This is a genomic window from Thalassolituus sp., from assembly GCF_984348125.1.
In genome coordinates this window covers 154,892-211,424 of record NZ_CFHJLR010000004.1, presented here as the reverse complement: position 1 = coordinate 211,424, position 56,533 = coordinate 154,892, and the positions used below count along the sequence as shown (strand labels likewise).

Here is a 56,533-nt window from a genome sequence, read left to right as displayed (position 1 = left end):
TAGAAGAAAGGATTCCGCCAATAACTACTGTGGCTAAGGGCCTTTGTACTTCGGCCCCAGTACTGGTGTTGAGAGCCATGGGCAAAAAGCCGAGCGCGGCCACCAAAGCGACCATCAATATCGGCCGCAGCCTCAGCATAGCTCCACTCTGAATCGCAGACTCGATGACTTCGCCACGATTAAGCGCGTCCCGAAATGCGGATACCATCATAACCCCCGTCAGCACCGATACCCCGCACAGGGTGATAAAACCGACACCGGCAGTAATTGACAGCGGTATGTCACGCAGCCACAAGGCGATGACGCCGCCGGTCAGCGCCAGCGGCACGCCACTGAATACCAGTGCGGCATCTTTAGCTGAGCCAAAAGTCATCATCAACAGGGCAAAGATCATCACCAGTGTCACAGGCACCAGCAAACTTAACCGTTGTGACGCCGATTGCAGTTGTTCAAAGGTACCGCCGTATGCTAGCCAATAGCCAGGCGGTAACTTGACCTGCTGTGCTACTTTGCCCTGTACTTCAGCCACAAACCCTCCCAAATCACGACCGCGAACATTGGCGCTGACCACCAATCGGCGTTTACCGTTTTCTCGGGAAATTTGATTGGGACCGGGTGCCAGCGTCAGTCTGGCGACCTCACGCAACGGCACATAGCCACCGCCCGGTAAGGGTACGGGCAAACGCTCCAGGGCGCTCACGTCGGCCCTTAATCGTTCTGCCAAGCGCACGACGATCGAGAAACGTTGGTCACCTTCAAAGATCAGCCCAGCCTCTTCACCGCCTGTGGCGGCAGCGACGACGTCCTGCACATCGGCAACGTTCAAGCCATAGCGATACAGGGCGGAGCGATCCGCTTCGACTGACAAAATGGGTAAGCCCGACACCTGTTCCACCTTTACGCCTTCAGCGCCCTCTATACCGTTCAGTACAGCGGCGATTTCGCTTCCCGACTTCAACAGTTGCTGCAAATCATCGCCGAATACCTTGATCCCTAAATCCGATCTGACACCTGAAATCAATTCATTAAATCGAAGCTGGATCGGTTGGCTGATCTCATAGGCATTGCCGGGCAACAACGAAAGTTTTTCACCCATTTCTTCCAGCAGGTGGGCTTTGGTTTTATCGGGATCAGGCCATTCACTTTTGTCTTTCAGCATGACATAGCCATCAGAGATATTGGGCCCCATGGGATCGCTGGCGACTTCAGCGGTTCCGACACGCGAGAAGTAGGTTTTGACTTCAGGCATTTCCAGCACGGCTTTTTCCAGGCGAAATTGCATATCCAGGGATTGGCTGAGGCTGGTGCCGGGTATTCGCAACGCCTGGACGGCGATATCACCCTCATCCAGGTTCGGGATAAATTCAGTCCCCATTTTAGTTGCGAGTGTTCCTACGATAATCACGAATATCAGGGTCATTGACAGCACCCAAACGCGAAACTTCAGGACCCACGCCAATACTGGTGCGTAAAGCCACTTGGAAGAACGAACTATAAAATTTTCCTTCTCCTCAATGTGTCCGCGCATGACAAGTGCCACAGCCGCAGGAACGAAGGTCAGCGACAACACCAATGCGGACAACAGTGCCATGATTACCGCCATCGCCATGGGGGTAAACATTTTTCCTTCCACGCCGGTCAGCGCCAGAATGGGCAGATTCACCAGAATTACCACGAGCACGCTGATTAAACTCGGGGTGAAGACCTCACGAGTGGCAGCAAACACCGTTTGAAAGCGCTCGTCCAATTTCAAGGTGCGCCCAAGATGGTGTGGCGCCCCGCCAGCCGCAAAATGCAGTTTTCGACAATGGCGCGGGAAGTGTGGAAAGGCACCTGGGCGGGAACCAATGGTTTCTGTCGCCCGGTTTGATGTGGACACATCAGAATTTTGCGTTCAAGGCAGGCTTACAACTGCCCGTCATCGATGATTTGTCCGCCGATCAGGAGCAAGACGACTACCGTGCCAAAATTGAGCTGGAATGGCACCTGTAAAGAGACAACCGTTTTAGGAGTTTAACCATGAGACAGTGTTTACTTATTGCAGCATTAATGATGCTTTCATTTATGGCGCAGGCGGCTGACAGGCGCTATGAGCTGCATGTTGATGGCATGGCCTGTCCTTATTGTGCCTACGGGATCGAAAAGAAAATCAAAGCGCTTGATGGCGTAGATAAATCCAGTGTGATTATCAAATTGAATGATGGATTGGTGATCTTTGAGGCGGACACGCTGGAACCCATGAATCAAGCATCGCTTAAAACCTTGATCAATGACGCCGGGTTTACCTTGCGCCAATTCCAGGTGCAACCCGTAAAGCCTCAAAAAGAATGATCGCAATGATTAGATTTCGATGAACACTGAACAGGCGAAAACCGATACCTCTCTTTTCAGCGGCCTGGGGCTCGCGCTTATCGGTACCACCTGTTGCGCGCTACCAATTGTATTGGTCGCGCCTGGGCTCGGAAGCGCTGTGGCTTCGATGGTGGCCGTGATGCCTTGGTTAACGACATTGTCGCAGTACAAAGTCGTCACATTTTCCTTAACCGCTGCCGCATTAGTTTATAGCTACTGGCGATTGCATCGGATCAAAGTCTGCGCTCTAGCGGACAAAAACCGCTTGCGATGGCAAAAGGCAGTATTGTGGGCGAGTACAGTGATACTTCTGCTTTCCCTTTTTGCGGCTTACGCCTTGCTGCCGCTCACTTTGTGGTTGCAAAGCCTGTCATGAGCGCAGAAACTGAAAGCCAGTCAGTCTTAGTGGAAGTATTGACGGCTTCCGGATGCGGTCGTTGTCAGAAAATAAAAGCGCTGGCAAAAGCGGTGATCGCTGAATTGAACGACGACCGGGTGCGCTATCAAGAGATCAAGTCAGGAGATTCTGAAGCGATTGGAGGAGCCTTCAGCACCTCAAGGTAAAGCGCACTGATGGATACCACAGCCTGGATGCAAATGGGCGGAGTTGCCGGTCTGGGTGCGGCTTTATTGGCTGGTTTTCTGTTCAGCTTTATGCCGGTGGCTTTCGCCTCCATTCCTGTTGTACTGGCCTACGTCACTCGCGCACGCGCTTTTCGTGAGGCGGTCAGTTATGGCCTGGCCTTTGCCGCCGGGCTCATACTCACCCATGTGGTGTTAGGTATCGGTGCAGCGCTGGGTTTGCTCTGGACGGGCTGGTTGAAAATTCCGTTACCCTGGTTGCCATTGCGGGGAAAACGCGCGGCGACGCTCTGGGGAGCCTTCTTATTGGGTATGCCGTTTACGGTCGGGATCTGTCCGGTCTGTTCGCCGGGGTTATGGATCGGACTCGGTGTTAGTGCCTCGATCGGATCGGGTTTTTATGGTGGTTTGTTGATGTTGGCGTTCGCTCTCGGTCGGGTGATCCCGCTTGCCGTGGGTGCTATCAGCATCGGCTGGTTGGAAAACCTGAAAACCATCGAGTGTTGGCGTCGTGGTTTTGAGATTGCAGGAGGCATCACGCTAATGGCCATTGGGGCTTACCTGCTCAATGAAAGTTATTTACTATGAAAAAGTGGCTCATGGCTGTTTCTGGTTTTAAATCATGATGCGAATTGGTGAAGTGGTCGCAACATTGGAAATCAGTGCTGATACCCTGCGTTATTACGAAAAAATCAAACTGGTGCCCGAAGTACATCGCAATGATGCTGGAGTCCGACTGTATTTCGATAAAGATCTCTCACGACTGCGCTTTATCAAGCGGGCGCAAAAGATGGGATTTAGCCTGAATGAAATCAAACAGCTACTTCAGTTTCGGGAAAACCCGCAAAAAGCCAAGCCCAAAGTCCGGGAACTGGCGCATCACAAGCTGGAAGACATTCAACATCATCTGGAGGAATTGACCACTTTGCGGGACGAACTGCGACTGCTCACCAATCTGTTTGGTTCCAGTGACAAGGGTTGTCCAATCCTGGAGTCTTTCGACGGCGAAACGAGTGAGCAATGAAAGAAAAACTCAAGCACTTTACCGCGAACAATCCGGCCTGAACCGTACAATGTCAATATGAGTTCTCTAAGAACAGCAACGCCCCTCTTGTTGAACAGGCGGGCATGGTACCGAACCGTAAGAACAATACACACAACAATCACCGGGTTTGGGTTTAAGTACAGCGTGACAACCTTCGCACTCATAGAACCACTGGCAGGCATCCGTCGGCATGGTTTCGAGCTTCTTATGGCCACATTTCGGACAGGTCAATTCTGAATCTAAAATCACATTTGAGGTCATGACGTACTTCCCTGTACGCCACCCTTCGGGCAGCTGAGCTGTGCAAAACGCCTTTCCTGTCGTTTTGTCATGGCGTTTCTGTTTCCACAAGGGTTGAGGGATAACCGGCATTGGTGGTCGCTTCAATGAGTTTCCCTGCGCTGGTCTGAGTATCCTCAAAAGTGACCACCGCCTGCTTGTGTTCAAAACTGACCTCGGCCTTGGTGACGCCTTTTACTTTGCTAAGGGCCTTCTTGACCGTGATCGGACACATGGCGCAGTTCATGGTTGGCAGGTTCAGAGTGACAATCTGAGGTTTAGCCCAGGCAGACAGGCTGGTGATGGTGAATACAAGGGCTATTGTGATTTTGTGCATGATTCACTCCAGTCTTGGGCAACGCATTTTTAAACCATCAGGGGAATCCAGTAGCTGCTGGTGACAAGAACCAACGCGATGATGGCCATGATCCAGAAAATAACCCGTCGGCGTTTTCGCGTTTGCGGTACGGCGCAGGCGGTGCCCGGCTCGCAGCCCTCAACTGGCCGGTGGATCTGCCAGCCCGCCCAACCCAATAGCATCATCACGATGGCGATAAAGACGGGACGATAGGGCTCCAGCAGAGTCAGGTTCCCGATCCAGGCCCCGCTGATCCCCAGTGTGAGTAAAACGAACGGGCCGATGCAGCAAAGGCTGGCGCCAACAGCAGCCAGCACCCCGCCGATCAGGGGTAGATTATTTTTGGCGAACTCGTCGTTTGCGGGCATGGCGGACTCCATGGAATGCATTCAATGAAGCCAGTGTAAACGCCGTACTTCGGTACGGAGTCAAGTCCGACTCAGGAGAGGTCTTTGTCAGGTTGTAACGACTCCACAATCGGACAGGCTGTGTTGTCGGGATTGGAGCGGCACTGGGTGACTAAACCCTCTAAAACACGCTCCAGGCGGCACAAATCGTTGATTTTTGACCGCACGCTGACCAGTTTACTTTCCGCCAACTCCTGGACTTCCGAGCAATGGGATTCGCCCAGTACCAAGAGGTTTTCGATCTCCTCCAGAGTAAAGCCCAGTTCCTGGGCACGTTTGATGAATAAAATCCGTGCCAAGGTGGCCTTGGTATAAGTGCGGTATCCTTGAGCCGGTTTTGGAGGCTGAGTGATGAGGCCACGGCGTTCGTAGTAGCGGATGGTTTCGACGCTGACTTGTGCAGCTTGCGCTAATTTTCCGATGGAAAATAGACTCATGGCAAAGCCCCTTCTTCGCAGTCCCAATTAATAGCCGCTTGTGGAAAGCAGATCGAAAAGGAGGTCATACCGTAATCTGAAGACACGCCGATACTGCCGTAGTGTGCTTCCACGATGGACTTAACAATCGCCAAGCCCAATCCAGCCCCTTCACTCTGGCGCTGACGTGAAGGATCAACCCGGTAGAAACGGTCGAAAATTCTGGGCAAATGTTCTGCGGGAATTTCCGGCCCCGTATTCTGTACGCTGAGTAAAACCTGCCCTTCGTCCGACACATCCAGACGAACCTTCACGCTTTCTCCCTCGGGTGAGTGGCGTATCGCATTGGATAACAGATTGGACATGGCGCGCCGCAGCATGGCACGATCACCCTTAATTTTCGGCGCCTGTCCTTCCAGCATTAACTGTATGTGCTTTTCCTCTGCCAGCGCCTCAAAAAAATCAAATAGCTTACGGACTTCCTGAGCCATACCCAGTGACTCCCATACCGGCTTAAGCAGTCCATGCTCGCTTTGAGCCAGCCAGAGCATGTCGTTGACCATTTTTGCCAAGCGTTCCAATTCTTCCAGGTTTGAATAGTGCAGTTCGCGGTATTCAACCAGGCCTCGTGACTTTCCCAGAACGACCTGAGTCTGGGTGATGATATTGGTAAGAGGCGTGCGCAATTCGTGGGCGATGTCGGCGGAGAAATGGGACAAGCGGGCAAAACTGTCTTCCAATCGGCCAAGCATAAAATTGAATGAAGAAACGAGATTTTGAAGTTCCCCAGGCACCGCCTCGGAATCAAGTCGAACATGCAGGCGATCAGCCTGTATTTCACGCATGGCTTCGCTCAACCCGCGCAGTGGCGCATGCCCCTGATGCACACCATACCAGGCCGCCAATAGCGTCACCATGCCTGCGAGTAACATGATAAGCCATAAGCTACGACGAAAATTCTCCAGAAATTGGATATGAGCATCCATGTCAATGGCGGTAACGATGTAGTATTCTTGGCCACCCACCTGGGTTTGCGTGATGGTTCCCCGGTAGGTTTTCCCATCTCCCTGCCAGTGATATACGTTGCCAACCTGAATACTGGACACCGGGGCAAAGGTATTAATAGGTTTTGCAAAATCGTTCGCTGAGGGGCCGTAAATCAGGCGCTTTTCCTTATCCCAGACCTGAAAATAGACACCGTGATGACCCGATATCGCGTGCGACAACGCCTCACCCAAGTGTGAAGAGCCGTCACCCGTTTTGCGTAAGGCTCGATCCACAGCCCTTGTCATGACCTCCAACTCGTCAGCGTCCTGTTCGGCGAAATGGCGCTTGACCGCGTTGTCCACCAGATAACCAATCACCAGAAGACTTAGCCCAATGGCAAGGGCAACAAAGGCCATCACCCGGGCGGTTAGCGATAGTGGATGCTTGCCAAGACGACTACTCCACATCATGCTCGTCATCCACTTCCAGCTTGTAGCCCATCCCCCTTACCGTGTGAATCAATTTAGGCTCAAAATCGTCATCTATCTTGGAGCGCAGGCGACGGATGGCCACATCGATCACATTAGTATCGGAATCAAAGTTCATGTCCCACACTTGCGAGGCAATCAGCGAACGCGGTAGCACTTCACCCTGTCGACGGACAAGCAGCTCCAGCAGACAAAACTCTTTGTGGCTTAGGTTAATTTTACGACCCGTACGCATAGCCCGATGTCGCGGCAAATCCAGAATGAGATCGGCGACGCGCATCTGATCCGTGATTACCGGTACCGTACTGCGACGCAACAGGGTTCGAACTCGGGCCAATAACTCGGCGAAGGCGAAGGGTTTGACCAGGTAATCGTCCGCTCCCAGCTCAAGCCCCTTGACCCGATCATCGACGCTGTCGCGAGCCGTCAGGAAGAGTACCGGCGTTTGACGCCCCGCCTCACGGAGTGACTGCACAATGCGCCAGCCATCCACATCCGGCAGCATGACATCCAGCACCAGCAGGTCAAACGTTTCCGTCATTGCCAGGTGATGCCCGTCCAGACCGTTGCGTGCCAGCGTGACCATAAAGCCCGCTTCGGTCAGGCCCTGCTGTAAATAATCACCCGTCTTGATTTCGTCTTCGACCACCAATAGCCGCATGGTTACCCTGCTCCGTATTTGCAGAATGACTTTGGAAACAGCCTAAACTAGGCTTACCCACAGAAAGATGACACACAGATTACAACTTTGTCATTCTGGAGTCATGCGGGTGTCAGGCATGCCTGGCTAGTATGCGGGACCAAGATATGGAACAATCAATATTTCCCTAACAAGAGATTGACCAATGACCTCATGGTTTCCCCAACCCAAGCCGTCCTGGCAGCTGAGTCGCCGCCGATTTGTGCAGGGCCTGGCCGCTGGTGGTGTACTGGCCGCCACACCGTCCTGGTTGCAGGCTGCCGTAAGCAGCACGACTTCACTTGGCTCAGCACCCGTGCTCAGCGGGCGTGAAATTGATCTGGTCATCGCAGAGACGCCGGTCAATTTTACCGGTGTCACCCGGATGGCCACGACCATCAATGGATCAATCCCGGCCCCAACCCTGCGCTTGCGCGAAGGTGATGAGGTCACAATCCGCGTGACTAATCGCCTGGCAGTTTCAACGTCCATTCACTGGCACGGCATCCTGCTGCCTTATCAGATGGACGGTGTGCCAGGTATCAGCTTCAAAGGCATCGCCCCAGGCGAAACCTTTACCTACCGTTTTAAGCTGCGCCAGAGCGGCACCTACTGGTACCACAGCCATTCCGGTTTTCAGGAAATGACGGGGATGTACGGCGCTTTGATCATCGAGCCCCGCGCAGGTGAAAGACATCACACCGATCAGGATCACGTGGTGCAGCTCTCTGACTGGACAGACGAGAACCCTATGCATGCTTTTAGCAAACTAAAAGTACAAAGCGATATATACAACTTCAGCCAGCCTACGTTTTTTGATTTTACCCGTGATGTTTCGAACATGGGTCTGCAAGCCGCACTGGAAAAGCGTCAGATGTGGAATCAGATGCGTATGAATCCAACGGATTTAGCCGATCTGTCGGCGGCTACGTTCACGTATTTAATGAATGGCACTGCTCCTGCTAGCAATTGGACGGGACTGTTTAACAAAGGAGACCGAGTAAGACTGCGTTTTATCAATGCTGCCAGTAACAGCTTCTTTGACGTGCGCATTCCCGGCTTAAAAATGACCGTCATCCAATCGGACGGCCAAGATGTTGAGCCAGTAAGCATCGATGAATTCCGTTTTGGTCCAGGTGAAACTTACGATGTGCTAGTAGAACCTAAAGACGATGCTTATACCATCTTTGCACAAAGTATGGAGCGTAGCGGTTATGCTTTAGGCACACTGGCCACTCGCCAAGGCTTGTCGGCTTCCATACCAACACTTGATCCGGTGGAATGGCTGACCATGGCCGATATGATGGGCGCCATGAGTCACCAAGGAATGAACCAAAAAGGTATGGATCACAGTGCGATGAGCATGGGTAATATGGATATGGGGGGCATGGATCACTCCAACATGCACGGTGGCATGGCAATGGATCACAGCCAGCACAGCGGCCAAAGTATGCCGGGTATGAACCAGGCCACACGCAGTCCTCTCGCCAAGCCCTCGTCTACCGTGCGCCACGCACGCACGGAGTATGGCCCATCTGTCGATCAGCGCGTCAATACACCCCGTACTACTTTGGATGATCCTGGCATAGGCCTTCGAGATCTAAGCGAAAAAGGACTACGACCACAGGGCCATCGCGTACTAACTCTGGCAGATTTAAAATCCATTGACGGCATTTTGGATGACCAGCGCGAACCCGTGAGGGAACTCGAACTCCACCTAACCGGTAATATGGAACGTTACAGCTGGTCGTTTGACGGGCTCGAATTTGGCAAAAGTACGCCGGTATCATTGCGCCATAATGAACGGGTCAGAATCATCCTGCAAAACGACACAATGATGACCCATCCCATGCATTTGCACGGCATGTGGAGCGAACTGGAAACTGATCAGGGGGAACTGCGGGTGCGTCGTCATACTATACCGGTACAGCCCGCCCAACGAATCAGTTACTTAACTACACCGCATGACCTGGGCCGCTGGGCCTGGCATTGCCACCTGCTGTTTCATATGGATGCGGGCATGTTCCGTGAGGTGGTAGTGTCATGAGAATGGGAATGAAAATGAAGACTATGAACTGGTTGGCAGTGTTGGTGCTATTTGCCACCAGTTTGCACGCGAATTTTGTCCTTGCACAGATGGATCAAGGCGAGAAGAAAGCGCAAGGTGGTAGCGCACCCGCTGACGCACGCGACCCTCACGCCTACTCGGATGGTTTTAGTTTGACCGCTAGCCCCTACGTTCAATCAGGGTCGCCACAACTGAAGCTGGCCGATGAACATAGCTTTTGGGCGGTACTAGGTGACCGTTTCGAATACCAGGAAGACAGTAAAACCGGTAGTGAAACCATAGTTTACGACCTCCAGGCATGGTACGGCACCACCTTCGATCGACTCGTCATCAAGGCGGAAGGTGATATTGCAGATGGCACCCTGGAAGAAAGCTCCACCGATCTGCTCTGGGGTCATGCGCTGAACGCCTATTTTGATACCCAACTTGGCCTGCGATTTGACCAATATAACGAAGGCAAAGATCGCCAATGGTTGGCGCTGGGTCTACAAGGGCTTGCCCCCTATTGGTTTGAACTGGATGTTACCGCCTATGTGGGCGACAACGGTCGGACCGCACTAGCCGCTGAAGCTGAATATGAATTATTGCTGACACAACGCCTGATTTTACAACCCCGCGCTGAGCTGAATCTGTACGGCAAGGACGACCCGGAAAATGGTTTAGGCTCCGGCCTGTCGGATCTCGCGTTAGGTGTGCGTCTGCGTTATGAGTTCAGCCGTCAATTTGCCCCCTACATTGGAGTGGAATGGACGAGCACTTATGGCGATACAGCGGATTACCGGCGCGCCGCAGGCGATGATCGCTCTGACACCCAGATCGTCGCGGGCCTCAGGTTCTGGTTTTAATAATTAACATTGTCTGGTCAACATGACTTTTACTCCTCCGAGGAAACACTCAATGAAACGTAAACTTCTATCCCCCGTTCTCGTTCTCGCTGCCCTTGGCGTGACTTTTTCAGCTCAAGCCCATGATCCCAAAGAGCACATGAAAGACGCAGAAAACCCGAATTGCGCCGCTATGAAAGATATGGATCACAGCAAGATGGATATGAGCGATCCTGTCATGCAAGCCATGATGAAACAGTGCATGAAGGATATGCATCATGACGATGATTCCCGCGCTATGAACCACGATGACGCATCTGATGATGGCCACAAGGAAGGCTCAGGCGAGCAACACTCTGAACATCAGCACTAACGGATTAAATAAAGGATCTCCTATGCCATCGCTCACCGCATTTATCAAAAGCCTGCTCATTGCCTCGGTTATTGGCTTGGTGGGCGCTGGCTTATTTATCTACTCCGGCCTATATCCCATCGGTGCCGACGTACCCCATAACAAACTCAGTTACTGGCTGCTGGAAACCTTGCGTGAGCGTTCTGTTGCCCGTGCTGCCAGCGACATTCAAATTCCTGATAATTTGAATACCTCCGATCGCTTGTTAGCAGGTGGCGCTGACTACAACGACATGTGCACAAGCTGCCATCTCAAACCGGGTAAAACAGACAGTGACTTCACCATTGGTCTGTACCCTGCCCCACCTAACTTGACAGCTAAGGCAGATGCCCACGGGCATGAGCATAGCAGCGACACAGGTAGTGAAGAAGCAGCTATCCAACGCCAATTCTGGATTATCAAGCACGGCATTAAGGCATCGGGCATGCCCGCTTGGGGACCAACTCACAGTGACGAGCGTATCTGGAATATGGTGGCATTTCTGCAGAGATTGCCCTCACTAACAGAGGATCAATACCAGATTCTGACGGCCCGAGGCAACGCGGCCGAATCACATGATCATTAACGCCGCATAAATCTTACAAGTGCTTGACACACGGAAAATGACCTTTGGTCAAAATCGAATCAAATCTGCGAATTCAACCTACGGGGATAGCAAATACCACAATCAAGGCTAATATAACGGCCATTACAGCAAATGACGTTATCAGAGCTGTGCGCCGCATTCCGGTTACCCGGGCAGTCCTAAAAGTAGCTGCAATCGCAACCAAGCACTGCAACAGGTAGTACTCCGCAAAAACACGCGATGCCAATGTCACAATATCAAACACATTACCGATCCAGACTAACAAGATCGCAACCGCCACAAGACCGATATAGCCCAGTCGCGATGAAAGTCGGCTACCGCTCAGCTCAGTGAACAATCCACCGGCCCCCACTGTGTCGGCAACGGCAGCACTGAATCGACTCATCACCGCCGCCAGTATCAATAGCGCGGGCAATATTTCGGCAACACGACCCGCCAGGGTAATAATCGCCGTTTCATCGGCAATACCATGAAACTCCATCAACAGAGGCAGCCCCGTAATCACAAACAGCAGATAAATAACGCCGGCGATGAGTTGCGCCAGCCGCATTGATCGCACTCGCATGGCGGGATCATAGGCATTTCCCAGGTAACGCGATGTTTCGAATCCCTGTACAATCAGCAGTAATCCCGCCAACAGTCTGAGACGTTCCATCACTGTAAGATTTTCGTTCGGATCGATAAGCGTTTGATCACTGGCGAGCCAATGCCAATCGAACCCGAACAGACCGATCAGCAATGCAGCGATGATGGCCAGCTTGATCGCCACCGCGGCTTCTTCCATTTTTCCAACCCACGATGGCAATAAACAACAACACGACCGTGGTCAGAACATTTTCGATCACCGCATCACGATGACCGCCAAAACGCAACACAAAAGACGCCAGCAAGCGAACATAGAAAGTAACTGAAACAATATAAGCAAATCCCAGGGCGAGATCTGACAGGTGTTGTAACGGTTTAACGACGTGGGAATGCCCGACATCGGCAAGCAGTGGCTCGGCATGAGTAATGTTGAAACGGATCACAGCGCCGATAGCAAACGCCACCAGGAGAATCCCCAGCATCGCAACCGGAGGCTACGCCGCCACAACATGACTTAGTAACGGCCCGGAAATCAAAAAAACACTGACGATTATTGACGCCAGTGGTGTTACCGTAGCCCGCCAAAGAGTGGCATTGCGTACCCTCAGCAGAAATAAAACTACCACCACGGCCAGCGCCACACCGGGTAAAACAAAATCAAACATTAATTTCCCTTATGGTCGGCTGGCTTGATTCTTTATCGCATCCGCAATGTCGCCATCATTATTGCAATCAGTACCGAAATATTCGGCTACTTTTTCCCTGAGTTTTTCACTTTAGAATTCAGAAACCATATTCTCAATAAAGTGAAAATCCACGCGATATAGGCCTATTGCAGACTCACCCTTAAAAGCCTATGTACCAAGGGCCAGCTGGTTTCATCTCCAACCATTTGACAGCATCACACCCATAGTACGACAGACAAATAGAACGGATTTAATTCCCGTGTCTTTTTTCTGCCTCTTCCTCAATGGCAGCCACCGTCCCCGACAGGATGCGCTAGGTTGTCGAGTTCACACTCTTCACTGTAATGGATAAAGCCTCGCTTGATCCGATCCGCCACGCGGGACTTAAGCTTTCCCACCGATTGCTCAATGACTGCTTCAATATCTTCCAAGGATACTTGCAAGAGATCATAAGTGACTTAGAGCAAGGACTCTTCAAATACCAGGGATTCTATTCCCATCAGTGACAACAAGGATTGCTGCATTACGACTTTGAGCTCGTCATCAATAGGCTCAGCGAAACCAATGCGACATTTTTTAAGTGCTGTCTGCCCCTTTTGCTTTGGCGACATGCCATGTTTAGGATCACCAACAAACAAATGTGGATGCGCTTTAAATCGATCCAGACACTGAGAAGAACAAAAGTAGTGATCGATGCCTCGATAATTGAACAGCAGAGATCGATCTACTTTTGTCATCTTACATACGGGACAATGTACTGTGAATTCAAGTTTGCTCATTGGCCTCACCCTTCTCTAATGCTCCGCCATCTTCTGATGCTTACTGATAAATAGGGGTTGCGCCAATCGATAACCGATGCTTATTTCATTAGGTTCACTCATGCGTTTTTCCTCCACTTAACAACCTGAAGTTTAAATTTGATCAGCAAGCATCAATGCTGATGTTGGTGCTTACCGTCTTCGTCCAGTAGTCGTTGCCGTCTATTCGAATGCAGGAACCACCTCTCTCCCACTGCGATCAGTAACATCGCGATAAGGGCAATGCCGATAACCCACGGGTCAGCGTTCAGTTTCACCCAAACGAAACCGATCAAAGCCAGAAAATCGAAAATAATGGCTACAATGGGCACCCAGCGCTTGGCTTTAATATCATCCGCCAAATAACGAATCACGCCCCAATGAATAGCAATGTCCATGACCAGATAAAAGACAATACCCAGGGCGGCTATCCGCGACAGGTCAAAAAAGGCCGTAAGAAAAATACCGAGTACCACGGTATAGACAAGTGTATGTTTTTGGATGCTTCCCGGCATACCGAAATGGCGATGAGGAACCAGTTTCATTTCGGTCAACATGGCCAGCATCCGGGACACCGCAAAAATACTGGCAAGAATGCCGCCCGCAGTTGCCGTCATGGCAATTGCGACTGTAAACCATACTCCGTATTCTCCAAGCGCTGGTCGCGCAGCCGCTGCCAGGGAATAATCGCGAGTATCTATGATTTCACTCAGGGATAGGTTACTGGCCACTGAAAAGCCAACCAGGGTGTAGATGACTACACACGCAACAATAGAGATAACGATAGCTCTTCCAACATTTCGCTTAGGATCGATTACCTCGGATCCACTGTTGGTAATGGTGGTAAAACCTTTAAAAGCCAGAATCCCGAGAGCGGTAGCACCAAGAAAATTTCCGGAGGTTTCAACGTTATCCGTGTGACCGAAATCTAGCGCCAGGCTATCGGCCACCCACACACCGATAATGCCGAACACCAAAATGCCGCCAATCTTTAACACCCCGATAAACCCAGCTACCTTTTGAATAAAGCGGTTACTCAACAAATTGACGATAAACGCAAAAATAATCAGCCCCACACCCAGCATCGCCACCGTTCGCCCGGATTCATCACCACCGAATAATTGCATGGTATAGGAGCCAAAAGTCCGCGCCAGGAAGCTCTGTGCAATCACCATGGAGAAGTACATCAACAGTGCATTGAATGCCGTCGGTAAGCTGTCGCCATAAGCCTTGTGTAAATACATCCCTATCCCTCCGGCGGAAGGGTAGGCATTGGAAATTTTGACGTAAGAGTAGGCACTGAAAGAAACGACCACCGCTGCTGCCAGAAATGCCAGCGGGAACAGTACGCCCACCATTTCCGCCATTTGCCCAGTCAGCGCAAAAATACCTGCCCCTATCATCACACCGGTGCCCAGCATCACAGTACCGGAGAGCGTCAGACTATCTTTATCGTAGTGTGTTGTGCGACCATCTTTATCCATCAACCTTCTCCTAAACTCATCTTTTTCAAAGTTTCTGCCACAATGAACCGGGCGTTACATTGATTTGCCTCCAGCAAGCCCTGCGTATCCAATGTGCCACCGCGGTTTCGATAACCAAATGCCAGGCAGCGATCACGGCCCAAGTCCAGTGGTCGACATACACCTAACAGAACTTCAGGTCGCATATGGGATACAAAAACGCGCAAGTGAATCGCATCATTAAAGAGCAGTGCCTGCTGTGAAGGACTGCTAACGAATGACTGTTCGTGCCTGTCGCGCGGAATACGAAAACGGCCAGGTTCAAGCAAATAAGTAATACGGCAGCCAATGCTTTTTTCTCTGAGACGTTCACCAACCTCACGACAAACATGGAGCTGATAAGCACCCATTGCCACTAATTGCACATCAACCCTGTCATCCTCTTCCAACGTCAACGCGCCACAATCCACTAACTGCTGAGCTTGGTCAGGACTGAAAGAAGAAATGATTTCCTGCTTAGGTATGGTCATGGCCCAAATCTGACCCTGACTCTGGTAGCAGGAATCGAGACAGGCAACCGCACTGTTGGCATCGGCGGGATATACCACCCGTGCCATATCGCTCATTTCACCCAACAACACTTCTCCAAAAGCGGAATCCTGATGCGATTGCTCATTTTTGCCGTTCTCCCACAAATGCGAAGTAGCGATAACCGGCAACGATAACCAGCGCGGATGTCGATTCAGTTCTTTTTGGTGCCGCGCAAAAATGATTTCCTGCCGCAAGGCACCAATCATTTTCATGGCAAAGGCTTCATAGCTGACCACCAGGTTCATACCACCTTTATTCGCCAGTGCCGCACTCACTACGGCCTCCTCATTCAGAGCGGTAATGACAGCCCCTTGTATCGACTCGGCCACACCGTCTTCCGGGTTTAACACCCGGTGTTTGAGAAGGTCCAGCGTTTGGCCCATGCGGTTACTGCGTAGCTCATCAGGGTTGCCGATACGTACGCGCACGCCCGGATTGGCGAGATGCCACTCACACAAGCGCTTATCTACGGCTGCCATGGGTGACAATGCTTGCCCCTTTTCGCACTGTGGTGAAGCAGTAGGTAGTTTTAAAACGACATCACGCTGACCGAGCGCATGGTATTTTTCCGGTACCCGGTTATCTGCCTTATGTTGTGTTATTTTTTCGATTGCACTGGTCAGCTCAGTACGCGGCAGAAAGAGCCTGGCAGCGTGTTCATTGAATAGCTGCCGAGCCGCGGCATCGCTACGAGGGTTGCCGGGCAAAGACGTGCCGTGGGCTGCATTGGTGCCAGCACCGTAAAAACCGTAGCCTTTTTCCGTTTCGGCAATCAGGTACGGCAGTTTAACCGGATAACACATTTTTCCTGCACGAATATGTGCGCTGCAGGCTTGCAAGCGCGCTTCTGATTCAAATATTCCCCAGATAAACGCAGCAGGATCGCGCCCGTCGATGGCGATCGGATGAAAATCATTCTGCTCCAGATGTTCGTAAAACCAGGTCAGGCCGCCCTGCTGGTACATGGTGGAACGCTGATCAATACGCCGGCCATTGGCGATCATCACCGGTGTTACCAGACCACAATCCTCGGCGCGCCACCAACGGCTGGCCCAATCACTGCCGCGCTGTTCTTCAAACGCACCGTCACTCAGGAAAGCCACCAGGCGCTCACCGGGGAGAGGCATGTGCACGTATTGCAGCTCAGCAAAACCCAGGTAGCCACCTTCAATCAAACCGCCCGCCGTGTGTGGATTGACATGACTGCCTAATGGGACACCCGGGCGACCATCATCCGTAATCGCGTAGCTGTAAAAATCCTGCGCCAATTGCGATAGACCTTCATCACTTAGGGGGTAGCGCTCCGCCTGTTCCGGATAGAGGTTTTGCAGTAACACATTGACCGCGTCGATGGCCGCCACACAGTGGCCCTGACCCATCAACCAGCTTCGTGTGATTCCCGCCAGGTGGTTAGCCACCATGTAAGCGACATAGGCAGGCACCATATTCAGGGAGCCACCGGTATGCCCCTGTGGATTGGCTTTAAAATCTTCAGCGTCGAGTGCGCTACCGGAAAAATCCACTTTGGTGCTATAAGTCATATGCACCACCAACCACATGGCCGCACTGGTCAGCCGGTCGGTAGCCGACAAAATCTCCAGAACCTCATCAATCTGTTTGAAGCGCCCCTCACACACCAGTTGCTGGCACAGATCAAATATGCGTACCTGTGTTTCATCGCTGTGCTGTATCACCCCGTAACCGTTTGCCCAATGAGCAAACGCTGGGTAAGTCTCGCGATACATCCTGGCTCGTTGTTCAATACGGTGATCGTTTTGTTGGTCTATCACATACATGGCTATGCCTCAGTCAGCGACTGGCTGATTGCTAAATTCGTTGGGAAAATGCTGCTGGACTGCGAGTAGCATCATCGCCGCCTCATCCGAGGCAACTACCCAGCACTGCACTTTTGATGTCATTGAGGAAAGCTCTATCGGCAGGTTGCTGTTGGCCGATTCAGCGTGCAATTCAACGCCCAAATGGGATAACCCCAACAAGAGCTCTTGGCAAAGAGCCGGATTATGTTCGGCAACACCGCCGCTGAGCACAATACCGTCCAGGCCACCTAAAATCGCAAAGTAAGCCCCCAATGTTTTCTGGAAGCGGTATCGAAACAGCTCAAATGCCAGATGGCACTGTGGGTGGTCACTGGTAAATAGTTCAGCCATATTATCAACACCACCAGACAACCCCCGCCAACCGGATTCCTGATTAAGCAGTTTATCCGTATCTTCAGGCGACCATCCTTCCTGCTTTTGTAACCAGGCCAGCAAACCTGGATCAACATCACCGCTGCGCGTACGCATTAACAGCCCCTCATTGGGCGTAAATCCCATGGAAGTATCCATTAGAAAATGTCGCCCACTTAATGCTGGAACTGTCAGGGTTGAGGACTGAAAAAAAACAGGCATAACAGACGCTTGCACCCTGGTTCAGGCCAGCAAGCGGTTGTAAATAGTGGCAAGCAACCACCCGGAAAAACCAGCCACCACAGCCCAGGCCACCAACCCCCAAAGTGCGCCGACCAGGGTTAGGTGCCACCCCATATCCTGCAACTGCATATGCACCATGTCGCCGGACATGGACATCATCATTGCGGGCATCGCCGCGACGAAGACACTGCAAATGACCCAAAGCACAATGGCACTGATTGAGCAGGCCAGACCAAATTTAAAGGCATGCAGTTTCATACCGGTGCTCCTTCTATCATGTGTATTTACCTGTCTATAAATCACCAAACCGATTGGACGATTGCGCCATGCGCATCACTTCGTGTTCCTCCAGCGAACGCAAGGTCTCCAACAATTCCTTAGCCGACGGAATGTCCGCCCGTGACGCTAGATAGCGATACAACTCGATGACCTGCTGGTGCTGATCAATGATCACTTCCATAATCTGCGCGGCATCCAGTTCGGCAAAGGGGGCATCACAATGAGCGTGCCGGGTAATCGGATGATGTTCGACGTATTCATAACACCAGGTATTGAGGGCATGTTCATCTCCGGACTTTTCAAAACCGCTTACCACGTCGGTCAGCGTTTTTTCGTGCTCGGAGAGATAAGCCAGTATCATTCGCGCCCGCTCGTCAGTGTTTTTATCCGCGCAGTGGGACAAGCACTGGTTCAGGTGTTGGTGAAACTCTTTGGTCCAGTGCAACACATCTTTCAGGGTTTCAATTTGCATGATCTTTTCCTCTACTATCTTGGTTCTCTTGTTTCGATTGGTGCAGGATCACGGGGACAAGGGTTACAGGCGCAAGATATCCCGATACCCGGCAACGTCGACCTTAAACTCCGTTTGCTCCTGCAAATGCACGCGCAAGCCTTCCAAGGCTTCAGGATCACCATGAATCAGTTTGATCGGCGTTGTGCTTGCCAATTTTGATTGGTGCAACCATTCAGTGAGTTCGAGATAGTCCGCATGCCCCGAGAGCCCGGAAATCACCTCCACCTCTGCCCGTAGTGGAATCCAGCTACCGTGGATTTTCACCGCATCGACACCTTCAAGCATCTTGGCACCACGGGTTCCACCGGCCTGGTAACCGGTAAACAGCACCGTGGTTCGGCTATCACTCAATAGCCGTTTAAAGTGGTGAAGAATTCGCCCACCGGTGGCCATACCGCTGCCGGCAATAATGATATGGGGGAAAGCCTGCCCCGCTAGCGCCTTGGATTCATCCACGGTACGGGTATAAGTGACGACATCGCACATGTGATGACATTGCTCATGGCTGAGTCGATGCTGATCGCTGTGATGACAAAAAATATCCGACACTTTGATGGCCATGGGACTGTCGAGATAGATCGGCAGTTTGGGTATGGCACCCTCTTGCATCAGCGTTGCCAGCAAATGTTGCAAGGCCTGCGCCCGCCCCACGGCAAACGCGGGCACCAGTAAAACCCCACCGTTTTTAGCAACACGGTTAACCACGGCAGCCAATTGTTGCGCAGCGTCCTGCGGATCGTGCTGCCGATTGCCGTAAGTGGACTCCATCAGCAACAAATCCAGTTCGGGCAGCGGGCGCGGTGGTTTCATCAACACGTCATCGAAACGGCCCACATCGCCTGAAAAGCCAATGCGTTTGCCTTCCGCTTCAATAATGATACTGGCGGCACCGAGAATATGTCCCGCCGGTTGCAGGTGAAAACGAATATCACCCACCTCAACCTGTTCATCAAAGTCAACCGACTGAAACAACTTCATACTCGATTCGGCGGTTTGACGGTCATAGAGCGGCTCGGGTTGTTCATGTTTGCTCAGCTTATGTTTGCTGTAGTATTTCGCGTCCTCCTCCTGAATATGACCGCTGTCGGCCAACAGGATCTGACACAGGTCTTTGGTGGCGTGATGGGTAAACACCGGGCCACGAAAACCGTGCTTGTATAAGGCGGGGATATAGCCGGAGTGATCCAGGTGCGCATGAGTGAGCAACACGGCATCGAGCTTATCGATATCCAGCGGCAGCGGTTGCCAGTTGCGCTCACGCAACCATTTGTAGCCTTGGTACAGGCCACAGTCGATCAGCACCTTGCTGCGCTCGGTTTCCAGTAGAAATTTTGAACCGGTTACGGTTTCGGCACCGCCTAAAAAGGTGATTCTCATGATACGACTCCTGTGGAATCTGATCTTGTTGGTTGCAACATGGAGATAACGGCTGTCATCAACTGCGGCGTGATATCAATGGCATTGGATGAATGGGGAATGGTGTTGGCAGTTGCTAATTGGCTTAGTCCGGCATGGATCAGTGCTTCATCAGACCCATCAGCAAAAATACCGTGAACGGCAACACATTGAATGTGATTAATGCCCTTGGATTTAAGAGTTTTGATACATTCCAGAATAGTCTGCCCGCTCGATATCACATCATCAATAATGACGGCGGTTCTCTCTCTGTACGCATCAATGTTAGGCAAGGACACTTCAACATGACGATCACCGAAGCGTTGCTTCTCACCAATGACAAACGGGTGCTGGCTATAATCAGCAATACTGGAAACCCATTGCTCACTCTCGCTATCCGGTCCTACTAACAACAAATTGTTTTGTGTTTTTAACCATTCAGCTAAGGCAGGAGCACCTTGTACCACAGAACTGGGCACGGAATAAATTTCGTCCAGGGAATGATAACGATGCAGGTGAGGGTCTACCGTCACTAACCAATCAATATGCTGAGACAGGCACTTGGCAAAAATACGTGAAGTAACAGCCTCACCGTCGACAAAGCGGCGATCCTGGCGCATATAACTGAGGTAGGAAGCCACTAATCCGACTTGCGAAGCACCCAGTTCCCGCAATGTTTCGACCAAAAACAGTAACGGTAGATACTTGGTGTTGGGGTGCGACAAATCCGCCACAACAATACAGGCACGGCCTTCCACATCAGAGGTGATACGCAAATAGGATTCACCATCGGGGAATTGACGTGCACTAAATTCTCCCCGCTGCACACCCATCGCCTTTGCTAACGAATCCGCCAATGGGTGATCGTGTAAGCAAAACACCAACGGTGTCTTTCCTGAAACCGGGTTCAGTTCACTCATGAGATTGCTCCAATCGTGAAAATGTTGGATTGTCGGTAATAGGCCAATGCGTATTGCAGCTCGCCTTCTGTGTCACTGAACAGTGTGAACAAGGGTTCACCTCGCTCTACCGTTTCACCGACACGCTTATGCAAGCGCAAACCCGCTGCCGAGACATTGGGCGCTCCCGCCAGTTTCGCCAAGCGCGCTAATTGGCGATTATCAATCGTCTGCAAAGTGCCGGTTGATGCGGCAGTTTCCGTATGTTGAAAATCTGCAGAAGGCAAAGATTTCATCCCGCCCTGGGCCGCTATAATTCGCTGAAATTGTTCCCACGCCGCACCGCTATCAAGAATTTCGGTAGTCCTTTGCAAACCTTGTTCATAGGTTTGCTGATACGCCAGGGAAAACAGATGGGCAGCCAAAAACAGTGCCCGCTCTCGAAGGTCCTCGGGCGCATCGCTGCTGCGCTGCAAAACAGCCATTACATCGCGGGCTTCCTCCACGGGACCAACACCGCGCCCGACAGGCTGACTGCCGTCCGTTATCAAGCAACGAACCTGAAGGCCGCACGCAGCACCAACCTGTGTAAATAGTGAAGCGAGGCGATCGGCATCTTTTTGCGAACGCACTTTTGCAGTAGGGCCGACAGGGATATCAATCACCGCATGGGTAGAACCCGCAGCGATTTTTTTCGACAAAACCGATGCAATCAACTGCCCTTCGCCATCAAGATCCAGCGCGCGCTCAATCCGAATCAATAAATCATCGGCGGGGCTAAGATTCACCGCTCCACCCCAGGCGAGACAACCGTGAGTTTCTGCTACAACTCGTTGAATATCCGCAAGGCTGAGATTGACGGTCGTCAGCACCTCCATAGTGTCAGCCGTACCCGCCGGTGACGTAATGGCGCGAGACGAGGTTTTCGGAATGGTTAAACCTGCTGCGCTGACGATCGCCACCACCAGCGGCGTGGTGCGATTGCCCGGCAGGCCACCAATGCAATGCTTATCCAGCACCACGGGTGAATCGGGCCAGCTGAGACGCTTACCGCAAGCCACCATGGCCTGTGTCAAGGCAATGATTTCATCCACATCCAGACGACTACCCGCACAAACGCTGAGAAAACTGGCAATTTCGATATCGGAATAACGATGGTCGCTGATGTCCTGTACGATCTCAGTGACTTCCTCGTCGCTGAGCTTATGGCCAAATATTTTTTTGCGAACAGCCGCCAGCGATGTCACCACCGGTGCATGACTGACGCTAATCAATGCCCCTGCGGTAACTCCCAGCCGTTCGATGGCGATTTTGGATAAACCAGCGCTGCCTGGTTCAATGACCTTCTCATCCACCACGTTGATCGTTGCGATTATTTGGTTTTGGCCATCTTCCACTGAAACGCGACTGTTAGCTGTAAAACCTTCCGAGCGGCAGATATGGCAATCGTTTCGCATATAAAGGACGGGTTCTTGGTGGGTATCGATACCTATATCAATAACCTTAAGAGCGTTTGCTGACTCCATCGTTTTCACCGTCATTGCTATTTTCGCCTGTTGCGTGGCGGTGACTTGTGACAACTCCATGGCTCATGCTCCGAGTTATCTTTTATGTTTTGATCCACGAATTTATAATATCCTTCTTTAAAATGCGTCCACCAGTCGTGACCAACCTCGATACCGTGTTTAGCCAACACATCCTCGATACCATCCAGGCAAAGACGTGACGCATCGTAGGCGAGATTCAAAACCTGTGACTTTTCATCGAAAGACACCGCATCCAGTCCATATAGTTTGTCGATTTCTGACAATGCATCCTGGATGCCGCCTACGCTTTTTGTGTCTAGCTTCAAATGACGGACAACAAGATTGACTTCGGACACACCCAATCGGTGCTCAGTGTTTTTCATCTCCAGTCTCCTTTACCTATTACCTATGCGGCATTTTGTTACAGCAGTGCGGCTCATGTTTGGCGTTATCTTTAACGTTTTGATCAGTCTGACGTTGCCAGCCGAGTTTGACGCGACTCCACCAATTGTCTTTGATCGACGCCCCATGCTTTTCGACGATAGCAATCATATCGTCAATAGAATGGTGAGAGGCGTCGTAGGCGACGGTGAGCATTTGTTTCGCCTCAATAAGTTTTACTCTATCTATGTAGGGAAGATCGCCGATGTCGTGAACAATCAACGGTGCATTATGCTTATCTAATCCGTATAGACTCAGGGTATGTCTGGTGACAAATCCCGGGTTAATGCCTGATCGATGTTCGCTCATCGGCCCTGTACCTTTCTTAAATAATCCAACAACTTATTTTTTGTGTTTATGCACCGGTGATTTTTTCGTCTCTGATTCATGGTCCATCATTTGCCCCATCATTTTTTGCATCATCCCCATGTGTTTTTCCATCATATCCATACGTTTTGTGATATCCATTTTGTCCATTTTCTTACCGCCTTTCATGCCGTTCCCCATATTCATCATCTGCATACCTTCTTGCATAGTTTGCATATGCTCATTCATTAATTGTTGACGTTTTTCTGGGTCGGTTTCGGTTTTGATTTCTGACATCAGGGCATGCATTTTTTTCATATGATCATGCATCGCCATCATCTGATCATGATTCATCATCCCCATCATCATGCCATTGTTAGCGCCTTGGTTTTTATCACCGTGATCATGCGCATTTTCTGCAAATACTGGTGAAGCTATTGCCGTAGCAATAACGACGGCGGAAATCATAGTTCTGATAGAATTACGTTTCATTGGTATATCCTCAATAGTTTGAAGCGGCTTTATCGGTAGAAAATTTAGGTACCCACCCTGGGGTCGACTCCATATAGCGAAGATACACGTCGCCAAATTCCTCAATCGCCATACGCTCTTCACGCTTGGCCAGTCGTACATAGACAACGACCAATATCGGGAACATGACCAATGTCGGCAGGGTCGGCCACTGCAACAGAAAGCCAAACATAATCATGATAAAAGCAATGTATTGCGGGTGACGGCAGCGGGCATACCAACCAGTGGTCGCCAGGGAGTGAGTTTGTTGCGCTTTGTGGAGCACGTTCCACGCCGACGCGAGCAGAAAGAAGCCGAGCACGATTAGTACATTGCTGGCAATATGCAGCGGATCAAAGTGCGGATCACCTTCAAACCCGAGCATGGTGTGCAGTAAATGGCCATTTTCATGGGAGAGGAAGTCCACTCCTGGGTACTTTTCCGCCAGCCATCCAGACAGAAAATATATCGTCAGCGGAAATCCATACATCTCGGTAAAGAGCGCAATAATGAACGCAGAGAAAGCCCCAAAACTGCGCCAGTCGGTTTTTGTTTGTGGCTTGGCAAAACTGAAGGCAAAGAAAATAAATATTGCCGAATTCAGTATCACCAGTGTCCAGAGACCATAAGCTGAATCACCGTGCATTTGTCGTTCTCCTGTTTTCTACCGGGTCAATGGTGGTGCCGATGTTCGCTATCCCGGCGCCCATCTTCTAATCCACGCTGGTAAGCATCTTGATCTGACTCACCCTCATGCTGATGGCCTTCTCCCTGGCGCTGATGGCTCCCACCATGCCCCCCGTGGCCACCATGACCTCCATGCATGAAAAGATGCATAAAAGGACATGCCAGCAAAATCAGAAAAGGTAAAAACTGCCAGACATGCTGGCGGTGTTCGATCAGCAGAAAATACGTGGCAGCACCAATTAGGCCCAATGCCGCCAGTCCTTTGGGTGTTAACCAGAATGATGTTTTTTGCGTTGCCATATCACACCTCACGGATGAAATTGAAAATCGCTGTCTATCGCACTGCGTTTATCATGAATCCAAAGCAAGTCATTCACCGGAATAATACAAACCAGCCCTTCGCTATCGGCATTGACGTGCGCCGTTTCTACAATCAGTTGCGCGATGTTATTTGCATGCTCTGACCTGGCGTAAATCTCCATTTGAATGTGCTTAATCAAATGATTCTCGTTGAAGCTGTCGAAGTATTCTCCACGACCGCGAACCGGATGCAGGGTGAAGCCTTTAACCCCATGCCTAATCAGTGCTTCTTCTACGTCCTTCAAACGAAATTCGTCAAAAATGGCGGTCACTTTTTGAATATTCATACTGATATCAATCCTTACTTTCTTTGTTGAACATTCTCTAATTCACCGTGAGCTGACCGCGATACATCTGCATCTGACAATGAAAGGCGTATTCACCAGATTTCAGTGCAGGTAGTTGTATGGACTTCAGTTTATTGAGGGGCAAGGTGTCACTGATTTGCAGTTCGGGAATCAGTAACGTTTCTGAGCAGGGTGATTCATCTTTACGTATGAACTTCAGCTCAACCGGCTCACCCGCAGGCACTTTAATTCGGGAGGGTGAATAGGTGCCATTTTCCACGGTAATCACCAGATCATTTTCACCCAGCTCTGCCTCTTTGGGCTTGTACAACCAAAACCACCATATAATGAGCGCGATCACAACAACGCCAACACTATTAATGATTAACATGTCCACTCTCCTAAACAAGTTTCTGACGAAATAGCCATTAGTGCTCCTGCGCTTTGAACAAGCGCAGTCGGTTGGCATTGGTGACGACCGTGAGCGACGAAAATGCCATTGCGGCACCCGCAATCACAGGGTTCATAAGTACCCCAAGCAAGGGGTAAAGAATACCTGCGGCAACCGGAACACCCGCCACGTTGTAAATAAACGCACCGAACAGGTTCTGTTTGATGTTACGTAATGTGGCCTTGCTCACCGCAATGGCATCGGCAAGCCCATGCAGCGATCCGCGCATCAAGGTGATATCGGCACTCTCTATGGCCACGTCGGTGCCCGTACCGATGGCGAAACCCACATTGGCAATTGCCAACGCTGGCGCGTCGTTGATGCCATCGCCTGTCATGCCGACCACTTCACCTTCCATCTGCAGTTCCTGAACCTTTTTGGATTTGTCCTCCGGTAACACCTCGGCAAAGAACTCTTTAATGCCCGCCTTTTCGGCGACGGCTTTTGCCGTGGCGCGGTTGTCGCCGGTCAGCATGACAACGCGAATGCCGTTGTGCTGCAGTCGTTTAATGGCGGCAATAGAGTCTTCTTTGATGGGATCAGCCACCGCGATAATGGCGGAGAGCTTGTTATCCACGGCGAAATACATCGGCGTCTTAGCCTCGGCAGCCAGGCCCTGCGCTTTTTCAACAAAATCGCCGAGTTCGATATTGCGCTCTCGCATCAGTTTTTCATTGCCGAACAGCAACGTTTTGCCATCCACCTCAGCCTGCACACCGTGACCGGCGATGGCATTGAAATTGGAGACCTTCCCGGTTTCGATACCCTTCTCCTGGGCTGACTCGACAATCGCCAGCGCCAGCGGATGTTCAGAACCCGATTCGAGCGTGGCTGCCAGCTTCAGGATAGTGTTCTCGTCCTGCTCGCCAGCGACCAAAATATCGGTGACCTTCGGCGCCCCCAGGGTAATGGTGCCGGTTTTATCCAGAATCATCGCTGATATTTTCGATGCGGTTTGCAAGGCTTCGCCGTTGCGAATAAGGACACCCGCTTCTGCCGCTTTGCCCACACCCACCATCACCGACATGGGGGTTGCCAGACCCAACGCACAGGGACAGGCGATAATCAGTACCGTGGTGGCAGATACGATGGCAAACGCCACGGCTGGGTTCGGGCCAAAGTTGAGCCAGACCAACGCACTGGTGACGGCGATAATCATTACGACGGGTACAAAATACGCGGAAATCACATCGGCCAAGCGACCAATAGGCGGCTTGGAATTCTGTGCGCGTTTGACCATGTTGATAATTTGCGCCAGGGCCGTGTCTTTGCCGACACGAGTGGCCTTAAACAGAATGGAGCCGGTTTTATTGATGGTGCCCGCTGCAACCGTGTCGCCCACGGCTTTTTCAACGGGCATGGGTTCACCCGTTAACATGGACTCGTCAATGGCGGTATGGCCTTCTATGACTTCACCATCCACAGGAATTTTTTCTCCCGGACGTACACGCACCACATCGTCCATGAGCACCTGCTCGATAGCGATATCCAGTTCCTTTTCGTCGCGTATGACTCTGGCTGTCTTAGCCTGCAGGCCGATCAGCCGTTTAATAGCTTCCGATGTGCGCCCGCGGGCTTTGAGCTCTAGGGCCAGGCCCAGATCGATCAGCCCGATAATGATCGCCGTGGCCTCAAAGTAAACATGGCGAGCTTGTTCTGGAACCGACTCGGGGAAAAATACGACCACCATGGAATACAGCCATGCGGTACCCGTACCCAGCGCAATCAAAGTGTCCATATTGGCAGAATGATTCAGGAAGGACTTCCAGGCGCCGACAAAAAAATGTTTTCCTGAGAAGTACAAAACGCCAAAGGTGAGTATGCCAACGATCAGCCAAGCGATCCGCTCGGTTGTGGTATTAACATTAACCTCCCCGGTAATCAGCGCATAGGCCATTAGCGGCCCACCCAGGGAAAGGGCTATCCAGGTTTCCTTCATCAGGCGTTTGTAATAAGCCTGATCCGCCTTTTCTTTTTCTGCGAGCGCATCATCTTCGCTCTCCGCAGCCGCAAGCTTCGCGTTGTAACCGGCTTTTTCCACCGCCTTTACCAGATCAGCAGCATCGGCATTGCCCGTCACACTCACAGTGCGCTGAGCGAAATTCATCTCGGCATTTTCTACACCGGACACCGCCTTTAGCGCCGACTCAATTTTTCCAACGCAACTGGCACAACCCGCACCTTCAATAATCAGTTCCTGAGGACCAGAGTTATTTCCTGAACTGTGGTGATTAGCCTTATGTGCATGATGATCATGAGGCGGAGTTGTCGTACCATCTTCATGGCAAGAGACACCGCCAGATTCCGTTTTAGTTGTACTCATACCCTACTCCCGGTTATTTCTTAAGAACTGTTATCGGATGACCGCCGCTGGAAAGCCAACGCCTTGCAATACTTCAACGAGATGATCTGCATCGACTGCACCAACAACTGAAGCGACACCGGTTGCCAGATCCATAGAGGCCTCACTGACCCCGGAAACGGATTTCAGAGTATGTTCTATACTTTTAACGCAACCACCACAGGTGGCTCCCTGCACTTGTAATTGGTGCAGGGGTTGCGATGATCTGCTAACACTGTTGGTATCAGGTGCCGCAGACGAAATGGATGACTTGCCCGCACAGCAACAGCCACTTTTACGTTGATTGGCGTTCGACGTTTGGTGTGTATTCATACTCATTCCTCCACGGTGAATTCTTCAATTAAATGGCAAAGCATATGACCTGTCGGAGCCTTGTCCGGTTTTTGGCTCCACTCCAATACGGCGCGTTGCATACGATCCCGCAGCCGTATCGTTTCTTTAAACTGCTGCTCAGTTTCATGTAATCTCTGATCAATCAAGCGTCTCACCGTCGGACAAGGAGATTTTTTCTTGTCAGCATGGGAAAGAATTTCCTGAATATCCTCGACCGAAAATCCCAACTGTCGGGCGCTTAACACAAACCGCAAACGCTTAACATCGTTGTCGCTGTATTCCCGATATCCATTGGCCTTGCTTTTGGTGGGATTCAGAATATTGATGTGGGTATAAAACCGTACCGTGTCTGCCGTAATGCCCAATAGCCTGGCAACCTCGATGACTTTCATGCCACCCTCCTCTTGATCCAGTCATGCCATCCTAAGCTTCCGCCGGGATCAGGACCTTGATCTGAGTCAATCACCGGTTATAAACCGAGGTTCTACACCTAGCTTTATAACCGTGCGCTGGAAAAGGTTATACACCTGTGTCATGGACACAGGTCAAGCAGTTTTAGCGTGCGGATTCATGCCATCTATTGGCTATGTTAATGAGGGGAGACTGACACCTGGACGACCCCAACATTACACACCTGTAATGTTGGGGTAGATTATTTGATCCAGATCAACTCGAATGACATTTGGCCAGATCCCTTTCTCAGTGCTTTCTCCAAAGAAGGTAAACGGCTGGTAGCACGAGTAAAGTCAGAATTACCGCACTTAGCATCCCACCCACCATGGGCGCGGCAATACGACTCATGACCTCCGAACCGGTCCCTGTTCCGTACATTATCGGCAACAGCCCCACGATAATCGCGGCAGCCGTCATCATCACCGGACGCACCCGTAAGCCGGCACCGTGTAATACGGCGTGGCGCAGGGTTTCCAGGCGGGGTTCCACGCCCTCCTGCTCACACTCCTCCAGCATATGCCGATAAGCCTGGTTGAGGTACACCAGCATGATGACGCCGATTTCCACAGCAACACCGGCCAACGCAATAAAACCCACGCCCACGGCGACTGAAAAGTTATAACCGAGCAGGTACATCAGCCAGATTGAACCCACCATCGCCAAGGGTAGTGTTCCCATAATGATTGCGACTTCAGCAAAGCTACGGAAGTTGAAATACAGCAGCACGACAATGATGGCCAGCGTCAGCGGCACTACATAGGTGAGTTTCTCTTTAGCGCGCAACATGTATTCGTACTGCCCCGACCAGTTCAACGAATAACCTGCCGGCAGCTCCACCTGATCGGCCACCACGGCCATGGCATTCTGGACGTAACTGCCAATATCCACCCCGTCGATATCGACAAAGGTCCAACCGTTGAGGCGAGCGTTTTCACTCTTGATAGCGGGTGGACCATCCTCCACATAGACGTTCGCCACGTCCGCCAGGGCAATGCGCTGGCCACTGCCGGTCACAATCGGTAGCAGTGCCAGTTGCTCCGGGGAATTACGCAGATCCTGCGGGTAACGCAGATTCACCGGGTAGCGTTCCAGGCCTTCAATGGTTTGGGTGACGTTCATGCCGCCGATGGCGGTGGCCACCACCTGTTGCACATCGGCGATATTCAGTCCGTAGCGAGCGGCTTTTTCCCGCTGGATATCCACCTTGATATAACGCCCGCCGGCCACACGTTCGGAATAAACCGAAGCCGTACCTGGCACATCTTTTAAGACCTGCTCCAGGCGCCGCCCGATTTTTTCGATTTGTTTGAGGTCGGGCCCGGCCACTTTGATGCCCACCGGGGTTTTAATGCCGGTGGCCAACATATCGATACGGGTTTTGATCGGCATCACCCAGGCGTTAGTCAGGCCGGGAAATTTCACCAGCGCGTCCAGCTCTTTTTTGAGCGAGTCGGTGGTCATCCCCTCGCGCCATTCATCCCTCGGTTTGAGCTGGATAAACGTTTCGATCATGGTCAGCGGCGCCGGGTCGGTGGCCGTTTCTGCACGACCGATTTTGCCGAACACGCTTTTCACTTCCGGTACGGTGGCAATCAGCTTGTCCGTCTGCTGCAGAATCTCCCGGGCTTTACCAATGGACAGCCCGGGATAGGTGGTGGGCATATACATCAGATCACCCTCATCGAGCGGCGGGATAAATTCGCTGCCAATTTTGCTCACCGGCCAGAAGCCGATGACCGTCACCACCAAAGCCAAGGCCAAAGTGGTTTTGGGGTGGTTAAGCACCACTTTCAGCGCAGGCATGTAGACGGCAATCAAGGCCCGATTCAGCGGGTTTTTGTGCTCAGGCAAGACCTTGCCACGAATAAAATAACCCATCAGCACCGGCACCAGTGTCACCGCCAGTGCGGCACTAGCCGCCATGGCGTAAGTCTTGGTGAAGGCCAGAGGTGAAAACATCCGTCCCTCTTGCGCTTCCAGGGTAAACACCGGCACAAAGCTCACGGTGATGATCAGCAGGCTAAAAAACAGCGCGGGCCCGACTTCAGCCGCCGATTCCGCAACCACTTGCCAGCGATTTTCGTTGGTCAGGGGTGTGCGCTCCATGTGCTTGTGCATGTTCTCGATCATCACGATAGCGCCATCAATCATTGCCCCGATGGCAATAGCGATACCGCCCAAGGACATGATATTGGCGTTCAGCCCTTGCAGGTGCATAACGATAAAGGCGGTGAGAATACCGACGGGCAGACTGACGATGGCCACCAGGCTGGAGCGGATATGGAACAGAAATACCACACACACCAGGGCAACGACGATGAACTCCTCCAGCAACTTATGCCACAGGTTTTCAACGGCGCGTTCAATCAGTCCGGAACGGTCGTAAACCGTCACGATTTCCACACCTTCGGGAAGACCCGCCTTAAGGGTTTCCAGTTTGGCTTTCACACCGTCAATGGTTTTCTGGGCGTTTTCGCCAAAGCGCATCACCACGATGCCACCGACGGCTTCACCTTCGCCATTCAGCTCGGCAATACCCCGGCGCATCTGCGGACCTACATCGATATCCGCCACATCTTTCAGCAGCAGTGGTGTGCCCTTGACGTTGATACCTAAAGGAATATTGGCCAGATCCTCGCGCCCCTGGATATATCCGGAGGCACGTACCATGTATTCCGCCTCGGCCATTTCCACGACGGATGCGCCCACCTCCTGATTACCGCGCTGGATGGCCATCTGGATATGGGACAGCGGAATATTAAAGGCCCGCAATTTATCCGGGTGTACCTTGACCTGATACTGCTTCACCATGCCGCCCAGGGCAGAGACTTCCGACACGCCGGGCACGGTTTGCAGCTCGTATTTCAGGAACCAGTCCTGCAGGCTGCGCAACTGGCTGATATCGTGTTTACCAGTACGATCCACCAATGCGTACAGGTAAACCCAGCCGACACCGGTGGCGTCCGGCCCCAGTTGCGGTCGGGCGTTGGGCGGCAAGGTGGGTGCCACTTGTGACAGGTATTCCAACACCCGCGAGCGGGCCCAATAGGCATCGGTATCCTCGTCAAAAATAACGTAAACATAGGAGTCACCGAAGAAGGAATAGCCGCGCACGGTGACCGCACCTGGTACCGAGAGCATGGCGGTAGTCAGTGGATAGGTAACCTGATCTTCCACCACCTGTGGCGCCTGTCCGGGGTAGCTGGTTTTGATGATCACCTGCACGTCCGAGAGATCGGGTATCGCGTCCACCGGCGTGTTTTTCAGTGACCAGCCGCCAATCCCCACCAGTATCAGAGTGGCCAACAATACAAAAAACCGATTCTGGACAGACCAGCGGATAATGCCTTCGATCATGGCTTACCCTCCCCGTTGTGCTGACTGTGGTCCATATCCATCTGACTGTGATCCATATTCATCGAATCGTGGTCTGTCTCCATCGAATCGTTACCCATCTCCATGCCATCATGAGTCATGGATTGATGTTGGCCGTGATCCATTTCCATACCGTTGTGACTCATCGGCTGATCACCGTCGGAAATCGGCATGTCTTCGGTAGCAGCATCAGGTCGATGGATCTGGCTGATCACATAGTTGTTGTCGCCCTCTCTTGTAATTTCTACGTGAAGAGTCATGTCAGGCTGTAAACCTTGAAGGTCTACATTTTTAGAGGCGGTAAAATTCATGGTCATGGCCGGCCATTGCCAGTCATCGATGGCGTCATGCGCCAGCGTCAACATCCGGTGCTCGGTCATCAGGCTTTTAATACGTGCGCCGACCCAGACCGATGTGGGCACCGTAGTCTCAGCCTTATCATCCGAACCATGGTCCATGCGCCGAAAGTCCGAGGTTTTGCTGGACTCGGAATCAATCAGAAATTGTGCTGAGGTCACAATGCGGTCGCCCTCATCAAGCCCCGACATGATTTCCGCCTGATCATCAGTGATATGCCCAACCCGCACAGCAACGGATTTAAAACGGCCTTCGTCCTTGGCCAGCACAACACGGGATTGACTGCCGGTACGAATCAGCGCCTCACGGGGAATCAACAGAGTGTCGTCCATCGGTGCCGCCTCAATGCGCATCTGCGCAAACATACCCGGTTTCAGATAACCATCGGGATTGTGAAAATGCACTCTTACCTGAGCGGTGCGAGTCGTGGTGTTAAGGCTCGGGTAGACATAGTCGACCTGGCCCTGCCACTCACGCCCCGGTAAATAACCCAAATGCATCTGGACCTGATCGCCGACTTGCACCAGGGAAGCCTGTCGCTCAAAGACTTCACCAATCACCCAGATATGATCCAGCTGACCGATCGCCATGATTTCCATGCCGGGTTTTACAAACATGCCTTCGCGCGCCATGAGGTTATCCAGTACACCCGATTGCGGGGCTGTGATGGTGATGGTCTGGCTCACCTTGCCGGATTTCTTCAGTCGGTTGATTTCTGATTCTGGCACCTGAAGAGATGCCAGGCGCTCCTTAGCGGCGTCAATCAGCGTGGCGTTATTGCGCTTTAGTGCCAAGAGTAATTCCTCCTGCGCATTAACCAGGGTCGGTGAGTAAAGCGCATAGAGAGGTGCCCCCTGCTCCACCGGATCGCCAGATGCTTTGACGTAGAGTTTTTCGATCCAGCCCTCTACCCGCGGGTGAATATGTATCAAGCGATCTTCATCGTATTGCACATAACCCACGGTATTGACGGAAACGTCCATCTGGCCTCGGGTAACGAGTGCCGTGCGTACGCCAAGGTTATTGACCACATCCGGTGATATTGTGACTGTGCCAATCTCCTCATCACCGCCGGCTTCTTCATACACCGGAATCAGGTCCATCCCCATGGGGGATTTACCCGGTTTATCACGCTTGTAATTGGGGTCCATCGGCGCGACCCAGTAGAGCGGTTCCTTTTTGGCTGTCGCCTTACCGCCCTCTCCCGCGTCTTGCATACGCCACAAGGCTGAATAGTGGGCGAGGGTTGCCGTCGCAATCAGCAAAGCAACGGTAATGAAAAATGATTTATTCAATTGCATCTTCATGGAGTCATTCCTTCCGTGCGGTTGCCGTTTGCTGCAGGAGACTGCTTTGCGCGGCTTTGCGGTAACAGCCCTGAGCGGTTTGGCGGTAACAGATAGTTCAGTTCGGCAATGGTTTTTAGCCGGTCGACCCTGATGGTCAGGAAATCGATCTTGGCGTTTAGCTCGGCGATACGGGCACGCACGGCTTCGGCAAAGTCACCATCGTCGTTGTTATAGGCAGTCAGGGCAGCTTCGGCCTGCTCTGCCATTTGCGGCAGTAGCTGCTGGTCGTAGAGTGTGCGGCGCTGATTCAGACGCTGGATTTGCACGAGCATTGTGTCCAGTTGCGCCATCAGTTTTCGCGCCATCAGTAGCTTGTCCGTTCGCAGCGCCTCGGCTCGGGAGGTGGCAGCACTAACGTCCTTATCCTGTCGATTACCCGTGAAAAGCGGCAGATCAAATGTGACACCGACCGAGAACAGATCGGCGCGATCCCGGCCCATGGGGTCATCGTCCCGATAGCCGTACTGGGCGGTGAGCCCCCACTCGGGCTTATACTTTTGCTGGGCCAATTCAACCCCGGTCTGCATAGCCTCGATACGCTGGTCAAAGGCCAATAACAGGGGATGCCGATTGATCTGTTCATAGAGCCAGCGATCATTGTGCGTCTGACCCATGGCTAAGGTTGGCTCATCACCCAATTTGCTGGATAAGGTCTGCGCCAATGGCAGACTGGCTTGACCGCCAATCCACTCGGACAGTCGCTGCTGGGCAGATTCAAGTTGTTGTCGCAACGCAGTCAGACGATCATCCAGCCGGGTGAGCTCCAGTTGTGCCCGGATAATATCCTGCTGGCGAGCGCGCCCCAATGCGGAGGAATAACTGGCTTTGGTTGCATCCACCAGATGTTCAAACAGCGCGCGATCCTGCTCAATTAAACGGATACTTTCCTGTGCCCGGTAGGCTTCCAGCCATAACTGAGTCACCGTCGCGGTCACCTTGTCCTGGCGATCCCGTCTGAGCAAGGGCTCCTGGGCCGCCAACTCCTGCTTTTGGCGGCTGGTTAGTTTCAGACTATCGCCGCGTGGAAACATCTGACTAACGCCCACAGTCAGCTGCGTCATCGGTTCCTGGTTGATATCGAAACTGTCGGTCGGGAAGTTAGCCGCCATCAGACTGACCTTAGGATCAGGCAGGGTTGAAGCGGAAATGGATTCACTGGCCAGTGCATCTTCCCGGTAACGACTGCCATTCAGCCAGGGGTCGGAACCAATCGCCTGTGCAATCGCCGCTTCCAAAGTCAACGTACCAGCCTGGTCTTGATCCAGCTGTGTTTGGGCAAACTGTTCTTGGGCAACTTTTTCCTCGGCAAAAGCAGGAACCCCTACCAACAGGAACAATAATAAAAAACGCCTTTGAATGTTCATGGTGATACGTCCTATTGCTGATCGCGACTGTTCACTGAAGCAAACACTTCAGCAGAACCGTCCTTTTTAAGCAGCCACACCTGATAAGGCATAAACCTGTCGCCCATTTCCATCCCGGGGCTGCCCGCTGGCATGCCAGGCACGCTCAGGCCGATGGCACCCTGCGGTGGGTTTTCCAGAAACTGCTGCATGAAGCGCGCGGGAATATGACCTTCGAAGACATAGCCGTCACTCGTCACCGCCGTGTGGCAGGATTGGTATTCGGTGGCAATGCCATGCTCGTCTTTAACGCGATTCAAATCTGCCGGGTGGTGGATTTTGGTCTCAAAGCCGGAGTCTTCCATGTGCCGGACCCATTGCTGGCAGCACTGGCAGGTGCGGCTTTTGTAAACATCCAGTGTGGCAATCGATGCGGCTTTAGCGGCATGATTTTCGCCCTCCGAACAGGCAGCGAGGAATAACAGGGAAACTATCAGCGCAAGATGGCGCAGATAATCAGGTAAAGGTTTCATGGTAACTCCCAATCATAAGACGCGATGAGCGCATTCAGTGACGATCACGCGTTTTAAACAACTGTTTTGGGAGTTTTGTCGACTCCCGCTTGATAAGGATAAGTGGGTAGAGGCCTAAATTTCAGGCGTACCAACCCTATATCAACGGGAAATGGGGGGACGGAATAGCGAGGAAACTTCCTGAGTAAGGAAGGAAACCGAATATTCTGTATTGAGAGTTTGAGAAAACTGAACGGAAAACGGCGACAGTGTACTTACCACCGCAACACTGGCAGAAACACAGTCCATCTGAGAACAATCGTCCTGGCTGCAACAGCCTTTGGCCTTGGCATTATCGGCCGCAGCGTGGTTCATATGGGCCATATCCATTGTTGCTGCCATTGCATGAGCGGTGGAATGATGAGTCATCTGTTCGCAGGGCAACTTCACAACGGCAAACGACTGGCTGGTAAAAGCCAGTAACGCGAAGATTGCCATGTAAAACCCAAATCTGTTCAATTGCATACTGAGATGATACAACTCATTATTTATATCTGATAAGTCTATATATTTCGTCTGAATGTTCAATCTTTCGTTCCACTTCATGCGTTGAGGTGGATCAAAAAACTTGTTATTTCGTTACCGCTAAACTGAAAAATAAATTGCACCAACCATAAAAAATACCTTCTCAGTAAATAGTAAAACACAAGTCTGTCAACCAGATGACGGTATAATTACAAAGCCGTCATACACGGTTGCTTGAATTATGGCGTGGTTAAGCCCAAAGGGCTCCCAGTGGTACGGCATAAAGATTGTCACCAAAGGCTGTCGTATGGTCGCCGTCATAGAGCAGAATACCGATCTTGAAGCGATCGGCAGCCACGGATTGAAACCGTTTCAGTCCGGTAAAATCCTTCGCACTTAAGGTCGCTGCCGCCTTCACCTCGATGGCGAAGCAGTCACCCATGGCGTTCTCGATAATCACGTCCACCTCCACTTTGTCCTTATCCCGGTAATGGTAAAAACTCAATGGTTCGTCCACCCAAACCGCTTGCTTGCGCAATTCGTTATAAACGAAGGTTTCCAACAGCAGACCAAAATCTCCCGGTTGTTTGAGCAGACGGTCCCGGTTGAGGCCTCGCACGGCGCACATCAGGCCAGTATCGACGGAATGCAGTTTGGGTGTCTTCACCAGCCGTTTATATTCGTTGGAATGCCAGGCGGGCAATTGCTCCACCAGAAACAATTGCTCCAACAGTGCCATATATTTTTTGATGGTCAGCCGATCCAGTCCCAGTTTGCCCCCCAATTCGGTGAGATTGACCAGTTTACCGGCGTAAAAGGCGGTGAGCTTGAGCAACTTGCCCATTAAATCCGGATGATCAATGTGGGTCAGATCACGAATATCCCGTTGCACCAGAGTGCTCAGGTATTGCTGATACCAGGCCTGGGAGCGTCGTTCACTGGCGCGCTGTAGCGGCTCCGGAAAACAACCGGTGACCAATCGGTTCAGGATGTGCTCCCTAACACGGATGGACTGGGTTGAAGGAGCTTCCCGGTTCAACAGCTTAGAGAGAAATGTCGGTTGCTGCCCCTGGATCTCACACTCCGAGAGCGTCATCAAGCGCACCGATTCCATCCGGCCCGCCAGAGAGTCGGAGAGCCTCGGCAGTAACAAGGCATTGGCGGAGCCCGTCAGCAGAAATCGACCGGGTGTACGCTGTTCGTCCACTGCCTGCTTGATGGATACGAACAACTCCGGCAGGCGTTGCACTTCGTCCAGGGCAATGCGGGTGGCTGGCAGGTTGCGAATAAAGCCCACCGGATCGGCTTGGGCAATCTCAAACTGGGCCTGGTCATCCAAGGTGATGTAGGTCCATTGCTCGGCCCCCATTTCATCCATCAAGGTCTTCACCAGGGTGGTTTTACCGGTCTGACGGGGCCCCATGATAAACACGACGGGCGTGTCGCTCAGCGCTTCTTTGACGTGGAGTTCAGAATAACGAGGGTACATAAATGGACTTCCGGCTAAACAGGAGTTGTAATTCGGCTACCTGATATTCTATTATCGTCCAATCGTTATTACAATGCCGTCCAAATGTGAAAGATGGCAGTACCCACTGTCGGCATCATAAAAACACAAATAAAAACAACTCTATAGGAGTAGTTGGCGTGACCACAAACCGATGAGGCGCTCATGACAGCCAAAGAGCAGTTTTTGACCAACCAACAACGCTATCAGCCACTGATATTGCCGCAACGCTTTTCCGACGAGGAAATGGTTCGCGACTGGACCCTGAATCGCCGCGACTGCCAGATGGTTAACAAATACCGCAAACAGTACCGCTTGGGCGTTGCCATCCAGCTCTGTGCCATGCGCCTCTATGGCCGCTTTCTGAACCAGCTCAGCGATCTCTCGTCCCGCGTGGTCAGCTACCTCAGCAGCCAACTCGATTTACCGCCAGCGCTCACTGTGGAAGTGCCCGAACGGGAAGCCACCTTATTGGAACACCGCAATAACATCCTCAAATACCTGGGATTCAGGCGTTTTGATGTCAAGGTGGAAGCCGATCTGGATCGCTGGGTCGAAGCTCAGGCACACCAGGGGTTACTGCCGGATGAACTCTTTCATCGGGCAGAGCGCTACCTGCTGTTGAATCGGATTGTTTTACCGGGGCCCACCACCATCGAACGGCAAATCGTTCGCATCTGCAACCAGGTCCATGCTCAGCTCTTTGAGCAAGTGTTTGAACAGATGTCGCCTGAATTGCGAGAGGCTATCGATGATCTGCTGCAAACTTCAGGCGGCAATCAACGAACCTATTTCAATCAGCTTAAGGAATATCCACCCGCTGCCAAAATTTCATCGCTGAAGCGCTACCTTGAGCGCTACGACAATCTGGTGGCTACCGGTATTAATGCATTCGAGGAAAAGCTCATTGATACCACCTTTCTTCACTACCTGTACCGATTGACCAAGCGCTACAGCGCCAAGGACATGAAACGCTTCAAGGATCATAAGCGCTATGCCCTGATGGTGTGTTTCCTGCTGGAATCCCGAAAGATATTGCTCGATCACCTAGTTAAAATGCACGATCAGTACATGACGGAGCTGTGTCAGCAAACCAAAAACAGTCACGACAAGAAGCATAAGGAATTTCGTAAACGCCAGAAGAAAGCTATCGACGCCGTGCTCGATACCACGCATGTTTTGCTGGAATGGCCGGATGAACAGCCGTTGTACAAGAATGACTTATGGCAGCGTATTGACGAGAAACACTTGCTAGCCTCCATTGACGACCTGCACATTTTTAAACGCCTGGAAGAATGCGGCTACTGCGATTTGTTGCTGACCCGTTACCCCAGTTTACGAAAGTATTTTTCCGACTTTATACGGTTACCGTTTGAAGTGGCGAAAGGTTCTGGGCCACTGATAAAAGCCATCCAGTTCGTCCGGCAGTTGGATGACGGCGATCTGAAAAAACTGCCGGAGAATACACCGACTGCGTTCATTCCCCGCGAGCTGCGTCGCAGCCTTAAAGATCAAACCGGCAACATCAATCGCAATGTTTGAGAAATGGGCCTTGCTCTCGCGATGAAAGATGCGTTGCGTTCCGGCGATTTGTATTTACCACAGAGCAAACAGCATGTGTCGTTCTGGGATCTGACCTTGAACGAGCCCAACTGGGATGAAACCAAACACACCGTCTATACCGAGCTACAGCAGCCTTTGCCACACGAAGTGCGTTCCGCCATTTCAACCCAGTTCCACGAAGCGGTGTCAGCAGCGCAAAAGCGTTTTGGACTGGATAATTTCGCCGAGATACACAATGGCCGGCTGAAACTCAAGCGTGACGACAAGCTAGACGTACCAGATAAAGTCAACCAACTGCAAAAGGTGATCGATGCGCATATGCCCAGCATACGCATCGAGCAATTGCTGATGGAGGTGGATCAAATGACGCATTACAGTCGTCACTTTGTCCCTATCCAATATCACCAGTCACGGCCCAAAAACTTTTACAAAAGCCTGATGGCTGCCATTATTTCACAAGCCACAAACCTGGGCGTCGTGTCCATGAGTAACAGCGTCAATGGCGTTACTGTCGATATGCTAAGGCATATCCTGCAATACTATATTCGCGAAGAAACCCTGATCAACGCCAGTGCTGAAATTGTGAATCAACACCATGAGCTGCCGTTGAGTGCGGTGTATGGCTCCGGTACATTGTCCTCTTCAGATGCGCAACGCTTTAAAATCCGCGCCGACAGCCTGTTGGCTTCATACTATCCCCGCTATTACGGCTACTATGAAAAAGCCATCGGGATCTACACCCACGTATCCGATCAATATTCCGTGTTCAGCACCAAGATCATTTCCTGTAGCCCTCGTGAAGCCCTGTATGTTCTGGACGGTCTGCTGGAAAACAACACAATTCTGAAAATCCGAGAGCACACCACCGATACGCATGGGTACACTGAAATCGTCTTCGCCCTCTGTCATTTGCTCGGCTTCTACTTTATGCCACGCATTCGGGATCTGAAGGATCAGCAGCTATACCGTATCGACAAATCCGTCGATTACGGTGACCTCAACCATTTACTCACGAAAACAGCTGATTTGGCGATTATTGAGGAGCAATGGGAATACATGATGCGGGTGGTCATTTCTCTGAAACAAAAAACTTCGCCAGCACACGTCATCGTTCAACGGTTGACCAACAGTTCACCCTTCGATCGCCTCACCAAGGCCTTTACCAACCTGGGCCGGATCATCAAGACCGAATACATTCTGCGGTACCTAACTGACAAAGACCTGCGCCAAACCGTCCAGCGGCAACTGAATAAAGGGGAATACCGGCACAAACTGCCGCGCTGGATATTCTTTGCGGACCAGGGTGAATTCACCACTGGGGACTATGAGGAAATCATGAACAAGGCCAGCAGCCTCAGCTTTGTATCCAATGCCATTCTGTACTGGAACACGATCAAGATAAATGACGTGGTTGAGCAGCTCCGGCAGCAGGGGGAGGATATCGACGACAAGACCTTATCCCATATCTCGTTATTGCCCTATAAGCATGTGTTGCCCAATGGTACGTACTTTATTGAAGATGAGGGGAAGGGGTGATTATTCGGAAACCTACGGTTACGCGGAGGGCCTGGGAGTCAAAACCGTAGGTTTTCGTTCAAATGCCCCCGCTGGTCCAAAATTGGCGAGGCCTGCAAAGCAGCGGGAGTTCTGTTCTGTGTCGATGCGATCCAGGCCGTCGGTGCTCTCAGGTTTGATGTCGAAGAAATACAGTGCGACTTTGCCATGGCAGATGGTCACAAGTGGCTGCTGGGCCCTGAAGGGCTGGGCTTTTTCTATGTCCGGGAAGAGCGAATGAACGATCTGTCACTCAATGAGTATGGCTGGCACATGATCAAACAAGCCGGTGATTACAGCCAGACCAGCTGGGAGGTCACGGATACAGCAATGCGTTTTGAGTGTGGGAGCCCCAACCTTCTGGCTGCACATGCACTCCATGCGAGCACCAGTCTTCTTCTGAATACAGGCATAGAAAACGTTGAGGCAGCAGTTCTGAGCAAAGCGGATTCGTTATGTGGTCTGTTATCTGATGCTGGAGCTGAAATCATCACACCAGCTCACAGCAGAGGGCGCTCTGGAATTGTGACATTCGGGACGAACGGACGATCGCCCAAAGAAGTGTGGCAAGCATTAATGAGTAAAGGAGTTATCTGTATGCACCGCGGTGGAGGAATCCGCTTTTCGCCTCACTTCCATACGCCTCTCTATCGCCTGCAGCAAGCGGTCAGCATCGCTGCGGAAGAGTGTCTTTGGTAATTAAACTTTCCAGACAAGCCCCAGACACTACATAGTATGCGTCATACGGTCTGATTTAATTGCGCCAGCAAGGTAGGTTTCTATCTTGTTGCGGGCAATATCATCTTCATCATTGAACTGGACGCCGACGCCTGCAACTTTATTGCCTTGCGCCCCCTTGGGCGTTACCCAAACGACTTTACCGGCAACAGGGATCTTCTCAGGCTCATCCATCAACTTCAGCAGCATGAAGACTTCGTCTCCCAACTGATACTGTTTACTTGTTGGAATGAAGAGCCCACCGTTTTTAATAAACGGCATATAGGCAGCATACAGGACTGATTTATCTTTGATGGTTAATGACAGGATGCCATTCCGACCGCCTGGGTTCATGCAATTACTCCCGCTTTTGCTTCAGTCAACGCCTGCCACTCGAGCAACAAGGTTTCCAGGGTCAGCGTTTTGTTATGGTGGGAAGCACCTGACATCAGCTGACCGAGTATTTGTTGTAATTTTTTCTGAAAGGTTACCAGCATTTCCCGCTTCACAACATAAGCGTCCATAAGTTCTGTGACTGGCCCTGCAAACTGAAGATGTTTTGCCTCCGCACCACACGCCGCCTTCAGGACATCGCAAGACCACTGGTAAAACCATTGTATAACCGTCTGGAACTCCAGCTTACTCCAGGACGAGGCAATTTTATCGAGAGGCAAAGACGACGTAGTCCATTGTTGTAATTCCGAGACCCATTTTTCCTGAACCGTCGCGACACCGCTGCTCAGCCAATTCTTGGCAGCGACAGGAGCACCGCCATTTCTCGCCAGTGCCATGTCGGCATCAGCTGAGCCTACCCCCTGATCCTGCAGCCAGTCTTTCGATGCATCATAAGATGGCAGGGCCAGATTGATACGCTGGCAGCGGCTGCGAATGGTAGGGAGAACAGAACCAAAGCGCTCTGTTTCAAGTAGGATAAAGCTTTCACCCGGGGGCTCTTCCAGGGTCTTAAGCAATGCGTTGGCCGCATTTACGTTCATAACCTCCGCAGGGCGAAGAATGACGACCTGACACTGACTGATCTGAGGCGTCTGAAAGATCAGCTCATTCACTTTGCGAACATTGTCGATACGAATCTGCTTTGAGTTTTCTTCCGGCTGGCAAAGCATAAAATCGGGGTGACTGCCCGCCGCCCAAAGCTGACAACTGTGGCACTGCCCGCACGCCTCGTCCGCAGGATTCTGACACAACAACCAACGCGCGACATTCAGTGATAACTCATGCTTACCGATGCCTGCACTGCCTGTTATCAGCAGCGCGTGTGGCAGGCCAGCAGTGCGGTGGCGACGTACAAGAGAACTCCAGGCATCCACCTGCCAGGGATAAAGAGACATCAGGATTCCACCTGTTGTTTTTTGTCTTCTAACTCGCCTGCAACCACTTTCAGGACTTGCTCAGTCACTTGTTCAAGCGGAGCGGTCGCATCAATGACCCGAAATCTCGAATAACGCTCGGCCAGTGCCAGGAACCCCAGCCGGACCTTTTCGAAAAATGACATGGCTTCAGCCTCAATACGATCAGTCTCTTCTGCCAGATCCTCAGCCCGGGCTCGGGCACGCCCCATACCAATCGCCACCGGCGCATCAAGTAGCAACGTCAGGTGTGGTTCAACACCGCCCTGCGCAAGCGCTTTAAGCTGCTCGATATTGTCGTGAGAAAGACCTCGCCCATAGCCTTGGTAGGCGATAGTAGAATCGGTGAAGCGGTCACACAGGACCCAGTCACCGCGCTCCAGCGCAGGCCGGATAACGGCATCGACGTGCTGAGCACGTGCCGCAAACATCAGGAGTAACTCTGTCATATCAGACATAGGTTCTTCATGATGCGCTTTCAGAAGATCGTTACGGATTTTTTCAGCGATCGGGGTTCCGCCCGGTTCGCGAGTCACCACCACAGAGATTCCCTGCGATTCGAGGTGCCTTGCAACCGCCTGAATATTGGTCGACTTACCAACACCTTCACCACCTTCAAACGTAATAAAACGACCGGAAGTAGTTAGCATCAGTCAGTCTCCCCGCTGCTTTGCTCTGCTTTTGGCGCTGAGCGGTAGTCGCTCCGTCGCGATAGTTGGTAGCGTCGCACTGCCTTATTGTGCTCTTCCAGAGTGGAAGAAAAATAATGGCTACCATCCCCCCGCGCGACGAAGAATAGCTCGGTACCTTCTGCAGGGTTCAACGCCGCGCGAATAGCTTCTCGGCCAGCCAGCGCGATAGGCCCCGGAGGCAGTCCTTTGTTGCGATAGGTGTTATATGGATTACTGCGATCACGCAGGTGCGCTCGCGTGAGATTGCCATCGAAAGACTCACCCAGGCCGTAGATGACGGTTGGGTCTGTTTCTAACCTCATATTCTTTTGTAAGCGGCGCACAAAAACACCGGCGATAACCGGACGTTCACTGGCGACACCCGTTTCTTTCTCGATAATAGACGCCATGACCAGCGCTTCATACGGCGAGGTATAAGGCAGATTAGCATCGCGCGCCTGCCACTCCTCTTTAAGCACCCTGTTCAGTCTTTCGTGCGCCTGAGTGATGATTTCAGAGACGGGCTGGTTGCGGTGATAAACATAGGTGTCCGGGTAAAGCTGTGCTTCAGCATGAACTGTAAGACCAAGATAGTCGGATACACGCTCGACGGTAAGGGCTCCGAGGTCTTGTTGAAGATACTCAGCCTGACTCAACGCTTCGAGAGCGGCAGACAGCCTGCGTCCTTCAATTAAGGAAACCCGATACGTTCTGGTCTGAGCTTCCGCCAGGTACGGCAATATCGTGAGGCTGCTGAGCCCCGGTGGAATAATAAATTCACCGGCACGAACATCACGCGCCCCGCCAGTCAGTCTCGCAGCAACTTTCAGGCGAAGAGCCGAACGAAGCCACCCCTGATCTTCCCACTGCTGCGCCATGCTGTTCAGCGACTGTCCCTTCTCGATCACGACAACGACAGACGTTTGATTAAGGTTTTTCTGACTCAGCCACCAGTACCCTACGGAGCCGAGAATAAGCCCTGCCAATACAAGCAGAGCTATCATTGCGAGCAAGAGTCGCTTAAGCATCATTCAAACATTTCCTGATAGGCAAGCTGCCATCGCTTTGCTTCTGGTGCCACATCCAGAGTCTGGCCATCAAAGATGTGACAGGAGCGAATTCCAACAAGACTATTTGTAAAAATCAGCCCTTGAGCGCTGTTAAGCTCGGGCAGACCAAAGTTTTGTACGTTGATTTCGGGGTTCGTATCCAGCAACCAGCGTCGTACTACTCCATTAATCCCCGACGAGGTTATTTCCGGGGTTAGCCAACGGCCGTCCAGTTTAACAAAAACATTGCTCATGCACCCCTCAATCACGATCCCGCTACTATCGAGCATGATGCATTCATCCCACTCGACATCGAAGCTGTCGCGGGCAAGTACCTGCTCAAGTCGGTTCAGGTGTTTATGCCCAGCGAGCAATGGCTGAGTCGATAACACAATATCGCTCGTACCAGCAACGTAAGGGGATGTTGAAAACGCCGGTGCATTGAAATAGCGCACCGTTACCAACGGCATGAGATCTGGAGTGAATCCGTATCCTCGTGGACCAACGCCTCTCGTTACCAGAAGCTTGCACGCTGTCATACCGACTGGATGCGCCATCGAATCAATCGCGTGCAAAACGAATTCAACCGCGACGTCACTGAAGCGGAGCGCTTTCAGCCCCAGTGCCAGGCGCTCGACATGCATTTGCCAGAGAGGTGCAACACCGCGACCATCAAGACGGACCGTTTCAAAGAGCCCATCACCGAACTGCTGCCCTCTGTCATCAAACTCCTGCGCATCAGACTGCCAGCCATTTCCGGCCTGATAGTTAAACTTCATTGAGATATCCGGCTAAAAATCAGCGTGGCATTAGTCCCACCAAAGCCAAAGGAGTTGCTCATTACATGCTCCAGCGGCATATCCCTTGAAACTGGGCCGATCAAGTCGAGATCACAACCAGGGGACGGCGTTGTCAGGTTTAAAGTCCCCGGAGCCTTCTGGTTACACAGAGCAAGGACTGAGATGAGAGCTTCGAGCGAACCAGCAGCACCAATCAGATGGCCAGTCATCGACTTAGTCGAGGAGATCGCGAAACTGTTGGCCGCCTTACCGAAGGCGGATTTTATCGCATTAATTTCAGCGAGATCGCCCGCAAGGGTCGACGTGCCGTGAGCATTAATGTAGCCAATATTGTCGGGCGTTAAGTCAGCATTGTGAAGAGCATTGGCCATCGAAAGCGCCGCCCCCTCGCCGTTCTCAGGTGGTGAGGTCACGTGATAAGCATCATCACTCATGCCAAACCCTGAGAGCTCTGCGTAGATCTTTGCCCCCCTCGCCTGAGCATGCTCAAGAGACTCGAGAACAAGAACAGCAGCGCCACTACTAAGAACAAACCCATCACGGTCAACGTCCCAGGGGCGACTTGCCCCCTGTGGACTATCTGTACGCGTGCTCAATGCACGAGCAGCGGCAAAGCCAGAAATCCCCAATGGCGAACACGCCATCTCAGCCCCGCCAGCGACCATCAGATCTGCATCGCCGAAGGCAATGGTTCGTGCAGCGAAACCGATATTGTGTGTACCGGTGGTACATGCGGTGGCAATTGAGAAGTTAGGGCCTTTGAAGCCGTGTCGGATTGCTATGTTACCAGCAGCCATATTGACAACCGAACCAGGCACAAGGAAAGGAGATACCCGCCGTGGCCCACTGTTATTGAGCGTATCGACGTTTGTTTCTATCGTCGATATGCCGCCAATACCAGAACCCACCGCAACACCGCAGCGAACCGGATCGTACGTCTCTCCGAGCCCTGCATCATTAAGCGCCTCATCTGCGGCGACCAGCGCGTATTGAATAAACGGGTCAAGTTTGCGCGATTCTTTTGCAGATAGTACATCATCCGCACAAAAACCTTTAACTTCACCACCGAAGTCAACGGAATAACCTGTGGTATCAAATCCCGTTATAGGACCTATCCCACTTTCACCTGCAAGAATCGCTTTCCAGGTATCCGGAGCATTCAAGCCGCACGGATTCACCGTGCCCAGCCCCGTAATCACTACGCGTTTGGTTTTCATATTCAGTCACCCGCCCAGAATGAATATACCCTGCAGCATTTCAGTGTCGGGACAGAACCCCGCTCATACGGTGGTTGCCGCAGGGCACAAAAAAGCCGCGACGGCTGCGCGGCTTTTTCCTATCGCTACTAACCCTTACAGGTTAGCAACGATGTAGTCGATAGCTTCCTGAACGGTAGTCAGCTTCTCAGCCTGCTCGTCTGGAATCTCAGTCTCGAATTCTTCTTCCAGAGCCATAACCAGCTCTACAGTGTCGAGAGAGTCTGCACCGAGGTCATCAACAAAAGAAGATGAAGCTTTTACTTCTTCTTCCTTAACACCCAGCTGTTCACAGACGATTTTCTTTACGCGTTCTTCAATGTTGCTCATTGCTATATTCCTGACTTGTTAAATTTTCCAGAAGGTCAGCGAGACCTTAGCCCATGTTCATACCGCCATTCACATGAATGGTCTGGCCGGTAATATATCTCGCGTCTTCGCTTGCCAAAAAGGCAACCGCGCCTGCGATATCATCGACATGACCGAAGCGCTTACCCGGAATGGAGGCTAGGATGGCCTCTTTTTGCGTTTCAGGCAAGACATCTGTCATGTCAGTTTGAATAAATCCAGGCGCAACACAATTCACGGTGATATTGCGACTGGCGATTTCCTGAGCAAGCGAGCGACTAAAGCCTTCCAGGCCAGCCTTCGCGGCGGCGTAATTCGCCTGACCACCATTGCCCGTCGTGCCAATAATCGAACTGATATTCACAATACTTCCGGCTTTTTGCTTAAGCATTGCCTTAGCCAAAGCCTTGCACACACGAAAGACTCCGGTGAGATTGGTATTCACCACCGCATTCCAGTCATCCTCATTGAGGCGCAGGAAGAGATTATCGCGCGTTATGCCGGCATTATTCACTACAACGAAAGGCGTACCGTACTCAGAAAGTAAGGCTTTCAATGCCGCCTCAGTCTGTTCGCTATCGGAAATATTCAGAACCAGAGCCGAGTGCTCGTCACCATGTTCGCGCAGCTTTGCCTGAAGGCTCTCAGCACCTGACTCACTGGTTGCGGTCCCTACAACCCGGTAGCCATCTGCGATCAGGCGCTCAGCGATAGCAAAACCGATACCACGGGATGCACCAGTCACAAGAGCCAGTTTTTTGTCTGACATTATTCTGCTCCCTGAATTTTGGCCATGCTTGCTTCCAGCCCCGCGAGATCGCCAGTACCCGCAACAGGCAGGCTTTTATCAATACGCTTATTGAGACCGGCAATAACCTTACCTGGCCCAAACTCAACAGCGAGCTCTGCATGATGTCGAACCGCAGGTACGGCTCCGGTCCAGTTAACCGGGCTGTAGAGTTGTTGAAGAAGGCGTTGAGGAATCTCTTCCAGCGTTGCTGGCGCATTACCAACATTGTGGTAGACGGGGAATTTAGGCGCTCGCCACTGAATCCCCTCAAGGTCGGCTGCAAAAGTATCCGCTGCTGCTTTCATCAGACTTGAATGGAACGGACCACTGACCGCAAGAGGAAGTGCTCTCTTGGCACCGGCTTCCTTCGCAAGCTCTATGGCTTTTTCAATACCTGCCTGCTCGCCGGCGATAACAATCTGCCCCGGCGCATTGAAGTTTGCTGGCTCAACAATGCCCTCCTGGGACGCTGCTTCACAAACCTCGACGATCTGCTCGTCGTTCAGACCCAGTATGGCCGCCATGCCCCCCTGCCCAGCAGGAACAGCAGCTTCCATCAGTTCGCCGCGACGGCGCACAAGGCGGACGGCATCAGCGAAATCAATTGCATCTGCAGCAACTAACGCCGAATACTCACCGAGTGAATGGCCCGCACCTGCGGTGACATTGAGTGCTGGGCTGTGTTTGCTGACGACACGCCACACAGCCGTACTCGCAGCAAGCAGTGCTGGCTGAGTATTGAATGTCTGATTGAGGGTGGAATCCGGCCCATCAGTGACCATCTTCCAGAGATCGATACCAAGAGCATCGGAGGCTTCAGTGAATGTCTCACTGATTTCAGAATACTGTTCCGAGATATCAGATAGCATGCCCACTTGTTGAGCACCCTGCCCCGGAAAAAACGCAATCACGTCGGTCATTGCACAACCTTATCGTTATTTTCTTCAAACGTTCTGGTGACACCAGAATATAGCTGCGCATTGTGACAATAAACCACATCAAATGCACAGGATTATTGCCTGAAACTCACCAGCTGGCCCGCCAGACATCCCGGTACGCACCGCCTAGCCAGTAATTTTCAGAAACTCTGCTTCCATGGCCTGATAATCCCGGGTCCTCAGCTGGCGAACCATATATTCAAGCGCATACCGGAATGAGCGCTCATCGGATTTACCGTGCGTTTTGGCCACATTGCCGGCGATACCCAGAAGCATCGCCCCACCATGACGCGCTGGAGAGACCTGGCGATCAATCCGGCGCATTGTGGCTTTCCATAAAGGGTAGAACCACCGCAACGCCAGTGAGCTACGCAACTCTGAGCCCATCATATCCAGGAGCCACTCGATCAGACCTTCCGTTGTCTTTAGGGTGATATTTCCAGAGTAGCCATCACAGATGACAGCATCGAGATCGCCATCAAACAGGCGATCACCCTCGCGAAACCCCGCATACAAAGAGCCAAGCTGATCATTGAAAAGCGCACCAGCGGCCTTGATGGTATCCGTGCCCTTCCCGGGCTCCGTGCCAATATTCAACAGAGCAACCCTTGGTTGTTCATTGCCGCCAGCCTTGTACCAGGCAGCCGCAAGAAAACCCAGCTGCAGTAACTGCTCAGACGTCATACAGATATTCGCCCCAAGATCCATCATCAGGAGAGGACGCCCTTTCGTAGGCAGTTGAGTTGCAAGGGCTGGCCGGTCAACACCATGAAGTGCACCCAGGTGTTTTCGCGCCAGAACCAGCAAGGCACCAGTATTTCCGATCGACAGAACACCATCGGCTTCGCCTGAAGCATGAAGCGCCAGACAGACAGACATGCTGGAATCCGAGCGTTCTTTCAGGGCCTGACGAGGAGTGTCGTCCATACGGACATGCTCACCACAAGAAACAAGGCGTGTACGTGGCTGGTATTTTCCGAGAATTTTACGCGCAGCAGCGTGAAGAGACTCTTCGAGAGGCAGGATAACTTCGACGTCGGGGTCGTTTTTCATCAGGGCCCGACACGCCCTGAACGCAACGCGGGGACCTAAGTCCCCGCCCATCGCATCAACCGCTATGGTAACCATAGAATCAGTTGCTGCCAGTCTCCACGACTTTCTTGCCACGGTAGAAACCGTCAGCACTTACGTGGTGGCGACGATGAGTTTCGCCAGTGGTAGCATCGGTAGACAGAGCGATGGTGTTGGTATCAACAGCATCGTGTGAACGACGCATACCGCGCTTAGAACGGGTTACTTTGTTTTTCTGAACCGCCATGGTAGGGCTCCTGGTTAATCGCTATTTCTGTTTAAGCTGCGCAAGGACGTCGAACGGATTAGGTCGTTCTGTTTCCTCTGCGGCAATGTCTTCTTGTGGCTCTATTTTGAGTGCCTGACACTCATCCTGAGGGTGCATCGGAAAGTCCGGCAGGTTGAGCAGAAGCTCATCCTCAATAACATCCCAAAGATCAAGACGGCCTTCTTCATCCAGCTCGACGGGTTCCAGCCGCTTTGGCAGCGCCTTCGCCTGATCATCATTGAAGACCAGACCCAATCGAAACTCGGCAGAAATTTCGAACCGTACATCCCCCAGACAGCGCTGACACTCCATTACCACCCCCGCGCTGCACTTACCGGTCAATGTCCGTAAGCGCTCTTCATCCCGACCAAATTCAACTTCGCATTCGACATAGTCGTCGAGTGAGCGGGTAGAATCTACCAGCCGGGTTAGCTTGTTACTTTCGATCTTTCCTTTAAGTTGTTGATTTACTTCAACTAACTTAAAAGCATCGATGCGCTTGGGAAGCGGAGCCTCTGTCATAGTGCGCGACATCATAGGTATGTCGCCCTCTCATGTCAAAATTATTTAGCGAACCACGCGCGCTCTAGCGCATGGTCATTACCTGAGTACCGAAGAAAGAAGCGACACCCTTGCCGAAGCTGGTACCGAACTGCTCCATAAACTCAACAAATGGGTCTTTTCTGACGGTGTAGTTAACCAGCTCATCAGTACCCAAAAGATCACGCGCAACCTGGCTCGATGATGCAAGACCATCAACAAGACCAAGCTCTACCGCCTGTTCTCCTGTCCACAGCAGACCACTGAAAAGATCAGGATGATCAGACAGACGGTCACCACGGCCAAGCTTTACCTGAGATATAAATTGCTTGTGCGTAGTATCCAGCACACCTTCCCAGAATTCTTTCTCCTCCTGACGCTGCGGAGAGAAAGGATCGAGAAACGCCTTATGCTCACCAGAGGTATACAGGCGACGCTCAACACCAAGCTTGTCCATAGCTTCGACAAAACCAAAGCCTGACCCGACAACACCAATGGAACCAACAAGACTTGCCTTGTCTGCATAGATCTCGTCCGCGGCGGCAGCGATGTAATACGCCCCCGAAGCACCGATATCCACAACCACCGCATACACAGGGAAGTCCGGCCGCGTTGATTTCAACCTTACGATTTCATCGAACACATAGCCCGACTGGACAGGGCTACCGCCCGGACTATTAATTCTCAGTATCAACCCCAACGCCTCGTCATTATCAAAGGCGTCCCGCATGGCACCAATAATGCGATCGGCACTTGCATCCTCTTCCGCAGAGATAGCGCCGCGCACTTCAACTACAGCAGCATGCGGACCGACAGCAAAGCCAGCGCCGCCATCTCCTCCTTTCGATGCCCCGCCATATATAATCGCAGCAATCACGAACAGGTAGCTGAAGGTCAGGAGCTTAAAAAATATCCCCCAGCGTCGAGCAGTTCGCTGCTCCTGCTGTGACGCCATAAGCGCCTTTTCTATAAGCTTCCACTCTTTGCTGTTGTCTTCAGGGCGACGAAATTCGTTGTTATCCATTAATACCAATCCAATCTGAAAGTTCGTTAATGCTATGACAGATAACTCGAGGCCCACAAGCTCTGAGTCTTTGTTCATCATGAGCGCCGTGACTCATACCAGCAGAGTCCATTCCTATGGCAGCTGCCATTTCAAGATCATACGTCGTATCACCCACCATAAGCGCAGAGTCAGCTGAAACACCAAGTTCCTCAAGAATCTCACTCAGCATAAGCGGGTGTGGCTTTGAGCGAGTTTCATCTGCGCACCGGGTTGTATCAAAGACCCCAGAGAGAGAAAGATCTTTAAGTATGCGATCCAACCCCTTGCGACTCTTACCGGTGGCAACGGCAATCTTCCGGCCATTTGCAGACAGCCCATCAAGCAGCGACTCAGCACCATTGAACAGATTCATCGCTATCTGACTGTCGTAGACAAAGTAGCGCGCATAAGCCTCTCTCATCGGTTCCACTTGATCCGGAAGCACATCAGGCCAAACGGTCTTGATTGCCTCGGGCAAGCCCAATCCGATGATATTCTGAATATCGGCATCAGGGACATCCGGCAAGCCAAGCTCCTGCCCTGCACGGCGCATACTATCCACAATCCGACCTGTCGAGTCTGCAAGCGTGCCATCCCAGTCGAAGATAATTAACTGATATTTCATGAAACACCCTCCAGATTGCACCCTACTTTTCTGAAAATCGACTTAAGTTCACCATCCGGCTTAGCCTCGATACTCAGACGCTCACCAGAAATCGGGTGTCGGAAGCTCAACCGCCAAGCATGCAGGCACAGCCGACGAATTCCTTCATCTTTATCCTGCTGCTTTTCCGTGCGATCGCTGTACTTTTCATCCCCCGCAATCACTGCACCTTGAGCAAGACAATGAACACGGATCTGGTGGGTCCTGCCAGTGACAGGCTCAGCTTCAACAAGAGAGTATCTCCTACCTTCAGACAGCAGCCTGGTGCGTGTGTGGCAGGACTTGCCCTCCTCACTCACCACCACAATCCGTTCACCAGACTGACGCTCCGTACGCAGCAAAGGTAGACGAATATCAGACACCGCCGGGTCCCAATGCCCATGCACGAGCGCCAGATACTTTTTGCTGATTCCGCGTTTATCTACCAGCATCTGCTGAAGAGCCGTCAACGCTTTGCGCTTTTTAGCAATCAGAATGACCCCTGAGGTATCGCGATCCAGCCGGTGAACCAACTCAAGAAAATTGTGATCCGGGCGAACCTTACGAAGTGCCTCGATCAACCCGAGCGAAACGCCACTCCCGCCATGCACAGCCAGACCATGAGGTTTGTTAATCGCTAGTAAGGCATCATCTTCAAACAATACCGAGTCTTTCAGTATCTTTTGCAGCGCGGGAGAGACATCCGGTACCCCATTCGCCTCGGGCAGCCTGACCGGAGGAACCCGCACGCGATCACCTTTTTTTAACCTTGAGTCGGCTTTGGCGCGCCCCTTGTTTATACGAACTTCACCCTTCCTGATGATGCGATATACAAGCGTTTTTGGCGCCCCTTTAAGCAGACTTAACAGAAAATTATCCAGGCGCTGACCATCATTACCTTCATCAACATCGATAAAGTTAACCTTGGCCGGGTCTAACTGTGGTTTGGGCATGCGAAGAAGTCACCAGCGATTTATTTTGTTAAGGCAATTGCTGCCCCTGAACATTGTTGCTATATTCCGGCGTGATCGGGTGTAAACCGAACATAAGTAGCGCACTCCACGTCAGTAAAACTGCCGAATGGACAACGCTCCCCGGTCAGGCCGCGAGGCGGCCAAGTATAAAGGAAGATGAATACGGTAAACACTCTTCCCTAGAATTGATTCGGCGGAATGACTCCGCCCGGTGAGATAAACCGCGCAGCTACCTGCAGGCAATCTCGCATTATCAAATTATGGACAGTGTCGGTGTCTGCTGAGCGGAGCAACAACCAGCCCGCAAACACCATTGCCCCGGGAAACGCGATCTGTAAGACGGATTCCTCGGCAGAGCACCCATAAATATTTTGGTAATAACCGGCCCTGTAGGCCGTGATGAACACTGCGAAAGTGATAAATAGATTCCCCTGCCCCGCACTCGTGCGTGACAGGTTACAAGGCGGCACTACCGCCACTATCCTTCGCTGCTGAACAAACACAGCAGACAGGCCCTGCGTTGCCAGTCAGGTACGTTGCCCAACAGAGTAATACGTACCGCATGAAAAGAATGCTGATCAACGCAACTCAGACAGAAGAGTTGCGTGTTGCCCTTGTAGACGGCCAGAAGCTGTACGACCTCGATATTGAGTCCGGTGGTCGTGAGCAGAAGAAGTCTAATATCTACAAAGGCAAAATCACCCGGATCGAGCCAAGCCTTGAGGCAGCCTTCGTCGATTTCGGCGCTGAGCGTCATGGCTTCCTTCCGCTCAAGGAAATATCTCGCGAATACTTCTGTAAAGACCCAGGCCCAGGCCGCATCAACATCAAAGAAGTGTTGAAAGAAGGTCAGGAAGTTATCGTTCAGGTTGATAAAGAAGAACGTGGCAACAAGGGTGCCGCACTGACCACTCAGGTAAGCCTCGCTGGCCGCTACCTCGTTCTGATGCCTAATAACGCCCGCGCTGGTGGTATTTCACGCCGCATTGAAGGTGATGAACGCACTCAGCTGCGTGAAGCCATGAAAGGCGTCAACGTGCCTGACAAAATGGGCGTTATTGTGCGCACGGCCGGCATCGGTCGCTCGAGCGAAGAACTTCAGGCGGACCTGGATTACCTGGTCCATCTTTGGGAAGCGATTTCCCGCGCCGCAGAGGAGCGTGAAGCACCGGCACTCCTGTTGCAGGAAAGCAACGTTATTATTCGCGCAATCCGCGACTACCTGCGCCACGATATCGGCGAAGTCCTCATTGATACCGACGCTGCCTACAACGAAGCTCTTGCCTTCGTTCAACAGGTCATGCCTCAGTACCAGAACAAGTTCAAACGCTACGAAGATCCAGTACCACTCTTCAATCGCTACCAGATTGAAAGTCAGATCGAGAGTGCGTTCCAGCGCGAAGTAAAACTGCCATCCGGTGGTTCTATTGTTATTGACCCGACCGAAGCTTTGGTCTCCATTGATATCAACTCTGCACGCGCCACCAAAGGGTCAGACATTGAGGAAACAGCCCTCAATACCAACCTTGAAGCCGCTGACGAGATTTCACGCCAGCTGCGCCTGCGCGACATGGGTGGCCTGGTTGTTATCGACTTCATCGACATGATGGCTAACAAGAATCAGCGCGAAGTTGAAAACCGCCTGAAGAAGGCACTTGAGGTCGACCGTGCTCGCGTCCAGGTTGGCAGAATTTCCCGCTTCGGCCTGATGGAAATGTCGCGCCAGCGTCTGCGTCCATCTCTCGACGAAACTGCAGCACACGTCTGCCCTCGTTGTAGTGGCACAGGCGTCGTACGCGACACCAAATCATCAAGCCTGTCGATTCTTCGTCTCATTGAAGAAGAAGCAGCGAAAGACAACACCGCTCAGGTTCGGGCAATCGTTCCTGTTTCGGTTGCATCCTTCCTGCTCAATGAAAAGCGCGCACTGATCGCTGGCATTGAACAGCGTCACAACTGCTCCGTCGTTGTTCTGCCAAATCCAAATATGGAAACGCCGCACTACGAGGTTCAGCGCCTTCGCCCGGACGACACCATGGTTGGTGAAGTTTCCTACGAGCACCGTCTCGATATGGACGAACCAGAGCATCTGAGCGAAGCCCTCAACGCAGAACCTGTTCGTCAACAGGAAGCTGCAGTGAGCACTGTACCGCGCGCACCTGCTCCAGTTGCCACTACGCAGCCACAAGAAGCCGCGCCTCAGTCAGCTGGTCTGTGGGGACGTATTGGCCAGGCCATCTCTGCCCTGCTTACCACAGAGAAAGAGCCTGAGGCAGCACCACGCCCGGAAGTCCGTGTTAACAAGAACACCAAATCCGAACCAAAAGCGAAAAATGCTAAGAACGGTCGCCGTGACAACCGCCGCAAAGCGGACGACGGAGACGACAAGCGTCGCAATGGTCGCCAGCAGGATAAAGCCCGTAATGGCAAAGCTTCTGACAAGCCAGCCAACGAACGTGGTGGCAAGAATGGCCGCAACAATCAGCGTGACAACCAGCGCGACGGTCAGCGAGATAGCCAGAATGGCGATACCCAGGCAAAAGGCGATAACCGTAAAGGTCGCAACAGCCGCCGCAACGGTAACGACAAGCCTGAAAACACTCGCAATGAAAAGCCTGCACGCCAGAACAAGGGCAACCAGGACTCTTCAGATACCAACGAGAATCCGAACGCCAAGCGCGCGCCTCGTCGCGATCGCAGTCGTCGTGAAGATATTCCCAAACCACAGAAGCCTGCGGCAAAGGAGAATCCTGAAGAACTGGTAGCAGATACTCAGCCGGCGAGCATCAGCAACGAAGCCAAAGCTGAACAGCCAGCTACTGCAGAAGTTAAGACAACTGACGCAAAATCAGAAGAAACAGGCAATCAGACTGATAATCGAGCAGACGGCAACGGTCGTCGTCGTGGCCGTCGCCGTTCGCGCAAACCTGCTGCTCAAACTGGCGAGAACACAGCGACTCAGACTGATAGCAAGCCTGAAGCGGAAGCTAAGCCTGCAACAGAAGCTAAACCAGCAGCAGAAGCTAAGCCTGCAACAGAAGCTAAGCCTGCAGCAGAAGCTAAACCAGCAGCAGAAGCTAAACCTGCAGCAGAAGCTAAGCCTGCAGCAGAAGCTAAGCCTGCAGCAGAAG

Annotated in this window: 60 protein-coding genes and 1 pseudogene (1 of these 61 only partly in view); 13 read left to right on the top strand and 48 right to left on the bottom strand. The window is 51.9% G+C overall.

The annotated features are described in order from the left end of the window. Positions 1–1,753 carry the 5' portion of an efflux RND transporter permease subunit gene (locus AC5E51_RS04810; protein ID WP_297533577.1) on the bottom strand. It extends 95 nt beyond the left edge of the window, so only the first 1,753 of its 1,848 coding nucleotides appear in the window; it begins with the start codon at positions 1,751–1,753; its stop codon lies beyond the left edge, outside the window. A gap of 17 nt (positions 1,754–1,770) precedes the next feature. On the opposite strand from AC5E51_RS04810, the gene AC5E51_RS04805 reads away from it, so the two are divergent. The 5 genes from AC5E51_RS04805 to AC5E51_RS04785 all read left to right on the top strand — a co-directional run bounded on the left by AC5E51_RS04805 (position 1,771) and on the right by AC5E51_RS04785 (position 3,958). Further along, complete coding sequence (locus AC5E51_RS04805; protein WP_297533578.1) at positions 1,771–1,992, top strand: hypothetical protein; 222 nt, start codon at positions 1,771–1,773, stop codon at positions 1,990–1,992. A 27-nt stretch (positions 1,993–2,019) separates the two neighbouring features. Continuing rightward, on the top strand, positions 2,020–2,331 hold the full coding sequence (locus AC5E51_RS04800; RefSeq protein WP_068435017.1) for a heavy-metal-associated domain-containing protein: 312 nt from the start codon (positions 2,020–2,022) through the stop codon (positions 2,329–2,331). A gap of 291 nt (positions 2,332–2,622) precedes the next feature. Next, a complete protein-coding gene (locus tag AC5E51_RS04795) occupies positions 2,623–2,916 on the top strand; it encodes a hypothetical protein (RefSeq protein ID WP_068435015.1) in 294 nt (97 codons plus the stop codon). 9 nt (positions 2,917–2,925) lie between these two features. Further along, positions 2,926–3,522 (top strand): cytochrome c biogenesis CcdA family protein, encoded by a 597-nt coding sequence (locus AC5E51_RS04790; protein ID WP_286838969.1) that lies wholly within the window; start codon positions 2,926–2,928, stop codon positions 3,520–3,522. Between the two features lie 34 nt (positions 3,523–3,556). Then, entirely contained in the window at positions 3,557–3,958 is a 402-nt protein-coding gene (locus AC5E51_RS04785) for a heavy metal-responsive transcriptional regulator (protein ID WP_491778199.1), read from the top strand. A gap of 66 nt (positions 3,959–4,024) precedes the next feature. On the opposite strand, the gene AC5E51_RS04780 is transcribed toward AC5E51_RS04785, so the two are convergent. From AC5E51_RS04780 to AC5E51_RS04755, 6 genes are all read right to left on the bottom strand, one after another. Then, the gene (locus tag AC5E51_RS04780) at positions 4,025–4,240 is read right to left on the bottom strand and encodes a GDCCVxC domain-containing (seleno)protein (RefSeq protein WP_286838972.1); all 216 of its coding nucleotides are present in this window, start codon (positions 4,238–4,240) and stop codon (positions 4,025–4,027) included. Between the two features lie 67 nt (positions 4,241–4,307). Continuing rightward, positions 4,308–4,595 (bottom strand): mercury resistance system periplasmic binding protein MerP, encoded by a 288-nt coding sequence (gene merP, locus AC5E51_RS04775; protein WP_068435009.1) that lies wholly within the window; start codon positions 4,593–4,595, stop codon positions 4,308–4,310. Between the two features lie 29 nt (positions 4,596–4,624). Then, complete coding sequence (locus tag AC5E51_RS04770) at positions 4,625–4,984, bottom strand: mercuric transporter MerT family protein (protein ID WP_068435077.1); 360 nt, start codon at positions 4,982–4,984, stop codon at positions 4,625–4,627. Between the two features lie 71 nt (positions 4,985–5,055). Continuing rightward, on the bottom strand, positions 5,056–5,460 hold the full coding sequence (gene merR / locus AC5E51_RS04765) for a mercury resistance transcriptional regulator MerR (protein WP_068435007.1): 405 nt from the start codon (positions 5,458–5,460) through the stop codon (positions 5,056–5,058). Further along, on the bottom strand, positions 5,457–6,896 hold the full coding sequence (locus AC5E51_RS04760) for a heavy metal sensor histidine kinase (RefSeq protein ID WP_491778198.1): 1,440 nt from the start codon (positions 6,894–6,896) through the stop codon (positions 5,457–5,459). The genes merR and AC5E51_RS04760 overlap by 4 nt, the downstream gene beginning before the upstream one ends. Then, positions 6,883–7,575, bottom strand: coding sequence for a heavy metal response regulator transcription factor (locus tag AC5E51_RS04755; RefSeq protein ID WP_068435003.1), 693 nt, complete (start codon positions 7,573–7,575; stop codon positions 6,883–6,885). The genes AC5E51_RS04760 and AC5E51_RS04755 overlap by 14 nt, the downstream gene beginning before the upstream one ends. Before the next feature lie 184 nt (positions 7,576–7,759). Between AC5E51_RS04755 and AC5E51_RS04750 the strand changes: the two genes are divergently transcribed. The 4 genes from AC5E51_RS04750 to AC5E51_RS04735 are packed head-to-tail and all read left to right on the top strand — an operon-like array spanning position 7,760 to position 11,462. After that, positions 7,760–9,640 (top strand): copper resistance system multicopper oxidase, encoded by a 1,881-nt coding sequence (locus AC5E51_RS04750; RefSeq protein ID WP_491778197.1) that lies wholly within the window; start codon positions 7,760–7,762, stop codon positions 9,638–9,640. An 8-nt stretch (positions 9,641–9,648) separates the two neighbouring features. Further along, positions 9,649–10,506, top strand: a complete 858-nt coding sequence (locus tag AC5E51_RS04745) for a copper resistance protein B (RefSeq protein ID WP_491778196.1) — start codon at positions 9,649–9,651, stop codon at positions 10,504–10,506. A 52-nt stretch (positions 10,507–10,558) separates the two neighbouring features. Then, positions 10,559–10,858, top strand: coding sequence for a hypothetical protein (locus tag AC5E51_RS04740; protein ID WP_068434999.1), 300 nt, complete (start codon positions 10,559–10,561; stop codon positions 10,856–10,858). 22 nt (positions 10,859–10,880) lie between these two features. Beyond that, the gene (locus AC5E51_RS04735) at positions 10,881–11,462 is read left to right on the top strand and encodes a c-type cytochrome (RefSeq protein ID WP_491778195.1); all 582 of its coding nucleotides are present in this window, start codon (positions 10,881–10,883) and stop codon (positions 11,460–11,462) included. A 73-nt stretch (positions 11,463–11,535) separates the two neighbouring features. Here AC5E51_RS04735 and AC5E51_RS04730 read toward each other — a convergent pair. The 26 genes and pseudogenes from AC5E51_RS04730 to AC5E51_RS04605 all read right to left on the bottom strand — a co-directional run bounded on the left by AC5E51_RS04730 (position 11,536) and on the right by AC5E51_RS04605 (position 37,790). Beyond that, positions 11,536–12,733, bottom strand: a pseudogene (locus AC5E51_RS04730) (hypothetical protein). Positions 12,734–13,212: 479 nt separating this feature from the next. Next, a complete protein-coding gene (locus AC5E51_RS04725) occupies positions 13,213–13,533 on the bottom strand; it encodes a YHS domain-containing protein (RefSeq protein ID WP_490363966.1) in 321 nt (106 codons plus the stop codon). Between the two features lie 152 nt (positions 13,534–13,685). Continuing rightward, positions 13,686–15,035 (bottom strand): APC family permease, encoded by a 1,350-nt coding sequence (locus tag AC5E51_RS04720; protein ID WP_297533590.1) that lies wholly within the window; start codon positions 15,033–15,035, stop codon positions 13,686–13,688. Continuing rightward, complete coding sequence (locus tag AC5E51_RS04715) at positions 15,035–17,401, bottom strand: phosphoketolase family protein (protein ID WP_068434974.1); 2,367 nt, start codon at positions 17,399–17,401, stop codon at positions 15,035–15,037. The genes AC5E51_RS04720 and AC5E51_RS04715 overlap by 1 nt, the downstream gene beginning before the upstream one ends. A gap of 9 nt (positions 17,402–17,410) precedes the next feature. Then, a complete protein-coding gene (locus AC5E51_RS04710) occupies positions 17,411–17,941 on the bottom strand; it encodes an acetate/propionate family kinase (RefSeq protein WP_068434972.1) in 531 nt (176 codons plus the stop codon). 96 nt (positions 17,942–18,037) lie between these two features. After that, positions 18,038–18,295, bottom strand: coding sequence for a DUF5676 family membrane protein (locus AC5E51_RS04705; protein WP_068434970.1), 258 nt, complete (start codon positions 18,293–18,295; stop codon positions 18,038–18,040). A 34-nt stretch (positions 18,296–18,329) separates the two neighbouring features. Beyond that, entirely contained in the window at positions 18,330–18,788 is a 459-nt protein-coding gene (locus tag AC5E51_RS04700) for an ATPase (RefSeq protein WP_068434969.1), read from the bottom strand. Positions 18,789–18,851: 63 nt separating this feature from the next. Continuing rightward, on the bottom strand, positions 18,852–20,207 hold the full coding sequence (locus AC5E51_RS04695; RefSeq protein ID WP_068434968.1) for an MBL fold metallo-hydrolase: 1,356 nt from the start codon (positions 20,205–20,207) through the stop codon (positions 18,852–18,854). Continuing rightward, positions 20,204–21,145 (bottom strand): ribose-phosphate diphosphokinase, encoded by a 942-nt coding sequence (locus tag AC5E51_RS04690; protein WP_491778194.1) that lies wholly within the window; start codon positions 21,143–21,145, stop codon positions 20,204–20,206. Before AC5E51_RS04690 ends, AC5E51_RS04695 begins: the two co-directional genes overlap by 4 nt. Then, complete coding sequence (locus AC5E51_RS04685; RefSeq protein ID WP_491778193.1) at positions 21,142–22,710, bottom strand: thymidine phosphorylase family protein; 1,569 nt, start codon at positions 22,708–22,710, stop codon at positions 21,142–21,144. Before AC5E51_RS04685 ends, AC5E51_RS04690 begins: the two co-directional genes overlap by 4 nt. Then, a complete protein-coding gene (locus tag AC5E51_RS04680; protein ID WP_068437593.1) occupies positions 22,668–23,033 on the bottom strand; it encodes a hypothetical protein in 366 nt (121 codons plus the stop codon). Before AC5E51_RS04680 ends, AC5E51_RS04685 begins: the two co-directional genes overlap by 43 nt. Positions 23,034–23,052: 19 nt before the next feature. Next, positions 23,053–23,400 carry a hypothetical protein gene (locus AC5E51_RS04675; protein ID WP_068437596.1) on the bottom strand — a complete coding sequence of 116 codons (348 nt, stop codon included), beginning with the start codon at positions 23,398–23,400 and terminating at the stop codon, positions 23,053–23,055. A 33-nt stretch (positions 23,401–23,433) separates the two neighbouring features. Further along, the gene (locus AC5E51_RS04670) at positions 23,434–23,889 is read right to left on the bottom strand and encodes a hypothetical protein (protein ID WP_301376552.1); all 456 of its coding nucleotides are present in this window, start codon (positions 23,887–23,889) and stop codon (positions 23,434–23,436) included. A gap of 10 nt (positions 23,890–23,899) precedes the next feature. Next, positions 23,900–24,553 carry a methyltransferase family protein gene (locus AC5E51_RS04665; protein WP_068437599.1) on the bottom strand — a complete coding sequence of 218 codons (654 nt, stop codon included), beginning with the start codon at positions 24,551–24,553 and terminating at the stop codon, positions 23,900–23,902. 26 nt (positions 24,554–24,579) lie between these two features. After that, the gene (locus AC5E51_RS04660; RefSeq protein ID WP_068437602.1) at positions 24,580–24,894 is read right to left on the bottom strand and encodes a DUF2933 domain-containing protein; all 315 of its coding nucleotides are present in this window, start codon (positions 24,892–24,894) and stop codon (positions 24,580–24,582) included. Positions 24,895–24,902: 8 nt separating this feature from the next. Continuing rightward, a complete protein-coding gene (locus AC5E51_RS04655; protein WP_068437605.1) occupies positions 24,903–25,241 on the bottom strand; it encodes a P-II family nitrogen regulator in 339 nt (112 codons plus the stop codon). A gap of 37 nt (positions 25,242–25,278) precedes the next feature. Further along, a complete protein-coding gene (locus tag AC5E51_RS04650) occupies positions 25,279–25,632 on the bottom strand; it encodes a cupredoxin domain-containing protein (RefSeq protein ID WP_068437608.1) in 354 nt (117 codons plus the stop codon). Positions 25,633–25,669: 37 nt separating this feature from the next. After that, a complete protein-coding gene (locus tag AC5E51_RS04645; protein WP_286839846.1) occupies positions 25,670–28,015 on the bottom strand; it encodes a heavy metal translocating P-type ATPase in 2,346 nt (781 codons plus the stop codon). A gap of 30 nt (positions 28,016–28,045) precedes the next feature. Continuing rightward, positions 28,046–28,366 (bottom strand): heavy-metal-associated domain-containing protein, encoded by a 321-nt coding sequence (locus AC5E51_RS04640; RefSeq protein WP_068437611.1) that lies wholly within the window; start codon positions 28,364–28,366, stop codon positions 28,046–28,048. Between the two features lie 2 nt (positions 28,367–28,368). Next, positions 28,369–28,779 carry a MerR family transcriptional regulator gene (locus tag AC5E51_RS04635; RefSeq protein ID WP_068437614.1) on the bottom strand — a complete coding sequence of 137 codons (411 nt, stop codon included), beginning with the start codon at positions 28,777–28,779 and terminating at the stop codon, positions 28,369–28,371. A gap of 307 nt (positions 28,780–29,086) precedes the next feature. Beyond that, positions 29,087–32,197 (bottom strand): efflux RND transporter permease subunit, encoded by a 3,111-nt coding sequence (locus AC5E51_RS04630; protein ID WP_491778192.1) that lies wholly within the window; start codon positions 32,195–32,197, stop codon positions 29,087–29,089. Next, positions 32,194–33,879, bottom strand: a complete 1,686-nt coding sequence (locus tag AC5E51_RS04625; protein WP_301376554.1) for an efflux RND transporter periplasmic adaptor subunit — start codon at positions 33,877–33,879, stop codon at positions 32,194–32,196. The genes AC5E51_RS04630 and AC5E51_RS04625 overlap by 4 nt, the downstream gene beginning before the upstream one ends. Further along, positions 33,876–35,285, bottom strand: coding sequence for a TolC family protein (locus AC5E51_RS04620; RefSeq protein ID WP_068435228.1), 1,410 nt, complete (start codon positions 35,283–35,285; stop codon positions 33,876–33,878). Before AC5E51_RS04620 ends, AC5E51_RS04625 begins: the two co-directional genes overlap by 4 nt. An 11-nt stretch (positions 35,286–35,296) precedes the next feature. Further along, positions 35,297–35,797 (bottom strand): DUF411 domain-containing protein, encoded by a 501-nt coding sequence (locus AC5E51_RS04615; protein ID WP_301376555.1) that lies wholly within the window; start codon positions 35,795–35,797, stop codon positions 35,297–35,299. A 141-nt stretch (positions 35,798–35,938) separates the two neighbouring features. Then, the gene (locus AC5E51_RS04610; protein ID WP_297533605.1) at positions 35,939–36,274 is read right to left on the bottom strand and encodes a hypothetical protein; all 336 of its coding nucleotides are present in this window, start codon (positions 36,272–36,274) and stop codon (positions 35,939–35,941) included. A gap of 277 nt (positions 36,275–36,551) precedes the next feature. Further along, positions 36,552–37,790: an ATP-binding protein gene (locus AC5E51_RS04605; protein ID WP_156872785.1), complete on the bottom strand. Its 1,239-nt coding sequence runs from the start codon at positions 37,788–37,790 to the stop codon at positions 36,552–36,554. 183 nt (positions 37,791–37,973) lie between these two features. Between AC5E51_RS04605 and AC5E51_RS04600 the strand changes: the two genes are divergently transcribed. The 3 genes from AC5E51_RS04600 (at position 37,974) to AC5E51_RS04590 (ending at position 41,624) form a co-directional block, all read left to right on the top strand. Next, positions 37,974–39,350 (top strand): DUF4158 domain-containing protein, encoded by a 1,377-nt coding sequence (locus AC5E51_RS04600; protein ID WP_491778191.1) that lies wholly within the window; start codon positions 37,974–37,976, stop codon positions 39,348–39,350. Between the two features lie 3 nt (positions 39,351–39,353). Beyond that, entirely contained in the window at positions 39,354–40,907 is a 1,554-nt protein-coding gene (locus AC5E51_RS04595; protein ID WP_491778190.1) for a Tn3 family transposase, read from the top strand. 81 nt (positions 40,908–40,988) lie between these two features. Beyond that, complete coding sequence (locus AC5E51_RS04590; RefSeq protein ID WP_286836598.1) at positions 40,989–41,624, top strand: aminotransferase class V-fold PLP-dependent enzyme; 636 nt, start codon at positions 40,989–40,991, stop codon at positions 41,622–41,624. Between the two features lie 27 nt (positions 41,625–41,651). Here AC5E51_RS04590 and AC5E51_RS04585 read toward each other — a convergent pair whose 3' ends face one another. The 15 genes from AC5E51_RS04585 to AC5E51_RS04515 form a co-directional block, all read right to left on the bottom strand. Further along, complete coding sequence (locus AC5E51_RS04585) at positions 41,652–41,996, bottom strand: PilZ domain-containing protein (RefSeq protein WP_068438521.1); 345 nt, start codon at positions 41,994–41,996, stop codon at positions 41,652–41,654. Next, complete coding sequence (locus AC5E51_RS04580; RefSeq protein ID WP_491778189.1) at positions 41,993–42,991, bottom strand: DNA polymerase III subunit delta'; 999 nt, start codon at positions 42,989–42,991, stop codon at positions 41,993–41,995. Before AC5E51_RS04580 ends, AC5E51_RS04585 begins: the two co-directional genes overlap by 4 nt. Continuing rightward, positions 42,991–43,659: a dTMP kinase gene (gene tmk, locus AC5E51_RS04575; RefSeq protein WP_068443475.1), complete on the bottom strand. Its 669-nt coding sequence runs from the start codon at positions 43,657–43,659 to the stop codon at positions 42,991–42,993. Before tmk ends, AC5E51_RS04580 begins: the two co-directional genes overlap by 1 nt. After that, positions 43,659–44,711 (bottom strand): endolytic transglycosylase MltG, encoded by a 1,053-nt coding sequence (mltG, locus tag AC5E51_RS04570; protein WP_297533974.1) that lies wholly within the window; start codon positions 44,709–44,711, stop codon positions 43,659–43,661. The genes tmk and mltG overlap by 1 nt, the downstream gene beginning before the upstream one ends. Then, complete coding sequence (gene pabC / locus AC5E51_RS04565; protein WP_068443472.1) at positions 44,708–45,508, bottom strand: aminodeoxychorismate lyase; 801 nt, start codon at positions 45,506–45,508, stop codon at positions 44,708–44,710. The genes mltG and pabC overlap by 4 nt, the downstream gene beginning before the upstream one ends. Then, the gene (gene fabF, locus AC5E51_RS04560) at positions 45,505–46,746 is read right to left on the bottom strand and encodes a beta-ketoacyl-ACP synthase II (RefSeq protein ID WP_491778188.1); all 1,242 of its coding nucleotides are present in this window, start codon (positions 46,744–46,746) and stop codon (positions 45,505–45,507) included. The genes pabC and fabF overlap by 4 nt, the downstream gene beginning before the upstream one ends. A 135-nt stretch (positions 46,747–46,881) precedes the next feature. Then, the gene (acpP, locus tag AC5E51_RS04555) at positions 46,882–47,115 is read right to left on the bottom strand and encodes an acyl carrier protein (RefSeq protein ID WP_068441653.1); all 234 of its coding nucleotides are present in this window, start codon (positions 47,113–47,115) and stop codon (positions 46,882–46,884) included. A gap of 46 nt (positions 47,116–47,161) precedes the next feature. After that, positions 47,162–47,902, bottom strand: a complete 741-nt coding sequence (gene fabG / locus AC5E51_RS04550) for a 3-oxoacyl-ACP reductase FabG (protein ID WP_068443464.1) — start codon at positions 47,900–47,902, stop codon at positions 47,162–47,164. Continuing rightward, complete coding sequence (fabD, locus tag AC5E51_RS04545) at positions 47,902–48,843, bottom strand: ACP S-malonyltransferase (protein ID WP_491778187.1); 942 nt, start codon at positions 48,841–48,843, stop codon at positions 47,902–47,904. Before fabD ends, fabG begins: the two co-directional genes overlap by 1 nt. Positions 48,844–48,987: 144 nt before the next feature. Next, on the bottom strand, positions 48,988–49,989 hold the full coding sequence (locus AC5E51_RS04540) for a phosphate acyltransferase (protein ID WP_301388539.1): 1,002 nt from the start codon (positions 49,987–49,989) through the stop codon (positions 48,988–48,990). A gap of 4 nt (positions 49,990–49,993) precedes the next feature. After that, positions 49,994–50,179: a 50S ribosomal protein L32 gene (gene rpmF, locus AC5E51_RS04535; RefSeq protein ID WP_068438725.1), complete on the bottom strand. Its 186-nt coding sequence runs from the start codon at positions 50,177–50,179 to the stop codon at positions 49,994–49,996. Positions 50,180–50,200: 21 nt separating this feature from the next. Then, positions 50,201–50,737, bottom strand: coding sequence for a YceD family protein (locus AC5E51_RS04530; protein WP_273092200.1), 537 nt, complete (start codon positions 50,735–50,737; stop codon positions 50,201–50,203). 49 nt (positions 50,738–50,786) lie between these two features. Further along, complete coding sequence (locus AC5E51_RS04525; protein WP_491778186.1) at positions 50,787–51,764, bottom strand: S49 family peptidase; 978 nt, start codon at positions 51,762–51,764, stop codon at positions 50,787–50,789. Continuing rightward, entirely contained in the window at positions 51,757–52,410 is a 654-nt protein-coding gene (locus tag AC5E51_RS04520) for an HAD-IA family hydrolase (protein ID WP_491778185.1), read from the bottom strand. The genes AC5E51_RS04525 and AC5E51_RS04520 overlap by 8 nt, the downstream gene beginning before the upstream one ends. Next, entirely contained in the window at positions 52,407–53,381 is a 975-nt protein-coding gene (locus AC5E51_RS04515; RefSeq protein ID WP_297533970.1) for an RluA family pseudouridine synthase, read from the bottom strand. The genes AC5E51_RS04520 and AC5E51_RS04515 overlap by 4 nt, the downstream gene beginning before the upstream one ends. Positions 53,382–53,964: 583 nt before the next feature. Between AC5E51_RS04515 and rne the strand changes: the two genes are divergently transcribed. Further along, on the top strand, positions 53,965–56,533 hold a 2,569-nt coding region (gene rne, locus AC5E51_RS04510; protein ID WP_491778184.1), incomplete at its 3' end, for a ribonuclease E.

What these genes read in the sequence shown, in the direction of transcription:
- AC5E51_RS04680 (WP_068437593.1), bottom strand. Translation starts at nt 23,033, where the DNA reads ATGAAAAACACTGAGCACCGATTGGGTGTGTCCGAAGTCAATCTTGTT.
- AC5E51_RS04725 (WP_490363966.1), bottom strand. Translation starts at nt 13,533, where the DNA reads ATGAGCAAACTTGAATTCACAGTACATTGTCCCGTATGTAAGATGACA.
- AC5E51_RS04770 (WP_068435077.1), bottom strand. Translation starts at nt 4,984, where the DNA reads ATGCCCGCAAACGACGAGTTCGCCAAAAATAATCTACCCCTGATCGGC.
- AC5E51_RS04595 (WP_491778190.1), top strand. Translation starts at nt 39,354, where the DNA reads ATGGGCCTTGCTCTCGCGATGAAAGATGCGTTGCGTTCCGGCGATTTG.
- AC5E51_RS04625 (WP_301376554.1), bottom strand. Translation starts at nt 33,879, where the DNA reads ATGAAGATGCAATTGAATAAATCATTTTTCATTACCGTTGCTTTGCTG.
- AC5E51_RS04690 (WP_491778194.1), bottom strand. Translation starts at nt 21,145, where the DNA reads ATGAGTGAACTGAACCCGGTTTCAGGAAAGACACCGTTGGTGTTTTGC.
- AC5E51_RS04525 (WP_491778186.1), bottom strand. Translation starts at nt 51,764, where the DNA reads ATGGATAACAACGAATTTCGTCGCCCTGAAGACAACAGCAAAGAGTGG.
- AC5E51_RS04800 (WP_068435017.1), top strand. Translation starts at nt 2,020, where the DNA reads ATGAGACAGTGTTTACTTATTGCAGCATTAATGATGCTTTCATTTATG.
- AC5E51_RS04780 (WP_286838972.1), bottom strand. Translation starts at nt 4,240, where the DNA reads ATGACCTCAAATGTGATTTTAGATTCAGAATTGACCTGTCCGAAATGT.
- acpP (WP_068441653.1), bottom strand. Translation starts at nt 47,115, where the DNA reads ATGAGCAACATTGAAGAACGCGTAAAGAAAATCGTCTGTGAACAGCTG.
- AC5E51_RS04645 (WP_286839846.1), bottom strand. Translation starts at nt 28,015, where the DNA reads ATGAGTACAACTAAAACGGAATCTGGCGGTGTCTCTTGCCATGAAGAT.
- AC5E51_RS04715 (WP_068434974.1), bottom strand. Translation starts at nt 17,401, where the DNA reads ATGTATGTGATAGACCAACAAAACGATCACCGTATTGAACAACGAGCC.
- AC5E51_RS04660 (WP_068437602.1), bottom strand. Translation starts at nt 24,894, where the DNA reads ATGGCAACGCAAAAAACATCATTCTGGTTAACACCCAAAGGACTGGCG.
- AC5E51_RS04785 (WP_491778199.1), top strand. Translation starts at nt 3,557, where the DNA reads ATGATGCGAATTGGTGAAGTGGTCGCAACATTGGAAATCAGTGCTGAT.
- merP (WP_068435009.1), bottom strand. Translation starts at nt 4,595, where the DNA reads ATGCACAAAATCACAATAGCCCTTGTATTCACCATCACCAGCCTGTCT.
- AC5E51_RS04540 (WP_301388539.1), bottom strand. Translation starts at nt 49,989, where the DNA reads ATGGTTACCATAGCGGTTGATGCGATGGGCGGGGACTTAGGTCCCCGC.
- mltG (WP_297533974.1), bottom strand. Translation starts at nt 44,711, where the DNA reads ATGATGCTTAAGCGACTCTTGCTCGCAATGATAGCTCTGCTTGTATTG.
- AC5E51_RS04745 (WP_491778196.1), top strand. Translation starts at nt 9,649, where the DNA reads ATGAAAATGAAGACTATGAACTGGTTGGCAGTGTTGGTGCTATTTGCC.
- AC5E51_RS04675 (WP_068437596.1), bottom strand. Translation starts at nt 23,400, where the DNA reads ATGAGCGAACATCGATCAGGCATTAACCCGGGATTTGTCACCAGACAT.
- AC5E51_RS04740 (WP_068434999.1), top strand. Translation starts at nt 10,559, where the DNA reads ATGAAACGTAAACTTCTATCCCCCGTTCTCGTTCTCGCTGCCCTTGGC.
- fabF (WP_491778188.1), bottom strand. Translation starts at nt 46,746, where the DNA reads ATGAAAACCAAACGCGTAGTGATTACGGGGCTGGGCACGGTGAATCCG.
- AC5E51_RS04755 (WP_068435003.1), bottom strand. Translation starts at nt 7,575, where the DNA reads ATGCGGCTATTGGTGGTCGAAGACGAAATCAAGACGGGTGATTATTTA.
- AC5E51_RS04650 (WP_068437608.1), bottom strand. Translation starts at nt 25,632, where the DNA reads ATGTTAATCATTAATAGTGTTGGCGTTGTTGTGATCGCGCTCATTATA.
- AC5E51_RS04790 (WP_286838969.1), top strand. Translation starts at nt 2,926, where the DNA reads ATGGATACCACAGCCTGGATGCAAATGGGCGGAGTTGCCGGTCTGGGT.
- AC5E51_RS04685 (WP_491778193.1), bottom strand. Translation starts at nt 22,710, where the DNA reads ATGGAGTTGTCACAAGTCACCGCCACGCAACAGGCGAAAATAGCAATG.
- AC5E51_RS04735 (WP_491778195.1), top strand. Translation starts at nt 10,881, where the DNA reads ATGCCATCGCTCACCGCATTTATCAAAAGCCTGCTCATTGCCTCGGTT.
- AC5E51_RS04760 (WP_491778198.1), bottom strand. Translation starts at nt 6,896, where the DNA reads ATGATGTGGAGTAGTCGTCTTGGCAAGCATCCACTATCGCTAACCGCC.
- AC5E51_RS04700 (WP_068434969.1), bottom strand. Translation starts at nt 18,788, where the DNA reads ATGCAAATTGAAACCCTGAAAGATGTGTTGCACTGGACCAAAGAGTTT.
- tmk (WP_068443475.1), bottom strand. Translation starts at nt 43,659, where the DNA reads ATGCTAACTACTTCCGGTCGTTTTATTACGTTTGAAGGTGGTGAAGGT.
- AC5E51_RS04630 (WP_491778192.1), bottom strand. Translation starts at nt 32,197, where the DNA reads ATGATCGAAGGCATTATCCGCTGGTCTGTCCAGAATCGGTTTTTTGTA.
- AC5E51_RS04750 (WP_491778197.1), top strand. Translation starts at nt 7,760, where the DNA reads ATGACCTCATGGTTTCCCCAACCCAAGCCGTCCTGGCAGCTGAGTCGC.
- AC5E51_RS04610 (WP_297533605.1), bottom strand. Translation starts at nt 36,274, where the DNA reads ATGGCAATCTTCGCGTTACTGGCTTTTACCAGCCAGTCGTTTGCCGTT.
- rpmF (WP_068438725.1), bottom strand. Translation starts at nt 50,179, where the DNA reads ATGGCGGTTCAGAAAAACAAAGTAACCCGTTCTAAGCGCGGTATGCGT.
- AC5E51_RS04520 (WP_491778185.1), bottom strand. Translation starts at nt 52,410, where the DNA reads ATGAAATATCAGTTAATTATCTTCGACTGGGATGGCACGCTTGCAGAC.
- merR (WP_068435007.1), bottom strand. Translation starts at nt 5,460, where the DNA reads ATGAGTCTATTTTCCATCGGAAAATTAGCGCAAGCTGCACAAGTCAGC.
- AC5E51_RS04580 (WP_491778189.1), bottom strand. Translation starts at nt 42,991, where the DNA reads ATGTCTCTTTATCCCTGGCAGGTGGATGCCTGGAGTTCTCTTGTACGT.
- fabD (WP_491778187.1), bottom strand. Translation starts at nt 48,843, where the DNA reads ATGACCGACGTGATTGCGTTTTTTCCGGGGCAGGGTGCTCAACAAGTG.
- AC5E51_RS04795 (WP_068435015.1), top strand. Translation starts at nt 2,623, where the DNA reads ATGGCAAAAGGCAGTATTGTGGGCGAGTACAGTGATACTTCTGCTTTC.
- AC5E51_RS04530 (WP_273092200.1), bottom strand. Translation starts at nt 50,737, where the DNA reads ATGATGTCGCGCACTATGACAGAGGCTCCGCTTCCCAAGCGCATCGAT.
- fabG (WP_068443464.1), bottom strand. Translation starts at nt 47,902, where the DNA reads ATGTCAGACAAAAAACTGGCTCTTGTGACTGGTGCATCCCGTGGTATC.
- AC5E51_RS04615 (WP_301376555.1), bottom strand. Translation starts at nt 35,797, where the DNA reads ATGAAACCTTTACCTGATTATCTGCGCCATCTTGCGCTGATAGTTTCC.
- AC5E51_RS04600 (WP_491778191.1), top strand. Translation starts at nt 37,974, where the DNA reads ATGACAGCCAAAGAGCAGTTTTTGACCAACCAACAACGCTATCAGCCA.
- AC5E51_RS04655 (WP_068437605.1), bottom strand. Translation starts at nt 25,241, where the DNA reads ATGAATATTCAAAAAGTGACCGCCATTTTTGACGAATTTCGTTTGAAG.
- AC5E51_RS04670 (WP_301376552.1), bottom strand. Translation starts at nt 23,889, where the DNA reads ATGAAACGTAATTCTATCAGAACTATGATTTCCGCCGTCGTTATTGCT.
- AC5E51_RS04665 (WP_068437599.1), bottom strand. Translation starts at nt 24,553, where the DNA reads ATGCACGGTGATTCAGCTTATGGTCTCTGGACACTGGTGATACTGAAT.
- AC5E51_RS04585 (WP_068438521.1), bottom strand. Translation starts at nt 41,996, where the DNA reads ATGAACCCAGGCGGTCGGAATGGCATCCTGTCATTAACCATCAAAGAT.
- AC5E51_RS04705 (WP_068434970.1), bottom strand. Translation starts at nt 18,295, where the DNA reads ATGAAACTGCATGCCTTTAAATTTGGTCTGGCCTGCTCAATCAGTGCC.
- AC5E51_RS04515 (WP_297533970.1), bottom strand. Translation starts at nt 53,381, where the DNA reads ATGCCCAAACCACAGTTAGACCCGGCCAAGGTTAACTTTATCGATGTT.
- AC5E51_RS04605 (WP_156872785.1), bottom strand. Translation starts at nt 37,790, where the DNA reads ATGTACCCTCGTTATTCTGAACTCCACGTCAAAGAAGCGCTGAGCGAC.
- AC5E51_RS04720 (WP_297533590.1), bottom strand. Translation starts at nt 15,035, where the DNA reads ATGGATAAAGATGGTCGCACAACACACTACGATAAAGATAGTCTGACG.
- AC5E51_RS04635 (WP_068437614.1), bottom strand. Translation starts at nt 28,779, where the DNA reads ATGAAAGTCATCGAGGTTGCCAGGCTATTGGGCATTACGGCAGACACG.
- AC5E51_RS04620 (WP_068435228.1), bottom strand. Translation starts at nt 35,285, where the DNA reads ATGAACATTCAAAGGCGTTTTTTATTATTGTTCCTGTTGGTAGGGGTT.
- AC5E51_RS04640 (WP_068437611.1), bottom strand. Translation starts at nt 28,366, where the DNA reads ATGAATACACACCAAACGTCGAACGCCAATCAACGTAAAAGTGGCTGT.
- pabC (WP_068443472.1), bottom strand. Translation starts at nt 45,508, where the DNA reads ATGAAGTTTAACTATCAGGCCGGAAATGGCTGGCAGTCTGATGCGCAG.
- AC5E51_RS04695 (WP_068434968.1), bottom strand. Translation starts at nt 20,207, where the DNA reads ATGAGAATCACCTTTTTAGGCGGTGCCGAAACCGTAACCGGTTCAAAA.
- AC5E51_RS04710 (WP_068434972.1), bottom strand. Translation starts at nt 17,941, where the DNA reads ATGGGATTTACGCCCAATGAGGGGCTGTTAATGCGTACGCGCAGCGGT.